Raw genomic sequence first — 46221 nt, 5'->3', positions numbered from 1 at the left:
TCCAGAAAGAGTTCGCGGCGGGTCTTTCGCTTCTTGTTCTGGTACTCGGCTTCTGAGAAGGTGATTTGATCCATGGCCGCACTGAATCCTATGCAGTTGACGATAGCCGTATTATCGCTGATGGCAGTGACTTTTTCAGAGCTTCCCTAGACCTTATTAGATGTTTTTATACATCAAGACTACTTTATTAGTCTCAGAAAAGTTAATTAAAAAAACGGCCTCACCTACTAGACAATCTAGACCGCAACAGGCTGGGAGGCTACGTTAAAAAATAGCAGGCGTGTCAAGGCGCAAGCGTAGCCGCGCCTAAAAAGCGCTGCTGCCAATAGTCGATATCCAGGGGAACACTGACCACAGCGCGGCCACTGCCAGGGGCATGAATCATTTGTCGATTGCCACGATAAATGCCCACATGGGTTGCCTTGCTGCGCTCGCCAAAAAACAGCAGGTCGCCGGGTTTGGGCGTGTCGGCCGTGGGAAGGGCCCGAAACTGTTCATCAGCGGTGCGCGGTACACGCATACCGGCGGCGCGATAGGCCAGTTCCACCAGACCTGAACAATCCAGGCCATCGGGGGTATTGCCGCCAAAACGATACGGCGTGCCGATAGCCTGCTGCGCATGCGCCAGGATCAATACACGCTCCATGGAGAGACCTTCCTGAGACCCTGAAGGCGGGAGCTGAGTGATGTCAGTGCCACGGCTGGCACAGCCTGAAAGCCACATTAACAACATCAAAACGAACGTAAGTTTTCCCAACGTGACGGGCATTGGCGACTCTCCTTGTGGCAACGCCTCTTATCATGGCGCAAACCTTATGGTGCCGCCAAGCGTAACTAGGTTCTATCTGAAAATTTGGCGAGCGAAGGCAAGACAAGGCAAAAATCGGCGAAGAAACGGAGTTTACAGGTTGTAAATGAGTATTCTGAGCCGATTTTTAACGCCGTATTGTCGAGCGTAGGCACTTTTCAGGCAGAACCTAGCGCCCAATCCACTCAATAAAACTGGTTTCGCCCAGCGCATGCTTTTCATGGCGCACACGGCTCATTGCAGCGTAGGGCAAATCCATCGCCAATACGCGCCCCAACGGCTGCTCCAGTACCTGGCGCAGCAGGCCGTTGCAGACAAACAGGTGGGCCACGACCAGCACATGCTTGCCGGGCGGATTGGCCAATAGATTGCGCCATACTTCAGCCAGCCGGTGATCAAAGGCGTCAATGGCTTCACCTTGCGGTGGTGAAACCGTCGCCGGGCTATTCCAGAAGGCGCTCATGGGGGCGGTGCCCTCCTCGCTGAATACCTCTGCGTGGGTTTTACCTTCCCACTTTCCCAGATGCAGCTCAGCAAGGTCATCCTCGATCTGTACCGGCAGCTCAAACTCTTCACCCAGCCACAGCGCAAACTCACGGCAACGCATTAACGGTGACGTCACCACCGCATCATAGGGTGGCCTGCCGTCCACGGTATGGCGCATCACGGCATCAGTGACCTGCTGCCAGCCGGTTTCACTTAGCGGATGGTCGGTGGTGCCGCGCAACATACGCCCGCCCACGGGCTCACCGTGGCGCAATAAATCAATCGTCGTAACGCTTGCATCAGGAAAACGCATCCTGGGCCCCTCATCTGGTACATTTCATTTAAAAGCTTGTCATCAAACCGCTTTAAATAATCGCATGGCGCACGCGCGCGGATATCCACTCAGAAACCAGCACCGTTGCGAAGATCATCACAAAAATGACGCTGACCTGGTTCCAGGCGAGGGTATTGATCGACGCATTGAGCTGTAAGCCGATACCGCCAGCGCCAACCAGCCCCAGCACCGTGGATTCACGAATATTGATATCCCAGCGATAAACGCTGATACCCGCAAACGCTGGCATGACCTGGGGTAGAACGCCATAGTTCATGATCTGCAAACGGCTGGCGCCGGTAGCGCTGATCGCTTCAACGGGCGTAGGGTGAATTTCTTCAATGGCCTCATAAAGCAGCTTGCCCACAAAACCGATCGAACGTAGCGCAATGGCAATAATGCCGGCCAAAACGCCCGGCCCCAGAATGGTGACCAAGAGCATGGCCCAAATCAGCGAATTGATAGAGCGTGACGAGACAATCACCATTAGCGCCAGACTACGCACCAGCGGGTGAGGCGTTGTGTTGCGCGCGGCGAGAAACGCTACGGGAAACGCCATCACAATCCCCAGCGCCGTGCCGAGCGTGGCGATATTCAGAGTGTCCCACATCGGCTTCCAGAGGATGCTGGCGTACTCCCACTTGGGTGGCATCATCCGGCTGAGAAGATCACTCCCCTGGCGACCGGCGTCTTCCACAAACACCCACATCGTATTGTCGGAAATCACCTTCCAGCAGAGCAGGAACAGGCTGATTCCCAAAAGCCATGCGCCAAACTGCAGCCACTGAGCGCGCGTGGTACGCAGTCGCCAGACAGGTATCCCGTGTGGGGAAGTCGAAACAGGCATATCAGTTCTCCAAAATTACCCGGCCTGGGTATTACTGCGTCCAACGGCGGACGTGGCTTGAGCTGTATTCACACAGCAGCACAATGGCGATGATGATCAGCAGGATGGCGGCCGAGGTATCGTACTCATAGCGGCTAAGCGATGTGTTCAGCGTGGCGCCTATACCGCCGGCGCCGACAATGCCGATTACTGACGACTCGCGGAAGTTGATATCCAGGCGGTACATGGAAAGCCCGATCAGGCGCGGCATGACTTGCGGCTGAATCGCGTGATTCATGGTCTGCCACCAGCTGGCGCCGGTCGCCCGAACGGCTTCTACCTGACGCCAGTCAAGGTCTTCAATATCTTCCGCCAGCAGCTTGGCCATAAAGCCGATGGTGGCAAACGCCAGCGTCAACATCCCGGCCAATGGCCCGAAGCCAAACATCACCACAAATAGAATCGCGATGATGATTTCCTGGAAGGTGCGCGATACGGCGATGATGCTACGACACACCACGTAAACCGGCAGCGGCGCAATATTGCGCGCTGCACCCAGGCCCACGGGAATGGCCAGCATGACGCCGATAACGGTGGACGTCAGCGTCATGGTCAGGCTTTCGATCAGCCCGTCGACGATATCGCCGCTGCGGCTCATAAAATCAGGCTGAGCAAACGCGCCAATAAAGCGCAGGCCGCGGCTGGTACCCTCGGCCACACGCGCCCAGTTAACCTCAACAGAGGCAAGCGCCAGAATTAAATACACCACGACGCCCAAAGCGATAGCCCAGCGTAACCATTGGCGATGGATCAGCGGTAGCCTGCGCCACTGTCCTTGGCGGGCCGCCTGTTGGCGGGCGTCTAAATACGCCTCGGCGTGCTCACTCATGGCGCGACTCCGCTCGCCATGGCGCCAGTAATATCCCGGCGCTCATATTGGGCAGGCGCGGGGTCGCTTTCAGGCTCATCCGCTGATTCCGGCGACGTATCCCAATCCTCTTCGCCGTAAATAGTGGTCAGGATATCGCTGGTCAGCTCGTCGGGGCGGCCATCAAATACGATCTGACCGGCCCGGAGGCCCACAATGCGGTCGGCAAACTGCTGGGCAAGCGCCACGTCATGAATATTGATAATCGTCGCCAATTCACGCTCAGCACACAGCTCGCGAATCAGGCGCATAATCTGGCGTGAGGTTTTGGGGTCAAGGCTTGCCGTGGGCTCATCCACCAGTAAAAGCTTGGGACTCTGCAGCAGCGCTCGGGCGATACCCACACGCTGACGCTGGCCGCCGGACAACGCATCGGCGCGCTTATCAATGGCATGAGGCAAGCCTACCCGCTCAAGTAGACGGAAAGCTTCGGCGACGGCGTCCTGGGGATAACGGCGCAGAAAGCTGCGCCAGAAGCCCACATAGCCAAGCCGCCCTGAAAGCACGTTTTCCATGACCGTTAGACGATCAACCAGCGCATACTCCTGGAAAATCATGCCCATTGAGCGGCGCGCCTTGCGCAGCCCGTTGCCTGAAAGACGGGTAAGCTCTACATCGTCCAGACGAATGCTGCCCTGGGTAGGTTCCACCAGGCGGTTCACACAGCGAATCAGCGTACTTTTGCCCGCACCGGATGGCCCAATCAGCGCCATCACCTGCCCTTTGGGCAGCGTAAGTTCGATATCGGTGAGCGCACGATCTCCGGTGGGATAACGCTTGGTAACGCCGCTGAGTGTCAACATCGTTCTACCTCTTATACATAATGTAACGGCCAGAAGGGGTTAACCTCCTGGCCGAATGTCTACAAAAATTATTGGCTGACTCAGTCGCAGTCGTACGTCACGCCGTTGGCATCAGCGATAGTGCGAATAACCGCCCACTGCTCTTCGTAGGTGATAGGGATAAATTGGGCTTCACCGGAATTAGCAAACTCTTCCTGCAGCGCAGAGCCTTCCCAGTCGTAGCTGAAGAACGCATCCTGAATTTTCTCAGCAAGCTCTGGGTTCAGGTTATGCGCCAAACCGTAGCCCGTGGTGGGAAAGGTTTCAGAGGTATAAATAATGTCGTAGTCGCCTTCATTGACCACGCCGCGGGCAATCATGCGCTTGCCTACCGAGTTGGCAATGGCAGCAGCGTCATAGTCTTTATTTACCACACCTAAAATGGAGTTATCGTGAGACCCAGAGAAAGCCGTCTCGAAGTCTTCATCGGCTTCCAGGCTATATTCAGAGCGTAACAGCGCGGAAGGCGCCCGGAATCCTGAGTTGGACGTCTCAGAAGTGAACGCCAGCTGACGGCCTTCCAGATCTTCGACCGATGCAATGCCGCTGTCTGGGTAGGTGATAATTTCCATCTCGTAACCAAAACTGCCGTCATCGGCGGCCATGATGGCAAACGGACGGAAACCGCCGCAGTTTACGGCAACCGGTACACCGCCGGTGTTAAAGCCTGCTACATGCAAACGACCAGCGCGCAGGGCTTCCTGCTGAGCAGCGTTGGACTGCACCGGAAAGAACTGGACTTTTTTACCGGTTGTTTCACTTAGGTGATCAAGAAAATCAGCCCATACATCGGCGTAAACCGCCGGGTCTTCAACCGGGGTATAGGCAAAAATCAATGTATCGGGGTCGACCCACTGCGACTCGTCGCTCGGCGTATCCGCCACCATATCGCCATCGTTATCCACGTAGCGCGTAGAAAGATCTGCCGAGGCATTGGCCGCTACCAGAGCAAAAGCACTGATGACAGCCGCGCTGATCAACGTGCGGGGCAGAGACAAAGAGTGCATAGGTCACCTAATGTGTTGTTCGAAGATAGCGCTATCCTGCCGACACTAGATGACAACCCTAAGACACTCTAATGACTAATTAATGACGCATCAGAAAAAAACCAATAGAGATCAAAGCGCCTTGGATTAGCAGGTACGACGCTCCACAAACATGCTGTTACCTACGATCTTCTTAGCCTGATGCTTTAACTCTGAAAGCTGCGCGGCAATGTCCAGCGCTTTGCAGACGGCGGGGTCGATAACCGGCTTAACGGCGACAGAGACGCTCACAAAGGGAAAAAAGCTTACGCTGCCCTGGCGGTTTTCAATCGAGATGCCGCCTTGTTCACGGTCGCTGTCCTCATAAAAACCCGGAGCCATCACTTCAAACGAGTCCAGGATTTGCTGACATACGTTTTCCCAATGGCTTAACGGCAGCAGCATCATAAAATCATCGCCGCCAATGTGACCGATGAAGCCGCCCGCGTTGTCTACCTGGGCCTGAAGCAAACGGGATAAGGCAATAATGACATGGTCGCCACGCGCATAGCCGTAGGCATCGTTAAACGCCTTGAAGTTATCCAGATCAACATAGGCCGCGGCAAAGCCCTGCTCGGCGGCAAGATAATTGGTCAGTGTTTCATTAATTAATATGTTACCCGGAAGTCCGGTGAGCGGGTTGGCATGGCGTGCCTGACGCACCTGTATAGCAGTAATCTCACGCAGCAAATCAATAATGCTGCCCATCCCCAGATAGTCACCATTGGCATCCACAATCACGAAGTCCTCCTGTTCGATATCGTGACTGTCGGTCAACTGCTGGCTCAATACTTCAAGCGGGGTATCCGCATGGGCTATCAATGGATTGGCATCCGCGATGTCCCAGACGCGGCGCTTGGAATAGAGCGAATGGCTATACGGGTTGGTGAACAGGGTTAAAAAGGCGTTACGGCGTACCACCGCGATAGGTTTGCCAGCATCTACTACCGCGACACAGCGCAAGCCGGTGTTATTTCTAAACCGCTCGGCCAATATAGGTACCGAACAGTCGGGCGAGACGGCCTCAATCATGCGAAAAATAGAGCGTGCCGAGCGCCCGGCAGGACTGGTTAGCTGGTGAGTGGCCGGCAGCAGGGTATGTAGCTGCAACGGCGGCTCAAAGCTTGGGCGGGCAAAGTAGAACCCCTGAAGAAGCGCCAAGCTGCGGTCCAGCTCCCACAGGCAGAGATGTTCAGCCGCGGTTTCCACCCCTTCAGCAATCAGCTGGCAGTCGAGGCTACGCGCCACGTCTAGTATCGAGCGTAAAAACTCCCGCTTGGCGGGCTCCTGATCGATACCTGAAATAAAGTGCCGGTCGAGCTTGACGAAATCAGGGCGCAGCTCCGACCAGTGGCGCAAGCTTGAATGCCCTGCCCCTAGGTCATCAAGTGCCACCTTAAACCCCATATCGCGGTAGTGATCGACCGCTTGGCGCATTAACTCGTAATCGTGAATCGGCACGTGCTCGGTAAGCTCGATGACCACCCGCTCAGGCGGCAGCCCGCTTTCGCGGATAAACCCTAGCGTTAGCCCTTCCTCAAAATCGCGCTCAACAATGGTCAGCGGCATGACGTTTAAAAACAACAGCCCGGGAAGCTCAAGCGCGGCAAAGCGGCGAATGGCCAACCGCCTGCACAGCAGATCCAGCTCAACTAAAAGTCCCGCCTGCATGGCCACATCAAATAGGCGCAGCGGCGAATGAAGCGGCGACGTTTCAGGCCCGCGAATCAGCGCTTCATAGCCATAAATGGCCTGTTGGCTCGCATCCACGATGGGTTGAAACAACACATGCAGATCTTCTGCTTCAATAATGCGATTAAGCCAGTGTGCTTCTTGAGCGGTCATATGTGGGTTGCCTTATCAAACGTCATGAGGGCTATTTGTTTATAAAGACTGTTACTAAAACTGTTGTTAAGGACGGTCGTTAAAGACAGTTCGTATAGCAGCGTCATTAAAACGGCCCACAGGAGCGAGCATAATCAAAATTTAATATCGACCTTAGGGGGTGTTAAGAAAGGCTTTTAACGCGGGCTGTCTTATCAGCCAGCGTGCGACATTTTTATGACGTTTGTATGACTACTAGCAGGCTATCGATAGCCTTACTGCTGTAAATCATCGGGGGGTGGGAAGACGACATCATTGCCATTGACATCTAGCTGGCGAATATCTACCGGGCGGCCTTCATCATCCAGGGTTACCAAGCCAATGCCGCTGGCATTCCAGAGCCGTTCCCCGGCACTGGCTCCACTGGGGTCGCGGGGATGAATACTCAGCTTACGGCGCTTGGTAAACCAGTTAAGCGGCGACCAGGGCGCGTAAAGCCAGCGGTTAAGCCGGTCAAAAGTGTTTAACAGCTGAACCGGGAAGGTATTCTTGATGCCGCTGGAGGTCACCTGCCATAAATGCGGCGCTTGCTTTTGGCGGCGCACAATAATGTCGTAAGCAAACGAGTAGTGCACATCGCCAGACAGAATCACGTAGTTGCCCGGCGTTTTTGAGTGTCGCCAGATTTGCAGCAGCACGTTGGCCGCCCCGCGGTGGGCCATCCAGTTTTCGGCATCCACCACCAACGGTTTACCCACCCAGGTAAACAGCTTTTGAACGCCCTCAATCAGCTTTACCCCAAACATGGGCGCCGGCGAGACAATCACGGCGCTTTTACAACCCAGCAGGGCCTGCTGCATTTCCATGAGCGCCTCCCAATCCATTAAGCCGGAAGGATGCTTGGGGCTACGCTCGCTGCGCCAGCGACGAGTACGGGTATCCAGCACAATCAAGGCGGGCGTGCCGGGCACCTGAAATTCCCAGCCCTGAAAACGCAATAATCTCTCGATCAACGCATCCTGCTGACTAATCGAAAGCGGTCCTGTCTCAGTCAGTAATTCAGTCGCCTGCTCGATCAGCGGATTGAGCTTATCCGGTGCATTGCCCCACCCCTGACACAGCAAATAGGCCACCAACGCGTTGCCAATAATGCGTTTTGAAAACGGATGGCCGTAAGCGCAGCGCTCCCACTCGGCGGTCAGGTTCCAGTCGTCGGTGACATCGTGGTCGTCAAAAATCATCAGGCTGGGCAGATGGGCCAAAAGCCTTGCGCACTGCGGCAAGCCTGCCACAAAGTCATCCACAATGGCCTGCTCCTGCCGGTAGTTCTCGGCATCCTTGGCGTTAAGGGCAGGCTCATCAGGCGTCATGATCTGCCAGGGAACCGGCGACCAGACAAGGCAATACATGGCGAGCATTTCCGCCAGCGTCATCAAATGATTAGACGCATTGGCCGAGGTGAATACCGGTTTCTTCACCCCGCCAAAAAAGCGTTCGCGCAGGGCCACGTTACTGTTGATATCAGGTAGTAAAGCTTCACGCTGGTAGTAACTTTCAGGGGCAGCGTAAAGCGCCTGGCTGTCCTTGACCGTCGCCCCCTCAAGCAGCTCGTCTACCAACCCCAAGCGCTCAATCAAGGTATGCACGGCGCGCAGCATGGGGCCTGCCACATCATCGACATAGACCTGGTCGCCGGTCATCAGCAGCCACGCTGGCCATTCGATAGTCGCTTGCTGCCTTTCGGATAGAAATTGGTCAGCGCGCACTAGTCCGTCGGCGCTGGGATGGTGGGGTTTACGGCACGAACCGTGCATTAGCCGATGATGGCGCGAGGCGATGACGAATGCCGGATAGGCCGCGCCTTCATAACATAGCCAGGGCGCCCAGTCGGGCAGGGATTGCCATTCGCCTTGCGTCGTTTGGATACGCAGGTCGTACTCTATGCGCTCGTCGGTGGGCAACGCCTGAGGTAAGCGAACATCGATCAGATAGATAAAAGCATGTCGGCCAATGGGCAAGCGCTGGTGGTGATCGTTAACATTAAACCGCTGCTCGTCGCGATCCCCGGGGCGCAGCACCAACGACATCGCCAGTGAGCGCGAGGCAACCAGCCACATTACCAGGCGTGTAGGGCTAATACGCCGCAGCAGCGGGCCCACCAGCACATCAGGCAGTGCATTATCCACAGCGGTCATAGCGTTTGCTCTTTATTAACCACGGGTTGTTAACCACGGGCTATTACAGGAAGTTCGATAGATACCTTTAACCCTCCCGCCTCGGCGCGTTGAAGTTGCATGTCACCTTGGTAGAGAGTGACGAGATCTGCCACGATTGCCAGGCCCAGACCGCTTTGTGAGCGCTGCTCATCCAAACGCTTGCCGCGCTGAACCGCTTCCTGGCACTCGGCTTCCGTCATACCGGGGCCGTCATCGCCCACGGTCAGTTGAAGGGTCAAATCCACTGCCTGCACCTCAAGCGTTACCTCGTGACTTGCCCAGCGTAGCGCATTATCCAACAGGTTACCGATAAGCTCCTGAATATCCTGAGTGTCCATATGTACTCGCGGCTGACTTTCCCAGCATTGCTGTAAGGTAATATTGCGCCGCTGCGCAAGCCGACCCAGGCCACTTAATAAGGGAGAAAGCGTGCCATACACATCAATCGGCGCAAAACGCCCACCTTCACCAGCGGCCGAGGCCCGCGCCAAGTGATGCCGCACGGCGCTGTCCACGCGGGTTAATTCGACATCCCAGGCGCTCCGGCGCTCTTCGGGCAGTTGGCGTACCAACAGGCGCATCACGCTTAACGGGGTTTTCAGCGCATGGGCCAAATTGCCGGCCGTATGCCGCCCTCGCTCGATCAGCCGCTGGTCACGCGCCAATACGGCGTTCATGGAAGCCGCGAGCGTGGCAAGCTCATCAGGAAGATCAACGGCTAGCTGCTCGGCCCGCCCCTGCTCGACATCTTTTAAATTAGCCTGCATACGCCGTAGCGGCGCAAGCCCCCAACGCACTTGCAAGCCGAGTACGCCCAGCAGCAGCGCGCCCAGGCCCAGCAGCCCCAGCCACAGCAAACGCTGGAACTCGTGCATATCGCTGACCAGCTCGTCATTCCGAGCGCCGACACTAACATGTAGCGGTGCTTCTAATGGCGCCAGATAGATATCGCGCTCCACCACGCGCAGTGATTGTTCCCGCGGGCCCGTCACTTCACGACCGTTGGTTTTTTCATCATCGGTTACCGGCAGACGCTGATCCCACAGCGAGCGCGAGGTAACAGAATGCCCCTGCTGGTCGGTAATCTGCCAGTACCAGCCTGAAAACACCTGATCAAAGCGTGGGTCACCCAGCGCCCGCTCATAGCGCAGCTGTTGAGTGAAAGGATCAAAGGCAACGCCTGCAATTATCACATTTAGAGTGGCTTCAAGCCGCTCGTCAAAAGACTCCGTCGCGGCCTTTCGATAGTGGTGTGACAACAGCGTGCCCGCCACCGGCAGGGCAATCCCAATCATCAGTAAAACAGCGAGCAGCAACCGCAGGCTAATCGAGCGGCCCGACCAGCGGGTTCGCCATGAGGGCGCAGGCTTACTCATTGATCGTCTGGCGCTTCAGCCAACAGGCGGTAGCCCAACCCTCGAAGCGTGGCAAACCGCCAGGCACCCAACTTACGGCGCAGCCGACTTATCTGTACATCGATAACGTTTGAATCAGGCTCATGATCGCGGTCGTAAACGTGTTCAGAAAGCTCAATGCGACTAACCACACGCGGCGCGGCGTGCATCAAATAGCTCAGCAGACGCGTTTCCTGGGCGGTTAGCCCAACCGGCCTTCCCGCCAGCGTGACATGTTGGGTATGGGTATCCAGGCTTATTTCACCGACTTTAAGCACCGGGTGCGAATGGCCGTGACTGCGGCGCACCAAGGCACGCAGGCGAAACAATACTTCAGCGGATTCAAAAGGCTTGGTGACATAGTCATCTGCCCCAGCAGTAAAACCGGCGGCTTTATCGGCCCAGCGCTCGCGGGCGGTTAATATAAGCACCGGCAGATCGATACCATCTTCACGCCAGGAGGCGAGCCAGCGGGTGCCGTCGCCATCGGGCAGGCCTACGTCAAGAATCAACGTATCGTAGGTTTCCGTGCGCACTAGAAAGTCGGCCTCCTGGCCGTTTTCTGCATGCTCAACCAGCCAGTCACCATCGCGCAGTGCCTGGCTAAGCTCGCGCGCCAACGCCTGGTCATCCTCTACCAGTAAACACTTCATGTTATATGCCTTATGCGGGCTTGATTTGACAGATTCAGGGGCGGCGCATTTCGTTGATACGCACGCCTTCAATCGACATCAACTGACCGCTGTGACCATCAAATTCAAACTCTACCACCTGATTTTGAGGGCCCAGCAATTTTATTTCATACTCGACAGCACCGTGTTCACGCTCAACTTCTACCTCTAATACCTCACCGATATAATGCGCGTCCAGCCAGTCCAATATGCTTTCTAACGACACGACATCGCCACGCCGCACTTCGCCGTGCAGCGCTTCCCAGTGCTGATCGCCCACGGCGCTACCCGAAAGCAGCGCAGCCGAGAGCGCCCCGCCACCGATAAACGACATCAGGTGCTGGCGGGATTGCTTGAGTAATATGTTAAAACGCGCAAGTGCTTTCATAGGACAAGGATGCCAAAGGCAACATGAATGCCAGATGAACGGCTCGTTCAGTCTAGGGAAATAAGCGGGGTGCTATAAATACTCTGTCACATTCACGAAATGCCGCATTCACGAAATGCCATTACTTGCCTCAAGCATTTAACGACTGAAGAAGTAGTTAAAGACTAGAGAAGTGTTTAAAGACTAGAGAAGTGTTTAAAGACTAGAGAAGGATTTTGCCATGAACGCTATGAAGAAAATGCTGTTGATCCCGACCTCCGCCCTACTCTTCGCAGCAGCGGCAGGTAGCGCCCAGGCAGACTCGCTGCCCATGGATCGCATTGACGACGTCTTAACCCACGCCTCAGAGTACGGGTTCAGCCACTATGAAGAAATCAGCATTAAAAGCCGTGGCCGTGCTGAGGTAGAAGGCTGGCTGGACGATGAGTGGTATGCCGACATTGAGTTTTCGCTCGATAACGGTGAAACGCTACAAGAGAAGCGTGAGCGCTTAATTACCGGCGCATGGGGAATGAGTGAAGACGATATCCGTCAGGCGCTGGAGGTTGCGGCTCAGGAAGGCATGGCCGAGTTTGAAGACCTGGATATCGATAAAAGTGGCATCATCGATATCGAAGGACGTGACGAAAGCGGCCGCGAGCTTGAAATCAGCGTACGTCAGGGCTCTTCTGAAGTTACCCAGATCGACCGTGATTAAAGAACAGTGATTAAAGAACAGTAGCTAATCGTTAAGCTGGCTCCCTTTGGGCGCCCGCTTTCGTTTGCCTGCGCTTAACGGCAATCCAGACAGTTACCGCGCGCCATAAGGGCACCGGCAATACGCTCAATGCCCTGGCGGTAAGCGGCCTGCCGATAGGTAATGTTTTCCTGCTCGGCGCGGGTCAAGACGCTATTCGCTTCACTGATTAGCCGCGCATCCAGACGCTGGTTCACATCCTCTTCGCTCCAGGTTTCCCCCGCCCGGTTTTGCAGCCACTCAAAGTAGCTAACGATTACTCCCCCCGTATTAGCCAGCACATCGGGCAATACCGGAATATCGCGCTTGGCTAATGCAGCGTCAGCGTCACTGGTGAGCGGCCCGTTGGCGATTTCCAGAACTGCCCCCGCTTGTACTGCCTCGACGTTATCGCAATGAATCTGGTTTTCCAGCGCGGCGAGCACCAGTACATCTACGTCCAACGCCAGTAGCTCTTCCCCGCTGATTTGTGTACCGGCCTGACTTTTGGCCAGCTGGCCGTGCTGGTCTTTATCTTGTTTAGCCGCAGCAACGTCCAGACCGTCAGCGCTGTAGATCGCGCCGCTCGAGTCGGAAAGCCCAACGATCTTATAGCCCCGCTCGCTGGCTAAACGGGCAAAATGGTACGCAGCGTTGCCAAACCCCTGCACGGCCACGATCGTTTCCTGAGGTTCACGTTCATTCTGCTCGGCCCATAAATCCAACACTTTTAGTGCCCCTCGGCCGGTCGCCGAAACGCGTCCAGGCGAGCCGCCCAGCGACAGCGGTTTTCCCGTTATCGCTGCGGGTGCATGGGCACGCACGATATGTTCGTACTCATCGATCATCCAGCCCATGACAATGGCATCGGTGTTAACGTCCGGCGCGGGGATATCGCGGTCAGGCCCCATGATGTCGGCAATCGCTCGAATATAACCTCGCGCTAAACGCTCGCGCTCAAGCGCCGAAAGTACCTTGGCATCGACCTGGACGCCTCCTTTGCCGCCACCATAAGGCAGACCCACCACCGCGCATTTAATCGCCATCCAAAAACTTAACGTAGTGACTTCGTGCTGGTTAACATCGGGGTGAAAGCGTACACCGCCCTTGGCAGGCCCGAGGCTTGTATCGTACTGCACCCGCCACGCGGGAAACGCTTTCAAGCTGCCGTCATCCATGCGTACAGGAACGCTTACCTGAAGCGACAGGCTCGGTTGCATTAAGCGCGCTTGGGCGTCAGGGTGAATGTCCAGCTCCCTGAAAACATCTTCAAGACGCGAGCGCGCATCTTCAAACAGCGATGCGCCGGTTTGCGGCGTTAATGCTTGCGGGGCGGTCTTCTGTGCTTGGCTCTTCGAGGCGTTTTTATCTTTCGCTTTGGCCTTTTTCGATTTGGTCTTGCCCATTTAGCACACTCCTTTCCTTGGCGGGTGGCGGTTATCACGCTAATGTCGCTGTATAGGAAAGCGTAGCAGCTCAGCGCCAGTTAAGAACGACCACCTAAAGGAGAACTTCTTGCTGAATGCCCCGCCTGCTGAAGGCGTTTGCCGCGAACGCTACCCTTCGCCAGAATTGCCGTCGTCGGGGTCGACTGTACTCTGTGATCTGGCATGGCTTGCGCTCACACCTGACCTTATTGAACTGCCGCCCCCCATTCCCGATGGCGGACGCCCGACGCTTCACGAACTAGGTTTGGGGCACCATTTAACCGCCTGGCTTTCGGCGCTTACTCCCGCATCGCTTGCGGCGGCCAGCCATCAGAAGGCGACGCGCATGGGCCATTATCATGAACGGCTGTGGCATCTTCTGTTAGACACCGCCCCCAATACGCGCCTGCTCGCCAAGAACGTGCGGATTTATCATAAGCGCATCACGCTGGGTGAGCTGGATATGGTCTACCGCACGCGCGATAATCCGGCGCCGGTGCATTTGGAAGTCGCCATCAAGTTTTATCTCGGCTTGCCTGAAGGCCATGGCCCGGCGAACAGCCTAGACCGCTGGATTGGCCCGGGAGGGCTGGATAGCCTGGCGTTGAAATGCGCCCACTTGCGCCGCCACCAGCTGCCGCTTTCCACAACGCCGCTGGCGCTTGCCACGCTTGCACACTGGTTAACCCCACGCGACACGATGCCTTATTCACTCGATGTGGGTGAGCTTCTTACCCACCGCATCGCTATGCCCGGCGTGCTGTTTTATCCCTGGCATACGCCATTGCCCGCCCCTCAAGGGGCAACGCTTAACCATCGGCGTGGCTTATGGTGCTTTTTACGTGACTGGCCCGCGCTAGTGGATAGCTTGGTGGATGGCTCGATGCAAAGCTCAATGGAGAACTCAATGGAGAGCCTAGACACACCGATACGCATGGCTTGGCTACGCAAGCCTCACTGGTTAGCGCCGCCCAAAGTGGAGGATTTTGAGCCAATCGCCGCAGTAATGCCGGGCGTAGAGCGCTTGATTGAGCAGTACGGGCCGCAGCAGGTGATGCTGTATATACCTCATCAGCAGCGCGTTGAACGGGTGTTTATCGTGCCCAATAGCTGGCCCCGCCAAGTACCGCTACCTTCACGCATGCAATCACGGTCCATATAAAAACGCCGCTTACTGATCACAGTAAACGGCGTTTTGTATTGCCTATTTTCAGCTAAAGCGCGCTTGCGCTAGATCACCACTAGGTTATCGCGGTGAATAAGCTCATGGGCTTCTACGTAGCCTAGAATCGCTTCGATCTGATGACTAGGCTGTCCGACCAGCCGTCGCGCCTCCTCGACACCGTAATTGACCAGGCCCTTGGCAACGGGCATGCCCTGCTCATCAACGCAGACCACCATATCGCCACGCTTGAAGACCCCTTTGACGTCGCGCACACCCACCGGCAGCAGGCTGGAGCCTTTTTCGCGCAGGACTTTTATCGCCCCGGCATCCAACACCAGCGTACCGCGCACCTGCAGCTGACCCGCCAGCCAACGCTTACGCGCCGCCATAGGCGCCTGCTCAGGGTGAAGTAACGTGCCTAGCGCCTCGCCGCTCATAATTCGCGTAATAACGTCAGGCTGACGACCGCTGGCAATCACCGTCACCGCCCCCGAACGCGCGGCAAGCTTGGCCGCACGCACCTTGGTGCTCATGCCGCCACGTCCCAGCGCCCCACCACTACCAGCCACGGCGGCAAGGCGCGGGTCATCGGCACGCCCTTCGGCAATCATCTGGGCATTAGGGTTATGACGCGGGTCGGCGTCGAACAAGCCTTCCTGGTCGGTAAGCAGCAATAACGCATCGGCTTCCAACAGGTTGGCCACCAAGGCACCCAGCGTATCATTATCGCCAAAGCGGATTTCATCGGTGACCACCGTGTCGTTTTCGTTGATCACGGGAACCACGCGCATTTCCACCAGCGTACGCAGGGCCGATAGCGCATTCAGGTAGCGCTTGCGGTTGGAGAGATCGTCATGCGTCAGCAGAATCTGCGCCGTGAGCATATCGTGGCGGGCAAAATGCTGTTCATAGCACTGGGTAAGGCCATTTTGACCCACGGCCGCGGCAGCCTGCAGTTCATGCACCGCACTCGGGCGTGCCTGCCAGCCTAAGCGCACCATGCCGGCCGCAACGGCACCGGAGGACACCAGCACCACTTCGATACCCTGCTGATGCAGCTCGGCCACCTGGTCAACCCAGCCGCCAATGGCCGCTTCATCCAGGCCACGCCCGTCATTGGTCAGTAGCGCACTGCCAATTTTAACCACCACTCGGCGAGCGCGGCTTAGCGCACGGCGGCCGCCCCCCAGCTCATGACTCTCCATCCGTTTCTACCTTATCAGGCACGTTATTAAGTACGTTGACCGCTAAGCGCTAGCACATTGAGCAAGCACGCCCGCATATTTCATCAGGGCGCGTATTCGACCTCAACGTCGTAATCATCGTCATCGAAATCTTCGTCATCTTCGTCATCAGGCCGCTTACGACGACCCAGACGCTCTTCGATGCGGGCTACCGACTCTTCTTCCATACGGCGACGCATTTCCTGCTCGCGGGCAAGCGCGTCTTCATCTTCGTTCTCAAGGCGACGCTGCTCGGTCAGCCAGCGGTACGCGGCCTGAACCAGCTTGTCCGTGCCTTCACTGCTAATCGCCGAGATGCGGAACACCGGGCCTTCCCAGCCAAGCGCGTCAATGATCGCTTGAGCGCGTTCTTCACGCTCATCTTCAGGCAGCAGATCAAACTTGTTCAACACCAGCCAGCGCGGGCGCTCGGAAAGCGCCGGAGAGAACTGGCCAAGCTCATGCACAATCGCCTGAGCGGCTTCTACCGGGTCAGACTCATCAAAGGGGGCTACATCTACGACATGAAACAGCAGGCGCGTACGGGTCAGGTGCTTTAGAAAGCGCAGCCCCAGACCAGCACCTTCAGAAGCACCTTCGATCAGCCCCGGTACGTCCGCCATCACAAAGTGTTCGTGCATCCCCAGCTTCACCACCCCCAGGTTCGGCACCAGGGTGGTAAATGGGTAATTAGCCACTTTAGGCTTGGCCGCTGAGACCGAGCGAATCAGGGTGGATTTACCTGCATTGGGCATGCCCAACAGGCCAACATCCGCCATGACTTTCATTTCAAGACGAAGATTACGTCGGTCGCCTTCGGTACCTGGCGTGGTGCGTCGCGGCGCACGGTTGGTAGACGACTTGAAGTGGATGTTACCCAACCCACGACGACCGCCTTCAGCCACCAGTACTACCTGGCCAATTTCGGTGACATCCGCGATGACTTCCAGCGTATCAACGTCCACAACGGTGGTGCCTACCGGGACCTTAACGTGTAAATCTTCACCGGCTTTACCGCTCATCTGACGGCCCATGCCGCCCTGGCCGTTTTCAGCCTTGTAGAAACGCTGAAACTTGAAGTCGACCAGCGTATTGAGCGAGTCGTCACCAATCAGGTAAACGCTGCCTCCATGACCACCGTCACCACCATCGGGGCCACCTTTCGGTACATATTTTTCGCGGCGAAAGCTCAGACAGCCATTGCCGCCTTTTCCCGCCTCAACAATAATCGAGGCTTCATCGACGAACTGCATAGATTCTCCCGGCCGCTTTCGCCGCCCTATATGCAACCCCCTTGTTTCCGTGAGTAGAACAAGAGGACTTAAACAGACAAAAAAGCCCCGCCATAGCGGGGCTTTTTTTCATTAACTACGCTCTACGCAACCTGAGTTGCTTATTCAGAAACGATGCTAACGAATTTGCGGTTTTTCGGGCCTTTGGTCTCAAACTTCACAAAGCCTTCGTTCAGTGCGAACAAAGTGTGATCACGACCTAAGCCAACGCCAGTACCCGCGTGGAAACGCGTGCCGCGCTGACGAACGATGATGCTACCGGCGTTCGCTGCTTGGCCACCGAAAAGCTTAACACCGAGGCGTTTGGATTCGGAATCGCGACCGTTACGCGTGGAGCCGGCTGCCTTTTTATGTGCCATTGCAAAATTCTCCTTTCAGGGAATGAACCGCTTACGCGGAAATTCCAGTAATTTTGACTTCAGTGAACCACTGACGGTGGCCCTGACGCTTCATGCTGTGCTTACGGCGACGGAATTTGATGATGGTTACCTTGTCGCCACGACCGTGAGAAACGATCTCAGCGGAAACCTTGGCACCACTGATCAGCGGCGCGCCGATGTTGAAATCATCGCCATCTGCAACCAGCAGCACTTCATCAAACTCAATCGTTTCGCCGGTAGCGACTTCGATTTTCTCAAGCTTGAGGGTCTGGCCTTCTTGAACGCGGTACTGTTTGCCACCGCTCTTGATAATTGCGTACATGTCGCTCTCCGGACTTGTCGTTAATGCGGCTATGCCCTGCATAACCAGCGCTCATCACTTACGCTCTTTCGAGTCGTGCTCTTATCAACCTGCTGCGAGTGGCGCCCCTTTTGGCAGCCATCTGACAGGGAGCATGATGAGTGGGTCGCGGATTATAACGACAATCGCTCTCTACCACAAGACTACTGGCCGTTGTCAATTGATGTTTATTATCTGCTGTACGCACCATGCCTTGAACGCGCCTTGACGCTTTCCCGGCAGCCCCATAGCATGACTTCAATTTAGTCCTTTCCACCTGCCGCGATGAACGGAACCCATGACCGCCAACGTCTCCCCACCCCCGACTGCCAGCCCAACGCCCTCACCGCTGCACGCCGTGGTGGCAGATGACTTTGAAGCCGTCAACCGGACGATCGTTGAGCAGCTCACCTCGAAAGTCCCGCTCGTCGAAACCATTAGCCAGTACATTATTGAAAGCGGCGGCAAACGCTTGCGGCCAATGCTGGTTCTGCTGGCAGCCCGCTCGCTGGGCTACCAGGGTGACAAGCACATCACTCTGGCCACGCTGATCGAGTTTATGCACACTTCGACGTTGCTCCACGACGACGTAGTGGATGAGTCGCATCTGCGGCGCGGCAAAAAAACCGCCAACGATGCCTGGGGTAACGCGCCGTCTGTCTTGGTCGGTGACTTTCTCTATTCACGCTCGTTTCAGCTGATGGTCGATGTTGGGTCGATGCAGATCATGGCGATTCTCTCCAGCGCCACCTGCACCATTGCCGAAGGCGAAGTGCTGCAACTGACCAATATTGGCAACCCGAGTATTTCTGAAGCGGATTACTTTGAAACCATTCAAGGTAAAACCGCCATGCTGTTCGAAGCCGCCACCCACAGCGGCGCCGTGCTTGCCGACGCCACACCTGAACAAGAGCAGGCGCTCAAGCTTTACGGCCGTTACCTCGGCCTTGCCTTCCAGTTGATTGATGACCTGCTGGACTATCAGGGCGATGCAGACGCCATGGGTAAAAACGTCGGCGATGACCTGGCCGAAGGCAAGCCCACCCTGCCGCTGATTCACGCCATGGAGCAGGGCACGCCAGAACAGGCCAAGCTGATTCGCCAGGTGATCCGTAAAGGCGGCCTGGAGCAGCTGGATGAAGTGCTGGCCATTATTCACGCCACAGGCGCGCTTGAGTACACGCGTAAGCGCGCCGACGAGATGGCCGATAAAGCGCTGGCGCAATTAGAGTTCCTTCCGCCCAGCCCTTACCGTGACAGCATGGCTCAGCTCGCCCGCCTGGCCGTTGACCGGCAAGCATAAAATTCGCATTACAGCGGTGTCGGGGCTTGATAAAAAGCCCCTAACTGTGTAAGATTCGCCCCGTTGTTGAGCACTGCCCAGCAACGTTCGGAATATAGCTCAGCTTGGTAGAGCGCTGCCTTCGGGAGGCAGAGGTCGTAGGTTCGAATCCTGCTATTCCGACCAAGAACACTATTAAAAACGGCCACTTAGCTAAATCAGCAAGTGGCCGTTTTTGTATTTGACTGGTTCTAGGTAGCAAATAGGTAGCAAAACAAAATATTGCAGGGGCAGTGGTTAATGAACAGATCACCCCAAAAGCTCAAACGCTTCACTTATTACCTACGCCAATCCCCCCGCCTTGATTACTACATCCAGTTTGATATCCGCACACAAAGCCAGGGCGCAAAGATCGGGTTAACCCCAGCCGATACCGAAGAGCTATGGCTGACTTACGCGGAAATGCCCACCGTGGTTGCGGATCTGGTCGATGAACGAACCTGGGAAGCTCACCGTAAACCGATACTTGAAATGCTCGCCGCGCACTACCTCACGGCGTCTGATTAACCAATGCAAAAACTGCATAATTGCGCATGAAAACGCATAAAAATATCACCCCTTATAACCGCCCTTCCGCCCAGCAGTGGCGCGGCCTGAGTACCTGCCGCAATAGTGCATAAAAACCACTATATTTAGCGCGCGGGCGGGGCGGGGTGACGATAGCGCGGCGCGGGTCGCCGCCGTTGGTGGGTAATTAGGCCGTACAGCTCGCACAGGAAGTTTTCTTAGTCTTTGAGTGGTCAGGGCTGCGTATTTTTAGAAGCGCTTACAGCGAATAATAGAGCTAATAAAAAGGCTAATGCGTTTCATTTATATATGCTTCATTCGTACGCGCACAAAAAAGCCGCCCAGGCGGGCGGCTGCGATTGAGGGTGCCGGTTACTCGGCGTCGGGATCGTCCAGCCGGTAAGGGTTGAACTTCACTATCTCCTCGCCAACGTGTTCGTTTATTTCCCGCATCGTTGCTTGTAACGGTTCCAGCTCATTAGCTACGAATACTCGTGCGGCTTTCTCAATGTCACCGAAGCCTGCTGTATTTTGCGGAATAATGCCCATTAATTGCGGCGGTATACGATGCCCCGCTAACTGGTCATCGCGGGTAATATTCTTGATGTTATAGAACTCATCTTTAGCCGCTACCTCGCTTACCGGGATAATCTGAACACCGTCCTTTTTCCCCCGGGGCGAGTATAAAAACAAGTTACGGAAATTCCCCGGTCCCTTTGAATCCTTCAACGCTTTGCGCATGTCATCAATATCCTTTTGATCATGCGCCGGGTCGTTCACATACATGATAAAACCAGCGTGCGAGCCGTTCAGGTAGTACCGGCGCCGAAACAGCGTAGCGCTCTCGTTTAACCAGGCGCTTTGAAGGCTGCCGATATAGTCAGGCACCCCGTAAACGCTTTGATCGATGTCGGGCTCCAGTAAATGGATGGTCCGCCCCGCCGGTAGCTCTGTGCGCTCCATGTAGTTGGGTATCCACCAATACCGATCGTCATTACCCCGCCGCATGTACTTGCTTAATCGATGTTGCAATTTTAGCCGCCGCCCCAGGCGTCCGCGGATCTCTTCCAGGTATCCATTGCCAAACGTGAGGTAATCAAGAGCCACGCCGCTAAAATCACGGCGGGATAGCATGGGGTGGGGGATAAACGTTTTTAATAGAATGTTGCGCTTAACCTGCAAAGCGCTTCCATGGTGTGGGGTGGCCCGGTAAGTTTGAGCCAGTACGCTCAACGGAATCGGTGGCTCGTACCATTCATCAGGCGTTAGCCACACACCCTCATACCAAACGTCCCGCATCGATGTAACCGGCTCAGGGTCGCCAAAGCTAAACGCCTCCATCCTGCCACTACCACCGCCGGTGGCCTCCACCGGCGCGGCCTTCTCAGTCTCATACGCATAGACCCGGTGGCGGGGCTTTGCCGCAGCGGTGTTGGTCGTCATTCGTAAACCTCCATAATTGATTTACCCACGCCCTCGGTGGTCGGGCCGTCGATAGGTTCGAAATGTAGAGCGTGCATCGTTGCCCACGCTAAATCGGCGTGGCCGGTCGCCTTGTTGCGACCTGACACGTAAGTGAATTGGCGACCGCTGGCGGTCAGTTCTTTTTTGATCGACATAAACGACGCGGCAAGATCAGACCAACCCGCGTCGAATTCCAACCTATCCTTGCGGATGATCTGCTGAGCCTGCAGCACCATTGATGTCTTCAATGCCACGTCATAGCGATAGCGCACCACCGTTGGGAACCATTTCTCGACGTGCTCAGCAACAGCGCCGCCAATGCCTGTCGTATCGATCCCGATATGGGCAATGTTGTATTTATCGCGGAAGGATTCGATAAACGCGGCCTGGTCTTCGTAGTCCTGGCCTTTGAGGCGGTGGCGCTCCAACACGCGGTGCTTTTCCTCTCTTGAGCGTGCAGGCAGCACAATAACTAGCCCGGCTCCGTCACCATCTTCACCGGTACCGGTCGGGTCGTAACCTATCCAAACCTCACGATCGCCAACGGGGCTAGGCGCGTAGGGCCGGTAGTCGTCCCACACTTCCCAGCTATCGACCATGCAACCCTTCATCGTCGCCAGCGGGAAAGCGCTCTGGCTATCATCGACAAACCCACACATCAGCAGGTTGTCGAATTCCTCCGGCGAATATTCAAGACGCAGCTGTTCAAGGTCGAACAGGTCACAGCCGCCCGCGATAGCATCCATGACGGTGACGATCTGCCGCCAATGACCATCGGGGCATAGCTTTCCGTTTTTCAGTGCCTCGTGGGATACATCAAACTCGGCGCGCTCGCTCTTCTTACGGCGCTTGTTGAACAGATCACCATTCCAGAACGGATAACCCTCGTGGCCAACACTCGAAGGCGTAGAGAAATACGTCTGCCGCCACTTCTTGTGCATGGCCATGCCAGACGTAACCTTGCGGAACTCGGCAAAGCGATGAATCCAAAAATACTCATCCAGATACACGTCGCCGTGATAGCCCTGGGCGGTTTTGCTGTTGGTACCCAGAAAGTGCAGCTCGGCGCCGTTATCCAATACGATGGGGTCGCCCTTCAACTCAACGTCGCAGGTCTCTTTAACGAACTGAATAATGTAATTGCGGAAGATATGCGCCTGGGCGCGGCTGGCAGAAAGGAAGATCTTATTACGCCCATGCTTAAACGCATCGACGATAGCCTCGCGTGCGAAATACCAAGTAGCACCAATCTGGCGGCTTTTGAGAATGTTGCGGATCCGGTGCTTCTGCCCCGCCTCATTCCAAACTGCTTGATACTCAAACAGCGAATCTAAGAACGCTGCTTCCAACGCCTCAATCTGCTCATCATCAAGCGCGTTACGGCGTGGCTTGCGTTTCGGCCCCGCGTTGCGCGCTTCGATGTTCGGGTTTAAATCCGCTTCGCTGCCGGTTTCATGGTATTTGCGAACCCTGGCCAAGCGCTCGATCTGCCTGCCTAGTAGGTCAATTTCCTTGAAATGCTTGCCTTCCTTTTCCGGTAGCCCAATGAGCTGAACCATCCGCGCTTCAAGCGAGTGCTCTACACGCTCGGTCGGCGTCGCATCTTCCCACCTATCACGGGCTTTCCAGCTATGTACGGTCGCGGGTTTCTCACCAATATGCTCGGCAATACGCGCAACTCGCCACCCTTGCCAGTAGAGGTGCCGGGCGGTCATGCGCGGGGATTCTGTCGCGCTAGGGATCAAGTCGGGGGCTGTCGTCGTCATGTCGCCAGCGTACCCGTCGCGCGCGATGCCCACGCCTGCCTTGCTTTGTCTTGCCCAGCTCGCACAACGTGTAACCGTTGAGCCCAAACGCATACACGCGGAACCTGAGCGCATATCGAACAGCCACCGCCCAGGAACCCCAACATGCCCAAGTTTTTCCGCGTCGCCACCGAAGGCGCAACCACCGACGGCCGCGAGATTCAGCGCGAATGGATCGAGCAAATGGCCGCAAATTACGACCCCAAGAAATACGGCGCGCGCGTCTGGATGGAGCACATTCGCGGCATGACAGCGGACAGCGTATTTAACGCCCTGGGCGATGTCCTCTCAGTAGAAGCACGCGAAGTGGAAGACGGGAAGCTCGCCCTGTTCGCCGAGATCGATCCCACCGACGAACTCAAGGCGATGAACAAGCGACGCCAGAAGGTCTACAGCTCTATTGAGGTAAACCCTAAGTTCAGCGACACCGGCGAAGCGTATCTGGAAGGCTTGGCGGTAACCGACTCCCCCGCGTCGCTGGGTACGGACATGCTGCAATTCAGCCGAGATAAAGGCGCTGCATCACCGCTGGCCACTCGCAAGCAGCACGCTGACAACCTCTTCACCGAGGCCGTGGAAATTGATCTCGACTTCACCGAAGAGAAGCCACCGACCGCCGACGGCTTGAAAGCCAAGATCGCCGCCTTATTCGGCCGCCAGGACACCAAAACGGCAAGGGGCTTTGAAGCTTTCCGCACTGAGCTGGAAGGCACCCTCGAAGTGGTCGCCGACCACTACAACGCCCTGGCCGATGAGCTGGAAAACCGCCCCACCGCCGAACAGTTCGGCCAGCTCCAAACCGAACACAACGATCTGAAAAAGCGCTTCGAAGAGCTTTATAACCAGATCGATAACGAACCGGATACCACGTACCGCGCCCCCGCTACCGGTGGCGGCGTCGTTGAAGAAACCGACTGCTAAGCGCTGGCCAGACGAAAAACCAGCCGCCGCCACTTGATCAAGGGAACATCTAAATGCGCAACGATACACGCAAGGCCTTTAACAAATTCAAAACCCGACTAGCCCAGTTGAACGGCGTCGATAACACCGGCGACCATTTCAGCGTTGAGCCCAGTGTCCAGCAGACGCTGGAAAGCAAAATGCAGGAATCCAGCCAGTTCCTTCGCAGCATCAACGTAATTGGCGTAGATGAAATTAAAGGCGAAAAAATCGGCATGGGTGTTTCCGGCCCGATTGCCGGTCGTACCAATGTAGAAGAGAAGGATCGCAAAACCCGAAGCGTTACCGACCTATCAAGCCAACAGTACGAGTGCGTAAGCACCGAGTTTGATACTCACATTCCTTGGGCGCGGCTGGATGCCTGGGCACGGTTCCCTGACTTCCAGGCACGTATTCGCAACTTGATCATTCAACGCCAAGCGCTTGATCGCATCATGATCGGTTTTAACGGAACCAATGCAGCGGTGGAAACCGACCCTGTTGCAAACCCGCTTTTACAGGACGTTAACAAAGGCTGGCTTCAGCAGTATCGCGACAACTCGCCCGAGCGCGTACTAAAAGAAGGTAAAACCGCAGGAAAAGTCGTTATCGATAAGACCCCCGTTAAGAATGATGCTGGTGAGGTCACTGGTATCAAAGGCGACTATGCGAACCTCGATGCGCTGGTATCCGACGTTAAAAGCCAACTGATTGAGCCTTGGTACCGTGAAGACCCGTCATTGGTGGTCATTATGGGTAGCCAAATGCTGGAAGATAAATACTTCCCCATGATCCAGCAGCACGGCCAAACGCCCACCGAAACTATCGCGTTAGATCTGCTTCTCAGCCAAAAGCGTATGGGGGGCTTGCAAGCGGTGCGCGCCCCGTTCGTGCCGGAAGGCACCCTTATGATTACGTCGCTGGCCAACCTCTCGATCTATTGGCAGATCGGCAGCCGCCGCCGCTACATCAAAGATAAGCCCGAGCGTAAACGCGTAGAGAACTACGAATCCAGCAACGACGCCTACGTCGTTGAGGATTACGGGTTCGGCTGCGTCGTCGAAAACATCGAAATCGTCGAAGCGTAAAAAGGGACGTTATGAAAAGCCCAGCCCGTAAGCACTTTGAACAAGTGACCGCCGCGAAAGCGGCGGGCGCTGCCACCCCCGGCGAGCAACAACAGGGCGAGCAATACGAGCTACACGCTCGCGCACTCTATGAAGCCCGTCGCACGCTCAAGGCCATTAAATCCATTCAAGGCAAGGTCGAGAAGAAGTGCGAGCTATTGCCCGACTTCCTGCCCTATATCAACGGCGTGCTGAGCGAAGGCAAAGGCGCAAAAGATGACGTACTCATGACCCTAATGGTCTGGTGCATCGACGTCGGCGATTACGAAAAAGCCCTCGAAATTGGAGCCTACGCGGTGAAACACAACATCGAAACGCCCGACCAATACGACCGCGACACCGTCAGCATCCTGGCCGAAGAGATCGCCGACGGCGTCAAGTCAGCGCTGGAAAAAGAAAGCGTCGACGCCGACGCGCTCGCCAACGTTATGGCTCGCTGCGTCGCAATCGTCGGTGATGCCGATATGCACGATCAAATCAAAGCCAAAGTGCATAAAAGCTACGGCTACGCACTCCGCGCCGCCGAAAATGCCGAAGGCGCACTTGCCCAGCTCAAGCGCGCGTTAGAGCTGAATGAAAAAATTGGCGTAAAGCAGGATATCCAGCGGCTAGAAAGTCAGCTCAAAAAACAGGGCGAACAGGCCACCGCCTGACGCCAACAGAGTCGCACCCGACGGCAAGGGGGCACCGCTAAGCAAGGGCTTATAGCCTCGCGCGAAGTGGTCCACCCCCTTCTTAAATAGGTTGCCATTATGCTTGGCCACAGCTCAAACCCACCCAGCAAAACGCTGGCCATCATCATTAATAACGGCTTTTGGCCAGATGTAGACCCGAACGCATTCCGCGATGAAGAGCGAGTTACGAGCATAACCGATGTGCGTATTCGCCAAAGCCTGCGCGCCGCCATGGCGGATATCAATCGCCAGCTGGCTAGTTACCAACATAACCAGCAGCAAGCTGGGCGCATGGCATGCGACGCAATACCGCCCGAACCTTGGCAATCACCCGGTGATATCGAGCTGCTCTATACCCGAGCCATCTACGCCCAAGCCCAAGCGGATTTACAGGAGCGTTACCGCGACTATTCCGCCACTGGTGAAGGCAAAAAACGTGGCGAAACGATGGACACCGCCGCAGACGACTACCGCGCCGATGCCCGCGAAGCCATCGCCGAGCTGACCGGCCGCAATCACACCACGGTCGAGCTGATATGAACCGTGTGGCCTACGCTAATCAGGGCGAAACGCTCGACGGCCTGCTCTACCGCGTCTACGGCAAAACCGCTGCGATTACCGAACAAGCACTGCGGCTCAACCCGCACCTGGTTAACCAAGGGCCAGTGCTGAAAGAAGGAACCCCGGTCACGCTGCCCCCACCGCCGGAAGCACGCGAGCCCAAACCCCAAATACAGCTTTGGAACTAAGCGACCATGAGCCACCCATTTGAAATCACCACCGAAAGCGCAAAATTGGCGCCGCCGGCCATCGTCTCGTTGCTCCATGTGGGCGGCATGACCCCGGCCGACTGGGTCACCGTGCTAACGCTGCTTTATCTGGCGTTACAGATCGGCCTGCTGGTACCGCGTTACCTGAAACAGCTACGCAACTACTGGGGACCACGCGATGAGTCTTAAAAGCCGCATTGCCATTGGGGCCACCGCCGGAGCGCTCAGCATCGCCACCGCCGTCGTCTCCTACTACGAAGGCTATAAGCCCACCACCTACCGCGACCCCGTCGGTATCCCCACCATTTGCTATGGCCACACCGCCACGGCACGCATGGGGCAAACGCTGTCACAAGAAGAATGCACCGCGTTGCTGGAAGCCGACCTGGGCGACGCCTTCACTGCAGTGGATCGCCGCGCCCAGGTCGAACTACCGCCCCCGACCCAGGCGGCGTTAGCTTCGTTTGTTTACAACGTCGGCGAAGGCGCCTTCGCCCGTTCCACCCTGCTGCGCAAACTCAATGCTGGGGATCTACGCGGCGCATGTAATGAACTTTCTCGCTGGGTTTACGCCGGTGGCCGAAAGCTCAACGGCTTAGTCAAACGTCGCGCCACTGAACGTGAATTGTGTCTTGCAGGCGTTGAGCAAAGCACAAGGCCAGCACCATGAGCCGCCTACTTGCCGCACTGGCCATCTTGCTGCTGGTCGTTCTTATTACCTGGGCACTTTGGCAGCGCACCAACGCCGCCGAGGCTCGCGCCGATCTCGCCGAACAACAGCTCGCCGAATCTCATCAGCGGGAACAGGAAAGCATCGTGGTCATTAATGCTCTCTGGGAAAACGCCCGGCGCCTGGAAAATCAACGCCGGGCGCTGGCAGATCAACAAGCGGTACTCACCCGCACCGCCGCTAACCGCCTGGCCACCATTGAGGATCTACACCGTGAAAACGCCACGCTACGCGATTGGGCTGGCACTCGCCTGCCTGCTGCTGTTATCCGGCTGCGCAACCGCCCCGCCGTCATCGGTGCCCGTGATTATTATCAATCAGTGCGCGACGCCCAGCCCCTGCACCCTGCCAGCGAGTAACCCGCAATCAAACGGCGAAATGCACCTGCAGCTTGAACGCACCGAAGGCGCCTGGGCGCAGTGCGCCGCCGAGGTCGACGCCATTATTCTTTGCCATAGCGAAGCCCTACAATGATCAAATTACAGCACTTAAGAGCCCATATACTCGCTAGTGTCCCGCAATTAGCACGTAGCCCCGAACAGCTCCACACCTTCATCAACGATGGCAAAATAAAATTCGCGCGAGGCACGAACTTAAGCCACCAGTACACCGTAGACGCGCAGATCGTCATCACCGATTACAGCGGCTCACTCGATACGGTAATGGTGCCGCTACTCCAATGGCTCAACAGCTACCAACCAGATCTTGACCCCGATGAAGCCGTCCAGCTCGAAGCCGAGATCTTGAACAACCACAGCTGGGATCTCGCGCTAACTGTCCGCCTCACTGAACGCGTCGTCTCCAAGGTCGACTGTGAAAGCGGCCGCATCGAATCCGAACACCGGATGCCGGAATACCCGGTTGATGCATGCCCCGCGAAAAGTTGGCAGCTCTACGTTAAAGGGCCAACCGACGCTGAACACGTACTCAAAAGCGAATGGCATAGCGAATGAGCGACGAACTGCAGCAGCTTGATACTTGGCTAACGCCCCTTATCAACAAGCTCACGCCAAAAGAGCGTCGGGTACTCGCGCGAAACGTCGCGCGGGATCTGCGCATTGCTAACCGTGAACGCATCAAGACACAAACCAGCCCCGACGGCACACCCTTTGAACCCCGCACTCAGCTGCGCGGTCGTCGTGGGGCTATACGCCGCAAAACCATGTTCACCAAGTTACGCACGGCCAAATACCTCAAGATCAAAACCAACGCCGATGAAGCCACCGTTGGGTTCATGGGCCGCGTCGCAAAAATCGCACGCGTGCATCACTACGGCCTACGCGACCGCGTCGAAAAAGGCGGCCCACAGCACCAATACGCCCGCCGAGAACTTATCGGCATCACCTCCGCCGACCGTAACCGCATCGCCAACAGCGTGTTGAACCACCTCACCACGCCCGGCAAATAATCGCCTGCTTGTCCTAGGCATGTGGCACAACGCCCGCCGCTACCCACCCGCGCGAAAGCCAAGCAGCATGGCGGCATGAACAACGTCGCCGAACTTAAACGCCTTATCGCCAACTTGATTCGCATCGGCACCATTGCCGAAGTCGATCACGGCAACCCCGATGCCGCGCCGCCGAAACCGCCGCGCGTGCGGGTCGATATCGGCGAGCTTACAACCGGCTGGCTGCACTGGATCGAAAGCCGGGCGGGCACTACCCGCACTTGGTGCCCGCCCACAGTGGATGAACAGGTACTTGTATTCGCCCCCGGCGGGGATCTAAACGCCGCCGTAGTGATGACCGGGCTATTCCGAAATGTTCACCCCGCACCCAGCGATAACGGCGACCACTTTCACGCCGTGATGCCTGACGGCGCAGTGATTGATTACAACCACGTAGAGCATCACCTGACGGTCGACATTCCCGGCGATATCACGATTAAGGCCACGGGTGATATCCGCATCACTGCCAGCGGCGATATGCACCTTAAAGGCCGCAACATTTATGAAAACTAAGGGGCGATTACATGGGCGTTAAAACCGGCGATAGCCACGTTATCGACTACACCGACGACTTCGCGAAAATGATCGCCGTTGGCCAGCAAATACATGAAGAGCTAACGCTGATCCGTGAAGCGCTCTATGCCGATAAAAAAGCAGGCGGTGCAGCGCTGGCCACCAGCCAGCATGCCATGGCCCAGAGCATTGAACAGATCCTCCAACGGGCCAGCCATGAGCGCCTGGGCCTTTATACCCGCCCGGTCCCCTACGGCGATGGTGGCCTAAGTCGCGCCTCAATGATCAACGCACTTAAGCAAAGCAACCAACTCGACAACGTGCGCCAGGAAATGGCGGCCCCCACGCCGCTATAGGAGACCGCCATGCCCGCAGCTACCCGCCTCGGCGATATGTGTACCGGCCACGGCTCATGCTCGCCGCGCCCATCCGTCACCGGTTCGCCCGATGTATTTGTGAACGGCATTCCCAGCCATCGTGTAAGCGATGCCTGGGCGCGGCACTGCACACATGAATCGGTACTAGCAGCGGGCTCCAAAACGGTATTCGTGAACGGCCGTCCCAAGGGGCGTGTCGGTGACCCGGTCGCGTGTGGCTCATTAGTGGCCACCGGCTCCAATAACGTTTTTGTAGGGGGCTAACCGTGGGCATGCACACATCGAACGGCCAGCGAGTACTCGGCATTGCTCATATTCAGCAAAGCATTCGCGACATTCTTACCACGCCCATCGGCACCCGTGTTATGCGCCGGGAATACGGTTCGCTGCTACCCGAGTTGATCGACCAGCCGCTAAACGACACCACGCTGCTACAAGCCTACGCCGCCACCGTGATGGCCATCACCCGCTGGGAACCCCGCGTGCGCGTGCTGCGCGTTAATCGGCAAGTGGATGCCAGCCAGCACGGCCGCGCCCTGCTCGGGATCGACGCCCAAACCCACGATGGCCAGCGCCTACACATCGAGGTGCCGTTCACATGAGCACGCCGATTGATCTTTCCCAGATCACGCCGCCAGATGTTATCGAGCCACTGGACTATGAAGCGCTGCTCAGCGAGCGAAAAGCGCGGCTAATCGAACTCACGCCCATTGATGATCGGGCGGATCTCGCCGCCACACTCGCACTGGAAAGCGAGCCACTTACCAAGCTCCTGCAGGAAAACGCTTACCGCGAATTGCTACTACGCGAACGCATCAACGACGCCGCCCGCGCCGTCATGCTCGCCTACGCCGCCGGTGGTGACCTCGACCAGCTCGGCGCCAATTTCCAAGTCACCCGCTTGATGCTCGACCCCGGCGACTCGAAAGCCGTGCCGCCGGTACCGCCCACGTATGAACACGACCGCGACTTTCGCGCCCGTATTCAGCTCGCCTTTGAAGGACTATCGGTGGCCGGGCCAGTAGGCGCCTATCAATTCCACGCCGCCGCCGCGCATCCCGATGTGCGCGATATTGCGGTGGAAAGCCCCGCACCGGTTGATGTGGTGCTTACTGTCCTATCACGCCAGAACGAAGGCATCGCCACACCCGCGCTACTTAATATCGTGCGTGACTACTTGGAGCCATACCGTCCTCTAACAGACAGGCTCACCCTGCAGCCCGCCGAGCGCACGGACTACCAGGTCAATGCCACGCTGACACTGCGCTCAGGCCCGGATGCCGAACTGGTCACCAAGGAAGCCCGCGGCGAACTGAGCACCTATGTTGACGCCCGGTATCGCCTGGGCGGCTGGGTTACGCGCTCCGGCATTAGCGCCGCGCTCACCGTTCAAGGCGTCGAAAACGTCACGCTCCACGGCTGGCAGGATCTGCGCAGCGCGCCCAGCCAGGCGCCCCGATGCACTGGCATTACGCTGTCCACGGAGCGGCTGCCATGACCATGCACCTGTTACCGCCCAACCGCAGCCAATTAGAAGCCCGCGTCGCCGCGTCGCACCCGCTCGCCCTGCCGGTACCGCTGCGCACGCTCTGGAATCCGGAAACCTGCCCGGCGGATTTGCTGCCGTTCCTCGCCTGGGCGTTTTCCGTGGATGTCTGGGAAGCCGATTGGCCAGAGGCCACCAAGCGCGCCGTGATCGCCGAAAGCTTTGCCGTGCACCGCATCAAAGGCACACGCTTAGCCGTGGAAAAAGCCCTAGCCGCCATGGGCATCAAGGTCACGCTTACCGAGTGGTTCGAGCAGCAGCCCACCACCCAGCCGGGTACCTTCCGCGCTCGGCTGCACCTCAACGACAACCGGGCCGTAGCCGACCAGCTCAGCGGCGCGTTTTATCAGCAGATTCACCACGCCATTCAAAGTACGAAGAACCTACGCAGCCATTACGACTTTGACCTCTCCGCTGACTTCGGCCCAAGCCGGGTTGGCGTGGCCAGCGCCCAAAGCGCCGCCGGTTTAGCCCGCAACGATGCCCGCCCAACCCAGCCGCCACTTGAAATGGCTACTAATTTGGCAACGGCGAGCATCGTGCAACCCGGCGCCCTCTCGCGGAATGCGGCGCACCCGATTCAACAGCAGGTCGAAATCGGCGCCGAAATGAGCGTAACGGCAGTGCATAAAGCCAGCGCTCTGGCGCGCCGAGCGGCACAAATAACAACTGACGCCACGCTGGCCCCGGCGCGGATCGCCATTACCGGTGCCTATCGTGGGCTAGCCGTTACACGGCGGCTCATGGCAAACGCACCCGATACCCACCTGCCCGACTCAGTGGCCCAAGCGAACCTGCCAGCAGCATCGCTGTTAGTCGCCGGGGCATGTCGCGGATTTGCCGTCACTCATCACACAATGGAGAGCACCACATGACAGCCCTGGTACCCGTTATCACCACGGCGGGCCTCGCCGCCGTGTTCAATGCCGCAAGCGATGGCCTAGCCGCCCGTATTACTCATATCGCGCTGGGCGGCAACGCCCGTAAACCCAGTAAAAACGAATTCAAGCTGGTCAACGAACGCCGCCGCGTGAGCATTGCCGATGGCCAGCGCGTCAGCGACCACCAAATTCATCTCACCGGCGTGGTGGATGGCGAGGGCCCAGAATTCTGGGTGCACGAAGTGGGGTTCTTTCTTGAAGACGGTACGCTGCTCGCTGTCTGGTCCGACGCCAATCCGCTGGCTTATATCTCCAACGCGGTACCGCTGCTGCTCGCGTTCGATCTACGCCTGGACGCCCTACCCGCTGAATCCGTCACGGTGGAAGGCACCGGTGCCAATCTCTCGCTAGCCGCTTGGGGCGAACAATACACCGCCAACGCGGCGGCCATCGTCGACAACATGGCCCGCCAGGTGGATCTGCTGTTTCGCGTGCATGAGTTAGAGAAACGCGCATGAGTACCCAGGCCCCCACGCTCTCCATGGTTGCAGGTACCACATATCGCTTTAGTGCGAATTGGGCCAGCGAAGACGCCGCCGCCACCCCGGTGGATATCACCGGCTGCGAAGCCGTATTCGTGGTGGCCACCACTCAAGGCGGGCCGCTGCTCAGCTGTGAAATCGGCGACGGTATCGAGTTGGTACCAGAACAAGGCGGCATCAACGTGCATATCCGCCCCGAGCAAACGGCCGGTGCCGTCTCACCGAGTTGGTCCGGCGCACGGTACGAGCTGCGCGTTACGTTCCCAAGCGGCGATGTATTCAGCCTGCTGCGCGGTCACTTCCAATTGCAGCCGGGGGTAGTCCATGGCTAACGCTACTCGCCTCACCGTCAACATGCCCGCGCGCTCGGTAACGGTTCACCTACCCGCACCGCCACGTTTTCAGGTCATTAGCCACGGCTTGCAGGGACCGCCCGGCACGCTATCGCCTGAGATCCTCGCCCAGGTCGCAGAAGCACGCATGGCCACCCAGCAATTGGGCAACGTTTTGAACGCCTTAACAGATGCCATCAGTTACCACGGCGGCATGATCGCCGCACAGGAGGACGCCACAAAATGAGCTTTGATGAAAATCTCATCGCCCTACGCCAGGCAGTGACCCACACGCTCGGCGTGATCGACGGCAAGCTTCGCAACAAGGCGAACAAAACCGACGTACTCACCACCGAGCAGATCGACGCACGTATCCAAGTGCTGATCGGCAGCGCCCCAGAAACCCTCGACACCCTCGCCGAGATCGCAGAGGCGTTGGGAAACAACCCGAGTTTCGCCACCACCATCGCCGAAGAGCTGGCCAAGAAAGCCACCAAAACCCGCGTCACAGAGTTGGAAAACCAGCTCGGTGAATCACTCACCGCCTTAACCGACGCCTTTACCCAGGGCGCCGCCACTATTCAAAACAGCACTCAGGAGGCCTCATGAGCTTAGAAAGCCAAGTCAGCGCGCTGGTTAGCGCAGCGAGCAAGTTGACCAGCGAAATCGCTGGGAAGATGAAGGGCATCGATAACACGCTGTCAGCTGCACAGCGCAAGTTTGATGAGTTCACCGGCAAAGATTTCCCCAAGCGAGTCAGCGAAGCGCGCAGCATCAAAGTCTTTCTCGATACAGCTAAAGGAAATGATGAAAACACAGGGCTTTCTGCATCCAACCCTGTAAAAACCTATCGGCAAGTTAGCCGAGTAATCGGCGGCGGCGATACGATTTACGACATTGTCGAACTTACTGTGGCTGGCGGTTCTGCTGTTATCTTGGATGGTGCGCTCTATGCCAAATCTGAGATACGTATTGTCTGCCAAGATGGGCCTGTGGGAGGAGTAACTAAACTCATCCAAGGCTTCTACGGAGGCTCTGCTGCTGGTCGGCCTATGCAGCCTTTCCGCGCGCCCTACGTAGAAATCGACGATAAAACCAACGGAAACGTTGAGCTGCATACAGCAGAATTTAAAGACGGTCATACCTGGGAAGAAGCGACAGGAAAAAACACCGCATGGATGTGCTACGTCGGCTCAATGCTGGAAAATACACCACGCTTCAAACTGCGAAATGTGGATGTAAAACTCCACGATATACCGCTGAGCATGGTTTACATGGGCGGAAGCATGGGCTCTTTTTCCACGTATCAAATCATCATCGGCGCATCGTGTGATTTTTCGGTGGAGCCTGCAGGAGGCTCAAGCGCGAGCTTCACTAACTCGCCACGCCTGCTCTACTGCTACGACAACCCCAAAATCCCGCTCGACATTATTGCCTCAACGCTAACTATCTCAGGGAACATCACCTCGGTTTCCCAGCTGTTTGGCAATCTGAATACTCAGAACGTCCGCTCATCCTTCACTATTTAAGGTCGCCCATCATGCATTTAGAAAAAGTGGTTTATAACGGGAAGATCACTATTGGCGTATCGACCCACAACACCAGCATTCCGCTGGAAGCGCTATTGCCAGCCGCTCAAAAGCAGCTAGGTGAAAATATCGACACCGCCGCCGGTAAAGCCCGCGCCGCCTTCGTCAGCCCCGGCAGCTATATCGATCAGGAGTACCTGCTGGCCAAGCAGGAAGCCAGCGAGTGGTTAGCGGGCGGCAAGGATGAAGCGGCGATTCCTTCCAGCGTGCAGGATCACATCGAGATGTTTGGGGTCAGCGCCGAAGCCGCCGCCCAAGAGATCGTCGCCACCGCCGACCAATGGGAAACCGCCCTGCGCGATATCCGCAACCTGCGCCTGGGTGGTAAAGCCGCCGTGCAACGCGCCGATACCATCGAAGCCGCAGAAGAGGCGGCCCAGCAAGCCATCGAACAGCTCAACAAGTACCGTCCGCAAATGGGTGCCCTATGAACCGTTCCTATATTGAACACGCACTGATTGCGGTTTTAATCCAGTTCACATTATTGCCGTTCATGGATATGTGGGTAGCCGGTAGCGTTGCCGTGGCGCTGTTTCTGGGGCGTGAAATTGCCCAGAACGAATACCGCGTGGCACACCGCCGAGGCTGGACGTGGGGGCAGGTGCCGCCGGTTAACTGGTACGAAGGCGCTTGGCGAGGGTGGACACGCAAGTCTGTTTTCGACGTTCTCGCGCCGTTGTTTGCATGCGTGGTAATCGCCTCGCTTTCCCGCCATACCCCGATGCTCAATTAGCAACGCCGTTGACGTCAGCCCGAGAAATGATGAAAGCCTGCCATTTTGGCAGGCTTTCAGCTTATTAGGTTTAATCACTGACCTTAATTTCCAAATCAGTAGATATCGCTCCGAATTCTTTACTAACTTTATCTAAAATGGAATCGCAGTAACATAAACCCTCTTCACAAAACCTTTTTGCCTCATTCTTATGTTTATTTACATCTAACCCAGTAGGCTCCATCAATTCAAAATAATAGTTACCTGCGTATACGGTTGCATAAAGTTTTCTTGAAATAGCATTAAAATAAAAAGTTGTTATCTCGTCTTCTATATTCAAGAGCACATGAAATTTCTCAGAATCTATGGCTAGAATTTTTTCTGAATCCTCTGGAACATACTCCTTGACCAAGTGAGACAGTTTAGATAAATCCTTATTATCAACTGCCTTTATGCCATTTATAAAAAACATCCTCATAGTCCATACTTCATGGCTTAAAGCTTTTAATGACAGCCTTCTCAACTGGTATACCCTCTGTTCTTCTGCTTGCCTTTTATCTTTATCAATTTTCCATGGTACGTAGATCGCCACAGCAACGGCACATATTGACCCTATAGCTTGAATCCATCCCGCATCCCATTTTTTTATATGAAGAACATCACCGACCCAGATAGATATCAGGACGCCTATAAAAAAACCCGCCACGACCGATCCATACAAAAACCGCATTCTCATATCTTTCTCCTGCTCAAAAGTAAACTTATACCTTGTCCCCCGCTCTTGGCACAACGCCCGCCGCTACCCTCCCGCGCGAAGCCCGCCCACCATGGTCGCCACACCAAAACAGATACCGCTTGAACCTGCGCAGGAGCCAAGCACATATGGCCGATTACCATCACGGCGTCCGCGTCGTCGAAATCAACGAAGGCACCCGCCCGATCCGTACCGTGGCCACCGCCGTTATCGGGCTGGTGGCCACCGGCCCCGAAGCCGACGCCGAGCGCTTCCCGCTCGATACCCCGGTGTTAATAACCGATATTTACAGCGCGATTGGCGCCGCCGGTAAAACCGGCACGCTGGCACGCTCACTACGTGCCATTGTCGAAGAAGCCCGCGCGCTATGCGTGGTCGTTCGCGTTGCCGAAGGCGAAGACGAAGACACAACCACCGCCAACCTCATTGGCAGCGTTACCCCTACCGGCCAGAAAACCGGTATCCAGGCACTTCTTGCAGCTGAGCAACGTTTCGGCGTGAAACCTCGGATCCTCGGCGTGCCGGAATTGGATAATGAAAACGTGGCCACCGCCCTGGTCAGCGTGGCTAAAAAGTTGCGCGCGTTCGCTTATGTTTCCGGCTATGACTGCGAGACAAAAGAAGAAGCGGTGATGTACCGCGAGAACTTCGACGCCCGCGAAGCGATGGTGATCTGGCCGAACTGGCAAGCGTTCGACGTGAACGCCAAGGAAAGCCGCCCACTGTCAGCCGTCGCCAAGGCTCTTGGCCACCGCGCCCGCCTTGATAACGAAATCGGCTGGCACAAAACCATCTCAAACATGGCCGTGAACAGCGTCACCGGTATTAGCCACGATGTGTTTTGGGATCTGCAAGATCCCGCCACCGATGCCGGTTACCTCAACGCCGCCGACGTCACCACGCTAATCAATAAATCAGGCTTCCGCTTCTGGGGCTCGCGCACTTGCTCGGAAGATCCGCTCTTCGCGTTCGAGAGCTACACCCGCACCGCGCAGGTACTCGCGGACACCATCGCCGAAGCCCATCTCTGGGCCGTTGATAAGCCGATGCACCCCTCACTGGTGCGCGACATTATCGAAGGCATCAATGCCAAGTTCCGGGAATTGACGCGTAAGGGTTACATCTTGGGCGGCGAAGCCTGGTTCGACCCCGAGTTGAACAGTAAAGAGGTATTGAAAAGCGGCAAGCTCTACATCGACTACGACTACACGCCGGTGCCGCCGCTCGAAAACCTCATGCTGCAGCAGCGCATCACCGACCAATACCTGGTCGATTTTGCCGACCGCATCGCCGCCTAAGCCGCCGATCAACAAGTAACAGGAGCAAGCCAAAATGGCATTACCCCATATCCTCAAAGATTTTAACTTGTTCGGCGATGGCAATAACTGGCAAGGCCAGATCCCCGAACTCACACTGCCCGAGCTTTCGCGTCGAATGGTCGAGTATGAAGGCGGCGGTATGGAAGGCCCCATCGAAGTCGACCAAGGCAATGAGCTGCAGGAATTCGAATGGGTCGCGGGCGGCATGATCGTTGATATCTACGACAGCTACGGAAGCCCCATTCACGATGCCGCCATGTTGCGCATGACCGGCTCTTACGAATCCGACGAAGACGGCGAAATTATCCCGGTCGAGATCGTCATGCGCGGCCGCCACAAGACGATTTCTATGGGCGACGCGAGTAAGGGCGACAACAACCAGATCAGCGTCACCACCACACTCTCGTATTTCAAGTTGATCGTGGATGGCGAAGAAGTCATCGAGCGCGATGTCCCCGGCTACATCTTCAAAGTACGCGGTGTAGACCGGCTGGCAGAACGTCGCGCCGCTCTCGGCGTTTAAATCCTTTTCCTCTCAAACCAGCGGCCACCCAACGGTGGCCACACTCAACTAATAGGAATGCACCATGACGACTAAAACTGAATCCCAAGCCGTTGAGGCAACCGAAGCACAAGCCGCTGAAACCCAAACCGCCCCCGGCGTACCAACCGAAGTAGTCGAGCTGGAAACCCCGTTAAAGCGCGGCAAAAACGAGGTGACTGAAATCACCGTCCGCAAGCCTATGAGCGGCGGTATGCGTGGCGTCTCCCTGGTTGACATCATGAACCTGGACGTCGCCGCGCTCACAAAAGTGATGCCACGCATCACCACCCCCGGCCTCACCGAAGCCGAGCTGAAAACCATGGACATCGTCGACCTGGTGCAGCTGGGTACGGCGCTGAACGGTTTTTTGACCCCAAAGAAATACAAGGACATCGAAGCCTAAGCCTGCCCGAGTTCGTCGAAGACGCCATGGCGGATCTAGCCATGGTCTTCCACTGGGAACCCCAGGCCATGGACGGCATGGAGCTGGAAGAGTTGATGGAATGGCGCGAACGCGCCCGCAAACGCCACGAAGGCAGCAAGCCCAAGCAAGGCAATAAGTAAGGAAAACCGATGGCACGTAATCTACGACTGCAAGTGATGCTCAACGCCGTGGACCGTGTCACCGGCCCGCTCAAAAAAATGCGTCAAGGTGCTGGCCAAACCGGCCAGGCACTGCGCGAAACCCAGAACCAAATCCGCGACCTACAGAGGCAGCAAGGCGACGTCACAAGTTACCGCAAAGCGAACGCCGCGTTACGCACTACTACCCGTGCAATGCGCGACGCCCGCGAGCGCAACCGGCAATATACCCAGGCATTGGACCAGCAGCGCGAAGCCCACGCCAGTATCAAATCAGGGCTGACGGTAAATAGACGCGAATACGACCGCCTCGCTAAACAGCTGCTTAACACCAAACAACCCACCGACCAGCTTAACGCCTCGCTTGAGCGTGCGCGCATCCGCTTGCACAGTTCGCAGACCGAGTTCGACAGATCCGCCCGCACCCTGCGCGAATACCGCAACCGAACCCGTCACGCAGGCGAGGAAGTAAAGCGGCTCACCCAGAACCACGCGACCCAAACCGAGCGTATCCGTGGGCTAAAAACGCGGCTGGATGAAGCGGGTATCAGCACCGATAACTTGGGCCGCAGCGCACGTGAGCTGCGAACCAAAGAGGAGCGGCTAAACACCGCCCTGCAGGAACAAAAGCGACACTTAACCGAGGTTGCCCAGCGTCAACGACGGTTAACAGAAGCCCGCGACCGTTATCAAAATGGCATGGCCAACGTCGCCCGCGCCCAGGGCGTCGGCATGGGCATGTTCGGCACCGGCATCGCCCAGGGCTACGCCGCTAGTCGCCTACTAACGCCTGGCGTCGCTTGGGCGGAACAGATGAGCACGCTACAAGCCGTTGGCCGCTTTGATGCTGACGATGAACGCTTCAAAGCCCTACGCCAACAATCCCGCGACCTGGGCGGCACCACCGCGTTTAGTGCCACCGAAGTCGGCGGCGGCCAAGAGTTTCTATTGCGCGCGGGCATGAGCAGCGAGGCAATTCAAGCCTCCATGCGTGATGTGCTCGACCTCGCCCTGGCCAACAACACCGAGCTAGCCCGCGCGGCAGATATCGCTTCCAACATTGCCGGCGCCTTCAAAGTCGATATGGAAGTCGATGGGGCAATGGGCCGGGTCGCGGACATTCTCTCCGGTACCGCCAGCCGGGCAAACGTCGATCTTGAAATGCTCGGCGAAACCATGAAATACCTGGGCGGTGCCGAAGACCTCAAGCTAACCATGGAGCAAGCCGCCGCTATGTCGGGGATCCTCGGCAACATCGGCATCCAGGGCAGCCAGGCCGGTACCACTATGCGCGCGATGATGAACCGGCTCACCAACCCAGCAGCAAAGGGCGCAGCTGCTATTGAAAATATCGGGCTACAAATTTCCGATGCCAACGGCAACATGCGCGCCATGCCTGAAATACTTCGCGATATCAGCCAAGCCACTGCCGACCTCGGCAACGTCGAACGCAAAGCCATCATGCAGGATATCTTCGGCGTAGAGGCTGGCTCCGGCATGGCGGAACTGGTCGACGCCATGGGCGGTGGCCAGCTCGATGAGATCATCAATGCCCTGGGCGAGAACATGGGTGAAAACGCCCGTATGGCTGAAACCATGGCCGATAACATCGGTGGCGATTTAAAGAACCTGCGCAGCGCCTGGGAAGAAGTCGGAATCTCAATCACCGACACCAACGACGGCCCCTTGCGCGGGCTAGTGCAAAACATTACCGCTATCACGCGCGGCGTAGGCGATTGGATCAAGGCTAACCCCGAACTAGCGGGCACTATCGCCAAGGTGGCGGCGGGCATGATCGCCCTGGCTACGGTTGGCGGTGCGGTCACGATGACCTTTGCCAGCATCCTCTCCCCCCTGCTCTTCGCCCGCTTTGCCATGGCCACATTAGGCATCAAAGCCGGAGTACTCGCGCCGATACTCAAAACGGCCGGCACCGCCCTGTTTGCCGTCGGCCGCGCCCTCACCGTCGGCCTGCTCGGCGCGTTAAAAGCAACGGCAGTATTTTTGGCCACCAACCCCATCGGCTGGGCCATTCTCGCCATCGCCGCCACTGCCCTCGTCATCTACAAATATTGGGAGCCCATCAAAGCGTTTTTCAGTGGCGTCTGGCAGCAAATCAAAGACGCGTTCGGCGAAGGGATCGGCGGCGTTACCCGCCTGCTGGTCAACTGGTCGCCGCTCGGTTTGCTCTATAGCGGCATTTCATCCGCGCTCGGCCGCCTGGGCATTGAACTGCCCGGATCGCTAACCGAGCTGGGCAGCAAGATGATTGGCGGCTTGGCCAACGGCATGACTAGCGCCTTGGGATGGGTACGTGAATCAGCGGGCAATGTATGGTCGACGGTCAACGACGCGTTTGGCGATGGGATCGGCGGCGTTACCAAGCTACTGATCGATTGGTCGCCCATCGGGTTACTGCATACCGCGTTCATATCAGCGCTGGATATGCTGGGCATCGAGGTACCCGAGGGCTTCCGCAGCCTAGGCACGTTCATCATCGATGGCCTGATCGGTGGAGTAACCGAAAAGCTGGCCGCTCTGCGCGAGCGTATTACCAGCATCGCCACGGGCATCAAGGACTGGTTCAAAGGCGTGCTGGGTATCAACTCCCCCAGCCGTGTGTTTGCCGGGTTTGGCGTCAATATCGTCGAAGGCATGATCAATGGCATCGGCAGCATGGTCGGCGCGCTGAGAGATCAAGTAATGGGCATGGCAGGCAGCATCGCGGGCTGGGTACAAGACGCCATGGGCAGCGCGCTGGACTCTTTAAGCAATGGTGCCAACCGTGCTATTCAGCTCGGGAAGGATACCGCTGCAGGTTTAGGGCAAGGCATCCGCGACGGCGCCAATCGCGCCACGGAAAGCGCCGCCAATCTAGCCAACGGCGTGACCGATACGGTACGCGGCTGGCTGGATATTCACTCCCCCAGCCGCGTGTTTGCCACTATTGGTGGCTTTGTCTCGCAAGGCATGGCTAAAGGCATCGAGGCCGATGCCGACGGCCCGGTGAAGCAAGTGCGCAGCTTAACGGATCGTTTGCGTGATGCGGCAGCCGGATTAATGCTCGGTGCCGGGATTGCCTCGCCCGCTTTCGCGCTGGAAGTATCGCCACCAACAGTACCGGAGCTACCGCGCCTGTATAGCGAGGTGGCCACGCCAGAAACACCCACGCTGGATGCACTGCGCATCAAGCGACCCACACTACCCCAGCTTGGCGCGCTTGAGATCCAAGCGCCCGATTTGCCGCACCTGCATAGCGAGGTAGCCACACCAGAAACACCCACGTTGGATGCACTGCGCATCGAGCGGCCCACGCTGCCCGAGTTGGGCGCGCTTGATATCCAAGTGCCCGATTTGCCGCGCCTGTATAGCGAGGTGGCCACACCAGAAACACCCACGTTGGATGCACTGCGCATCGAACGGCCAACGCTGCCCGAGTTGGGCGCGCTTGAGATCCAAGCGCCCGATTTGCCGCGCCTGCATAGCGAAGTGGCCACACCAGAAACACCCACGCTGGATGCACTGCCCATCGAGCGGCCCACGCTACCCCAGCTTGGGGCGCTTGAGATCCAGGCGCCCAACCTTCCGCGCCTATACAGCGAGGTGGCTAAGCCAGAAACTCCCGCGCTGGATGCACTGCGCATCGAGCGACCAACGCTACCCGAGCTTGCGGCGCTTGAGATCCAGGCGCCCAGCCTTCCGCGCCTATACAGCGAGGTGGCTACGCCAGAAATACCCACGTTGGATGCACTGCGCATCGAGCGGCCAACGCTGCCTGCGTTACCCAGCCCAGGCGCGTTAGAAATCCACGCGCCCGACCTGCCGCGCCTGTATAGCGAGGTGGCCACACCAAAAACACCCACGCTAGATGCACTGCGCATCGAGCGGCCAACGCTGCCCGAGCTGGGCTCGCTTGAAATCCAGAGGCCCGAGCTGCCCAGCTTGGAAACCCTGGCATTCGAGTGGCCAGAACTTCCCCAATTCGACCCGCTGCGTATCGACACCAGCGGCGTACAGATCGATGCGCGCCCGCCGCTGCAAAATCACGCCGAGCCTAACAGCGGCGGGCTAACGATCAACGGCGGCATCAATATCGAGATCCACGCCGCGCCGGGCATGAGCGAACAGGATCTGGCGCGTCTGGTGAACGCCGAAGTGCAGCGCGCCCTACGCGATGCCGAACGCCGCGCCCAAGCCTCGCGCCGCTCGGCATTCCACGACATTGATTGAGGTACTAAAGATGATGATGATCTACGGCATGTTCGTGTTTTCACTCGATACCGCTGCTTATCAAGAGCTGCAACGCCAAACCCGGTGGCGGCAAGAAGCCCAAGGCCGTGTGGGCCTGCTACCCGCGCGGCAGTTCCTCGGCCAGGGTGAAGACACCATCACGCTGACCGGGACACTGCACCCGCAGTTCACCGGTGGCCAGCCGCACCTTGACCAGCTGCGCGATATGGCCAACGAAGGCAACGCCTGGCCACTCATTGAAGGCACCGGTAAAAACTACGGGTACTACGTGCTGGAAAGCCTGAAAGAACGCAAGGTAGCTTTGACGCGCGACGGCGCAGCGCAACAGATCGGCTTCGACATGGTGCTGAACCGTGTCGAGGACGATAACGGCAACCTGCTAGCCATGCTCGGCCCGCTCGCCGGTATGGCGATGCGCGCCGTGCCGAGGTTGGTGTAATGATCCCCGCCCGACGCCCCGCATATAGCATCGGCGGCATGGCCGCGACCGGCCGCCTGCAAAGCCTCACCATCACCGACCGACGCGGCACTACCACCGATGAACTCACCCTCACGCTTGAAGACCACGACGGCCGCCTGGCGATACCGCCGCGCGGCAAGATCCTGACCGTGGCGCTGGGCTGGGAAGGTGAGGCCCTGGTGGATCGTGGTAGCTTCACGGTGGATGAAGTCGAACACTCAGGCGCACCGGACGTGCTCACGATCCGCGCCCGCAGCGCCGACCTGCGCAAGGACAACCCCGCCAAGCGCTGCGAAAGCTATCACGAAAAAACCCTGCAAGAGATCGTGGCCACTGCTGCCGGCCGCTTGGGCTTGGCCCCCAATATTGCCGCGCCACTGGCAGGCATCTTTATCGACCACATCGACCAGACCGACGAATCAGACCTGCATTTTCTCTACCGCTTGGCCGAGCGGTTTGATGCCCTGTGCATGGCCAAAAACGGCAACCTGCTGTTTATGCCAATGAACGGCGGCGTAACCGCTGGCGGCACGCCGATACCCATGCTCACGCTAAAGCGCGGCGTCGGCGATACGCACCGCTACCTGATTGCAGACCGCGAAGAGTTTACAGGCGTGATTGCCTACTGGAGCGACCTGGACGAAGCGGAGCGAAAGGAGGTGTTGGTGGGCAATAGCGAGAATGCCAAACGCCTACGGCATACCTACGCCACAGAAGCCCACGCCATCGAAGAAGCCACCGCCGAGCTTACGCGCCTGCAACGCAAGCATTCCGAGCTAACACTGGATCTAGCCGAAGGCCGCGCGGATATTTACCCCGAAACGCCGGTGACCACACAAGGCTACAAGCCAGAGATCGACGCTACGTCATGGATCATTGACGAAGTGATCCACGAATTTTCCGAACGCGGTTATACCTGCAGTATTCGGATGGAGACACAAACAATTCACACAAGCTAAGGCGCAATTGAGCAAAACAGCGTCTAATATTGTCATATAAGGTGTTATAAGGTAGGCTGCTGAACCCCCAACGCGCAGCGTAGGTACAAAATTATAATTACACAGCAAGGGGCGCTGAAAGTAAGCAGGAGGGCGTGATGAGTTACGAACTAAACACTGTTGCAAACGCATTCATTCGCAAGGCCCGTGACTCGGGACGGAATGATCTTACCCCCATGAAGCTGCTGAAACTCGTTTATATCGCGCATGGTTGGAGCCTAGGTATCAATAATCGGCCTCTTTTTCTCGAAGAGGTTCAGGCTTGGAAGTTTGGCCCGGTCATCCCTGAGCTGTACGATCAGGTGAAGCAATACCGTAGCAGCCCAATCGAGCATGAGTTGCCAGAAAGTTCTTGTGGGAACCATTTTGACGAAAATGATCAGGCATTGATTAATCAGGTTTGGGCTAAATATGGGCAGCATGATGGCATCAGGCTATCTGCAATTACCCATCAGCCCGGAACGCCTTGGGATACAACGTGGGACAGGCGTGGTTTTCACGGATTGATTATCCCGACGCCGCTAATTCGAGATCATTATCATCAACTAGCGCGAGCATGAGGCTCGCGTTTTTTATGTAATGAGGTATGCGTGACGGAAGATAATAAAAAACGCCGAAGCCCATTAGATGCGATTGGTGCTGATTTATTCGGAATACAGTTAGACGATTCCATCGCACAAGAAGAAAGCAGGGGATTTAATCAAGAAAGTGTCGAAACGGATACGAATAAATCCTTAATTGAAGCGAATGAACAACGTAATGAAACAACGCGGTCGACATTCCACTCTCTATTCATAATGGGCCTGCGTGTTGTAGGCATTAGTTTGATCTTAATTTTTGTCGTTCGCGTATTGCATATTATTTTGCCTGAAAGCTGGCACTGGATGTCCAGCACGACCATTCAAGAAGTGGATAAGATGATGTTTAGTGGGGCAGTCGGCGCGGCTATCATTAAATACTTAGGGCCAATATTAAATGAGCCGCCTAATCCATCTAAAAACAAATAAGCCCCGCAACCGCGGGGCTTTTTAATGCCCAAAAATCAGCCTCACCAATCCTGTCACGAATGAAGCAATCACCAACCCAAGCAGCACAAACCCCACCACCGGATGCCGCTCCACCCATCTAATCAAGCGGTGAGGAATCACAGCGCTTCATCCAGCTGGCAACGCGCTTGATGCACAACAACCCCGCGCACCATACGCGCAGTGGCCATTAGCGGTGATTTTCAACCCAGTTGTCCAAATGGCTGCCTCTAGGCAGCCTGTTTATTACGCTCGATTTCGTGCAGCTTGCCAGGGTTGAGCGATACCGAGCCAGGTATCTCCCAGTTTCGGGTGTTGCCTGACCAGCGCTGTGGATGTCGGCGCTTAGCGCTTTCATACACCGCTTTGCGGTGCTCAAGACGTTCACGGTCAACGCCTTGGTGCCGATCAGCGGGCGTCACATACCGAATGCCACTGTGCAGGTGCTGTTCGTTGTAAGCCTGTTCAAACGCCAGCATCCAGTCACGTACCGCGTTGAGCGATGCAAAGCCCTTTGTAGGCCACGCTGGGCAGTATTTGACCGTGCGGAACAACGCTTCCGAGTAAGGGTTGTCATTGCTCACTCTCGGCCGGCTGTAAGACATCAGCATTCCCAGCTCTGTTAGCCTTGCTTTAAGCGTATAAGACGTCATCGGCGCGCCATTATCCGAGTGCAACACCGGGGGCTGATGCCAGCATCCTTCTCG

At 56.8% G+C, this 46221-nt stretch carries 57 protein-coding genes and 1 tRNA gene; 38 read left to right on the top strand and 20 right to left on the bottom strand.

Annotation, left to right across the window (positions count from 1 at the left end):
• Window positions 1-283 precede the first annotated feature (283 nt).
• The 11 genes from INT33_RS16215 to INT33_RS16165 all read right to left on the bottom strand — a co-directional run bounded on the left by INT33_RS16215 (window position 284) and on the right by INT33_RS16165 (window position 11742).
• Window positions 284-769 (bottom strand): C40 family peptidase, encoded by a 486-nt coding sequence (locus INT33_RS16215; protein WP_192539359.1) that lies wholly within the window; start codon window positions 767-769, stop codon window positions 284-286.
• A gap of 208 nt (window positions 770-977) precedes the next feature.
• On the bottom strand, window positions 978-1607 hold the full coding sequence (locus INT33_RS16210) for a histidine phosphatase family protein (RefSeq protein ID WP_193092428.1): 630 nt from the start codon (window positions 1605-1607) through the stop codon (window positions 978-980).
• 52 nt (window positions 1608-1659) lie between these two features.
• Complete coding sequence (gene phnE, locus INT33_RS16205; RefSeq protein WP_018917603.1) at window positions 1660-2475, bottom strand: phosphonate ABC transporter, permease protein PhnE; 816 nt, start codon at window positions 2473-2475, stop codon at window positions 1660-1662.
• Between the two features lie 31 nt (window positions 2476-2506).
• Entirely contained in the window at window positions 2507-3343 is an 837-nt protein-coding gene (phnE, locus tag INT33_RS16200) for a phosphonate ABC transporter, permease protein PhnE (protein WP_018917604.1), read from the bottom strand.
• On the bottom strand, window positions 3340-4185 hold the full coding sequence (phnC, locus tag INT33_RS16195) for a phosphonate ABC transporter ATP-binding protein (protein ID WP_193092427.1): 846 nt from the start codon (window positions 4183-4185) through the stop codon (window positions 3340-3342). Before phnC ends, phnE (INT33_RS16200) begins: the two co-directional genes overlap by 4 nt.
• An 80-nt stretch (window positions 4186-4265) precedes the next feature.
• The gene (gene phnD / locus INT33_RS16190) at window positions 4266-5231 is read right to left on the bottom strand and encodes a phosphate/phosphite/phosphonate ABC transporter substrate-binding protein (protein WP_193092426.1); all 966 of its coding nucleotides are present in this window, start codon (window positions 5229-5231) and stop codon (window positions 4266-4268) included.
• A gap of 126 nt (window positions 5232-5357) precedes the next feature.
• Window positions 5358-7094 (bottom strand): bifunctional diguanylate cyclase/phosphodiesterase, encoded by a 1737-nt coding sequence (locus tag INT33_RS16185; RefSeq protein WP_193092425.1) that lies wholly within the window; start codon window positions 7092-7094, stop codon window positions 5358-5360.
• A 254-nt stretch (window positions 7095-7348) separates the two neighbouring features.
• Window positions 7349-9268, bottom strand: coding sequence for an alkaline phosphatase D family protein (locus tag INT33_RS16180; RefSeq protein WP_193092424.1), 1920 nt, complete (start codon window positions 9266-9268; stop codon window positions 7349-7351).
• 29 nt (window positions 9269-9297) lie between these two features.
• Entirely contained in the window at window positions 9298-10665 is a 1368-nt protein-coding gene (locus INT33_RS16175; protein ID WP_193092423.1) for a sensor histidine kinase, read from the bottom strand.
• The gene (locus tag INT33_RS16170; protein WP_192539368.1) at window positions 10662-11336 is read right to left on the bottom strand and encodes a response regulator; all 675 of its coding nucleotides are present in this window, start codon (window positions 11334-11336) and stop codon (window positions 10662-10664) included. Before INT33_RS16170 ends, INT33_RS16175 begins: the two co-directional genes overlap by 4 nt.
• A 34-nt stretch (window positions 11337-11370) precedes the next feature.
• On the bottom strand, window positions 11371-11742 hold the full coding sequence (locus INT33_RS16165) for a PepSY domain-containing protein (protein WP_193092422.1): 372 nt from the start codon (window positions 11740-11742) through the stop codon (window positions 11371-11373).
• A gap of 220 nt (window positions 11743-11962) precedes the next feature.
• On the opposite strand from INT33_RS16165, the gene INT33_RS16160 reads away from it, so the two are divergent.
• A complete protein-coding gene (locus INT33_RS16160) occupies window positions 11963-12439 on the top strand; it encodes a PepSY domain-containing protein (protein ID WP_193092421.1) in 477 nt (158 codons plus the stop codon).
• 74 nt (window positions 12440-12513) lie between these two features.
• Here INT33_RS16160 and INT33_RS16155 read toward each other — a convergent pair whose 3' ends face one another.
• The gene (locus INT33_RS16155) at window positions 12514-13863 is read right to left on the bottom strand and encodes a Glu/Leu/Phe/Val family dehydrogenase (RefSeq protein WP_226940234.1); all 1350 of its coding nucleotides are present in this window, start codon (window positions 13861-13863) and stop codon (window positions 12514-12516) included.
• A gap of 109 nt (window positions 13864-13972) precedes the next feature.
• On the opposite strand from INT33_RS16155, the gene INT33_RS16150 reads away from it, so the two are divergent.
• Window positions 13973-15046, top strand: a complete 1074-nt coding sequence (locus INT33_RS16150; protein ID WP_193092420.1) for a DUF1853 family protein — start codon at window positions 13973-13975, stop codon at window positions 15044-15046.
• 68 nt (window positions 15047-15114) lie between these two features.
• Here INT33_RS16150 and proB read toward each other — a convergent pair whose 3' ends face one another.
• The 4 genes from proB to rplU form a co-directional block, all read right to left on the bottom strand.
• Window positions 15115-16254, bottom strand: a complete 1140-nt coding sequence (gene proB, locus INT33_RS16145) for a glutamate 5-kinase (protein ID WP_193092419.1) — start codon at window positions 16252-16254, stop codon at window positions 15115-15117.
• Between the two features lie 83 nt (window positions 16255-16337).
• Window positions 16338-17525, bottom strand: coding sequence for an Obg family GTPase CgtA (cgtA, locus tag INT33_RS16140; protein WP_193092418.1), 1188 nt, complete (start codon window positions 17523-17525; stop codon window positions 16338-16340).
• A gap of 140 nt (window positions 17526-17665) precedes the next feature.
• Complete coding sequence (rpmA, locus tag INT33_RS16135; RefSeq protein WP_018917617.1) at window positions 17666-17923, bottom strand: 50S ribosomal protein L27; 258 nt, start codon at window positions 17921-17923, stop codon at window positions 17666-17668.
• Window positions 17924-17954: 31 nt separating this feature from the next.
• Window positions 17955-18266 (bottom strand): 50S ribosomal protein L21, encoded by a 312-nt coding sequence (rplU, locus tag INT33_RS16130; RefSeq protein ID WP_018917618.1) that lies wholly within the window; start codon window positions 18264-18266, stop codon window positions 17955-17957.
• Between the two features lie 316 nt (window positions 18267-18582).
• On the opposite strand from rplU, the gene ispB reads away from it, so the two are divergent.
• The 3 genes from ispB (at window position 18583) to INT33_RS16115 (ending at window position 20133) form a co-directional block, all read left to right on the top strand.
• Window positions 18583-19587, top strand: coding sequence for an octaprenyl diphosphate synthase (ispB, locus tag INT33_RS16125; protein ID WP_192539374.1), 1005 nt, complete (start codon window positions 18583-18585; stop codon window positions 19585-19587).
• Window positions 19588-19675: 88 nt separating this feature from the next.
• Window positions 19676-19752: transfer RNA gene (locus INT33_RS16120), tRNA-Pro, on the top strand.
• A gap of 114 nt (window positions 19753-19866) precedes the next feature.
• A complete protein-coding gene (locus INT33_RS16115) occupies window positions 19867-20133 on the top strand; it encodes a hypothetical protein (protein WP_193092417.1) in 267 nt (88 codons plus the stop codon).
• Window positions 20134-20505: 372 nt separating this feature from the next.
• On the opposite strand, the gene INT33_RS16110 is transcribed toward INT33_RS16115, so the two are convergent.
• Together INT33_RS16110 and INT33_RS16105 are read right to left on the bottom strand one after the other, a co-directional pair.
• On the bottom strand, window positions 20506-21576 hold the full coding sequence (locus tag INT33_RS16110) for a phage portal protein (protein ID WP_193092416.1): 1071 nt from the start codon (window positions 21574-21576) through the stop codon (window positions 20506-20508).
• The gene (locus tag INT33_RS16105) at window positions 21573-23363 is read right to left on the bottom strand and encodes a terminase large subunit domain-containing protein (protein WP_193092415.1); all 1791 of its coding nucleotides are present in this window, start codon (window positions 23361-23363) and stop codon (window positions 21573-21575) included. The genes INT33_RS16110 and INT33_RS16105 overlap by 4 nt, the downstream gene beginning before the upstream one ends.
• 144 nt (window positions 23364-23507) lie before the next feature.
• On the opposite strand from INT33_RS16105, the gene INT33_RS16100 reads away from it, so the two are divergent.
• From INT33_RS16100 to INT33_RS15990, 24 genes are all read left to right on the top strand, one after another.
• On the top strand, window positions 23508-24323 hold the full coding sequence (locus tag INT33_RS16100; protein ID WP_193092414.1) for a GPO family capsid scaffolding protein: 816 nt from the start codon (window positions 23508-23510) through the stop codon (window positions 24321-24323).
• Window positions 24324-24376: 53 nt separating this feature from the next.
• On the top strand, window positions 24377-25429 hold the full coding sequence (locus tag INT33_RS16095; RefSeq protein ID WP_193092413.1) for a phage major capsid protein, P2 family: 1053 nt from the start codon (window positions 24377-24379) through the stop codon (window positions 25427-25429).
• Window positions 25430-25440: 11 nt separating this feature from the next.
• Complete coding sequence (gene gpM, locus INT33_RS16090) at window positions 25441-26121, top strand: phage terminase small subunit (RefSeq protein WP_193092412.1); 681 nt, start codon at window positions 25441-25443, stop codon at window positions 26119-26121.
• A gap of 99 nt (window positions 26122-26220) precedes the next feature.
• The gene (locus INT33_RS16085; protein ID WP_193092411.1) at window positions 26221-26682 is read left to right on the top strand and encodes a head completion/stabilization protein; all 462 of its coding nucleotides are present in this window, start codon (window positions 26221-26223) and stop codon (window positions 26680-26682) included.
• Window positions 26679-26891 carry a tail protein X gene (locus INT33_RS16080; RefSeq protein ID WP_193092410.1) on the top strand — a complete coding sequence of 71 codons (213 nt, stop codon included), beginning with the start codon at window positions 26679-26681 and terminating at the stop codon, window positions 26889-26891. Before INT33_RS16085 ends, INT33_RS16080 begins: the two co-directional genes overlap by 4 nt.
• A 6-nt stretch (window positions 26892-26897) precedes the next feature.
• On the top strand, window positions 26898-27101 hold the full coding sequence (locus INT33_RS16075; RefSeq protein WP_193092409.1) for a hypothetical protein: 204 nt from the start codon (window positions 26898-26900) through the stop codon (window positions 27099-27101).
• The gene (locus tag INT33_RS16070) at window positions 27091-27582 is read left to right on the top strand and encodes a lysozyme (protein WP_193092408.1); all 492 of its coding nucleotides are present in this window, start codon (window positions 27091-27093) and stop codon (window positions 27580-27582) included. The genes INT33_RS16075 and INT33_RS16070 overlap by 11 nt, the downstream gene beginning before the upstream one ends.
• Window positions 27579-28001, top strand: a complete 423-nt coding sequence (gene lysB / locus INT33_RS16065; protein ID WP_193092407.1) for an Rz-like lysis system protein LysB — start codon at window positions 27579-27581, stop codon at window positions 27999-28001. Before INT33_RS16070 ends, lysB begins: the two co-directional genes overlap by 4 nt.
• The gene (lysC, locus tag INT33_RS21585) at window positions 27898-28116 is read left to right on the top strand and encodes an Rz1-like lysis system protein LysC (protein ID WP_226940236.1); all 219 of its coding nucleotides are present in this window, start codon (window positions 27898-27900) and stop codon (window positions 28114-28116) included. Before lysB ends, lysC begins: the two co-directional genes overlap by 104 nt.
• A complete protein-coding gene (locus INT33_RS16060) occupies window positions 28113-28595 on the top strand; it encodes a phage tail protein (RefSeq protein WP_193092406.1) in 483 nt (160 codons plus the stop codon). The genes lysC and INT33_RS16060 overlap by 4 nt, the downstream gene beginning before the upstream one ends.
• Window positions 28592-29050, top strand: coding sequence for a phage virion morphogenesis protein (locus INT33_RS16055; protein ID WP_193092405.1), 459 nt, complete (start codon window positions 28592-28594; stop codon window positions 29048-29050). Before INT33_RS16060 ends, INT33_RS16055 begins: the two co-directional genes overlap by 4 nt.
• Window positions 29051-29071: 21 nt before the next feature.
• A complete protein-coding gene (locus tag INT33_RS16050) occupies window positions 29072-29602 on the top strand; it encodes a phage baseplate assembly protein V (protein ID WP_193092404.1) in 531 nt (176 codons plus the stop codon).
• Between the two features lie 11 nt (window positions 29603-29613).
• Window positions 29614-29958, top strand: coding sequence for a hypothetical protein (locus INT33_RS16045; protein ID WP_193092403.1), 345 nt, complete (start codon window positions 29614-29616; stop codon window positions 29956-29958).
• Between the two features lie 9 nt (window positions 29959-29967).
• A complete protein-coding gene (locus INT33_RS16040; RefSeq protein WP_193092402.1) occupies window positions 29968-30243 on the top strand; it encodes a PAAR domain-containing protein in 276 nt (91 codons plus the stop codon).
• A gap of 8 nt (window positions 30244-30251) precedes the next feature.
• Window positions 30252-30581 (top strand): GPW/gp25 family protein, encoded by a 330-nt coding sequence (locus INT33_RS16035; protein ID WP_193092401.1) that lies wholly within the window; start codon window positions 30252-30254, stop codon window positions 30579-30581.
• The gene (locus INT33_RS16030; protein ID WP_193092400.1) at window positions 30578-31477 is read left to right on the top strand and encodes a baseplate assembly protein; all 900 of its coding nucleotides are present in this window, start codon (window positions 30578-30580) and stop codon (window positions 31475-31477) included. Before INT33_RS16035 ends, INT33_RS16030 begins: the two co-directional genes overlap by 4 nt.
• The gene (locus INT33_RS16025; RefSeq protein ID WP_193092399.1) at window positions 31474-32400 is read left to right on the top strand and encodes a phage tail protein I; all 927 of its coding nucleotides are present in this window, start codon (window positions 31474-31476) and stop codon (window positions 32398-32400) included. Before INT33_RS16030 ends, INT33_RS16025 begins: the two co-directional genes overlap by 4 nt.
• The gene (locus INT33_RS16020) at window positions 32397-32924 is read left to right on the top strand and encodes a phage tail-collar fiber domain-containing protein (RefSeq protein WP_193092398.1); all 528 of its coding nucleotides are present in this window, start codon (window positions 32397-32399) and stop codon (window positions 32922-32924) included. Before INT33_RS16025 ends, INT33_RS16020 begins: the two co-directional genes overlap by 4 nt.
• Window positions 32921-33280, top strand: coding sequence for a hypothetical protein (locus INT33_RS16015; protein WP_193092397.1), 360 nt, complete (start codon window positions 32921-32923; stop codon window positions 33278-33280). Before INT33_RS16020 ends, INT33_RS16015 begins: the two co-directional genes overlap by 4 nt.
• The gene (locus tag INT33_RS16010; RefSeq protein ID WP_193092396.1) at window positions 33273-33527 is read left to right on the top strand and encodes a hypothetical protein; all 255 of its coding nucleotides are present in this window, start codon (window positions 33273-33275) and stop codon (window positions 33525-33527) included. Before INT33_RS16015 ends, INT33_RS16010 begins: the two co-directional genes overlap by 8 nt.
• On the top strand, window positions 33524-33889 hold the full coding sequence (locus INT33_RS16005; protein ID WP_193092395.1) for a hypothetical protein: 366 nt from the start codon (window positions 33524-33526) through the stop codon (window positions 33887-33889). The genes INT33_RS16010 and INT33_RS16005 overlap by 4 nt, the downstream gene beginning before the upstream one ends.
• On the top strand, window positions 33886-34809 hold the full coding sequence (locus INT33_RS16000; RefSeq protein WP_193092394.1) for a hypothetical protein: 924 nt from the start codon (window positions 33886-33888) through the stop codon (window positions 34807-34809). Before INT33_RS16005 ends, INT33_RS16000 begins: the two co-directional genes overlap by 4 nt.
• 11 nt (window positions 34810-34820) lie before the next feature.
• The gene (locus INT33_RS15995; RefSeq protein ID WP_193092393.1) at window positions 34821-35300 is read left to right on the top strand and encodes a hypothetical protein; all 480 of its coding nucleotides are present in this window, start codon (window positions 34821-34823) and stop codon (window positions 35298-35300) included.
• The gene (locus INT33_RS15990; protein WP_193092392.1) at window positions 35297-35602 is read left to right on the top strand and encodes a hypothetical protein; all 306 of its coding nucleotides are present in this window, start codon (window positions 35297-35299) and stop codon (window positions 35600-35602) included. The genes INT33_RS15995 and INT33_RS15990 overlap by 4 nt, the downstream gene beginning before the upstream one ends.
• Before the next feature lie 70 nt (window positions 35603-35672).
• On the opposite strand, the gene INT33_RS15985 is transcribed toward INT33_RS15990, so the two are convergent.
• Window positions 35673-36287, bottom strand: a complete 615-nt coding sequence (locus INT33_RS15985; RefSeq protein ID WP_193092391.1) for a hypothetical protein — start codon at window positions 36285-36287, stop codon at window positions 35673-35675.
• Window positions 36288-36463: 176 nt separating this feature from the next.
• Here INT33_RS15985 and INT33_RS15980 point away from each other — a divergent pair, with 176 nt between their 5' ends.
• The 9 genes from INT33_RS15980 to INT33_RS15940 all read left to right on the top strand — a co-directional run bounded on the left by INT33_RS15980 (window position 36464) and on the right by INT33_RS15940 (window position 45496).
• Complete coding sequence (locus tag INT33_RS15980) at window positions 36464-37633, top strand: phage tail sheath protein (RefSeq protein WP_193092390.1); 1170 nt, start codon at window positions 36464-36466, stop codon at window positions 37631-37633.
• Between the two features lie 34 nt (window positions 37634-37667).
• The gene (locus INT33_RS15975; RefSeq protein WP_193092389.1) at window positions 37668-38177 is read left to right on the top strand and encodes a phage major tail tube protein; all 510 of its coding nucleotides are present in this window, start codon (window positions 37668-37670) and stop codon (window positions 38175-38177) included.
• 64 nt (window positions 38178-38241) lie between these two features.
• Window positions 38242-38601 carry a phage tail assembly protein gene (locus tag INT33_RS15970; protein ID WP_193092388.1) on the top strand — a complete coding sequence of 120 codons (360 nt, stop codon included), beginning with the start codon at window positions 38242-38244 and terminating at the stop codon, window positions 38599-38601.
• A gap of 26 nt (window positions 38602-38627) precedes the next feature.
• Window positions 38628-38762 carry a GpE family phage tail protein gene (locus INT33_RS15965; protein WP_193092387.1) on the top strand — a complete coding sequence of 45 codons (135 nt, stop codon included), beginning with the start codon at window positions 38628-38630 and terminating at the stop codon, window positions 38760-38762.
• Window positions 38763-38771: 9 nt separating this feature from the next.
• The gene (locus INT33_RS15960) at window positions 38772-43010 is read left to right on the top strand and encodes a phage tail tape measure protein (protein WP_193092386.1); all 4239 of its coding nucleotides are present in this window, start codon (window positions 38772-38774) and stop codon (window positions 43008-43010) included.
• Complete coding sequence (locus tag INT33_RS15955; RefSeq protein WP_226940233.1) at window positions 43003-43470, top strand: phage tail protein; 468 nt, start codon at window positions 43003-43005, stop codon at window positions 43468-43470. The genes INT33_RS15960 and INT33_RS15955 overlap by 8 nt, the downstream gene beginning before the upstream one ends.
• A complete protein-coding gene (locus tag INT33_RS15950) occupies window positions 43470-44450 on the top strand; it encodes a contractile injection system protein, VgrG/Pvc8 family (RefSeq protein WP_193092385.1) in 981 nt (326 codons plus the stop codon). The genes INT33_RS15955 and INT33_RS15950 overlap by 1 nt, the downstream gene beginning before the upstream one ends.
• A 137-nt stretch (window positions 44451-44587) precedes the next feature.
• Window positions 44588-45049, top strand: coding sequence for a Panacea domain-containing protein (locus tag INT33_RS15945; RefSeq protein ID WP_193092384.1), 462 nt, complete (start codon window positions 44588-44590; stop codon window positions 45047-45049).
• A 30-nt stretch (window positions 45050-45079) separates the two neighbouring features.
• Window positions 45080-45496, top strand: a complete 417-nt coding sequence (locus INT33_RS15940; RefSeq protein WP_193092383.1) for a hypothetical protein — start codon at window positions 45080-45082, stop codon at window positions 45494-45496.
• A gap of 248 nt (window positions 45497-45744) precedes the next feature.
• On the opposite strand, the gene INT33_RS15935 is transcribed toward INT33_RS15940, so the two are convergent.
• Window positions 45745-46221: integrase core domain-containing protein (locus INT33_RS15935; protein WP_226940232.1), on the bottom strand; the 477-nt coding region annotated here is incomplete at its 5' end.

Origin of the sequence: Halomonas colorata (assembly GCF_014897985.1) — a bacterium.
Taxonomy (GTDB): domain Bacteria; phylum Pseudomonadota; class Gammaproteobacteria; order Pseudomonadales; family Halomonadaceae; genus Vreelandella; species Vreelandella colorata.
This window is presented reverse-complemented; position numbering and strand designations above follow the sequence as displayed.

Coding starts and splice junctions, on each gene's coding strand:
- INT33_RS16215 (WP_192539359.1), bottom strand. CDS start 769: ATGCCCGTCACGTTGGGAAAACTTACGTTCGTTTTGATGTTGTTAATG.
- INT33_RS16210 (WP_193092428.1), bottom strand. CDS start 1,607: ATGCGTTTTCCTGATGCAAGCGTTACGACGATTGATTTATTGCGCCAC.
- phnE (WP_018917603.1), bottom strand. CDS start 2,475: ATGCCTGTTTCGACTTCCCCACACGGGATACCTGTCTGGCGACTGCGT.
- phnE (WP_018917604.1), bottom strand. CDS start 3,343: ATGAGTGAGCACGCCGAGGCGTATTTAGACGCCCGCCAACAGGCGGCC.
- phnC (WP_193092427.1), bottom strand. CDS start 4,185: ATGTTGACACTCAGCGGCGTTACCAAGCGTTATCCCACCGGAGATCGT.
- phnD (WP_193092426.1), bottom strand. CDS start 5,231: ATGCACTCTTTGTCTCTGCCCCGCACGTTGATCAGCGCGGCTGTCATC.
- INT33_RS16185 (WP_193092425.1), bottom strand. CDS start 7,094: ATGACCGCTCAAGAAGCACACTGGCTTAATCGCATTATTGAAGCAGAA.
- INT33_RS16180 (WP_193092424.1), bottom strand. CDS start 9,268: ATGACCGCTGTGGATAATGCACTGCCTGATGTGCTGGTGGGCCCGCTG.
- INT33_RS16175 (WP_193092423.1), bottom strand. CDS start 10,665: ATGAGTAAGCCTGCGCCCTCATGGCGAACCCGCTGGTCGGGCCGCTCG.
- INT33_RS16170 (WP_192539368.1), bottom strand. CDS start 11,336: ATGAAGTGTTTACTGGTAGAGGATGACCAGGCGTTGGCGCGCGAGCTT.
- INT33_RS16165 (WP_193092422.1), bottom strand. CDS start 11,742: ATGAAAGCACTTGCGCGTTTTAACATATTACTCAAGCAATCCCGCCAG.
- INT33_RS16160 (WP_193092421.1), top strand. CDS start 11,963: ATGAACGCTATGAAGAAAATGCTGTTGATCCCGACCTCCGCCCTACTC.
- INT33_RS16155 (WP_226940234.1), bottom strand. CDS start 13,863: ATGGGCAAGACCAAATCGAAAAAGGCCAAAGCGAAAGATAAAAACGCC.
- proB (WP_193092419.1), bottom strand. CDS start 16,254: ATGGAGAGTCATGAGCTGGGGGGCGGCCGCCGTGCGCTAAGCCGCGCT.
- cgtA (WP_193092418.1), bottom strand. CDS start 17,525: ATGCAGTTCGTCGATGAAGCCTCGATTATTGTTGAGGCGGGAAAAGGC.
- rpmA (WP_018917617.1), bottom strand. CDS start 17,923: ATGGCACATAAAAAGGCAGCCGGCTCCACGCGTAACGGTCGCGATTCC.
- rplU (WP_018917618.1), bottom strand. CDS start 18,266: ATGTACGCAATTATCAAGAGCGGTGGCAAACAGTACCGCGTTCAAGAA.
- ispB (WP_192539374.1), top strand. CDS start 18,583: ATGACCGCCAACGTCTCCCCACCCCCGACTGCCAGCCCAACGCCCTCA.
- INT33_RS16115 (WP_193092417.1), top strand. CDS start 19,867: ATGAACAGATCACCCCAAAAGCTCAAACGCTTCACTTATTACCTACGC.
- INT33_RS16110 (WP_193092416.1), bottom strand. CDS start 21,576: ATGACGACCAACACCGCTGCGGCAAAGCCCCGCCACCGGGTCTATGCG.
- INT33_RS16105 (WP_193092415.1), bottom strand. CDS start 23,363: ATGACGACGACAGCCCCCGACTTGATCCCTAGCGCGACAGAATCCCCG.
- INT33_RS16100 (WP_193092414.1), top strand. CDS start 23,508: ATGCCCAAGTTTTTCCGCGTCGCCACCGAAGGCGCAACCACCGACGGC.
- INT33_RS16095 (WP_193092413.1), top strand. CDS start 24,377: ATGCGCAACGATACACGCAAGGCCTTTAACAAATTCAAAACCCGACTA.
- gpM (WP_193092412.1), top strand. CDS start 25,441: ATGAAAAGCCCAGCCCGTAAGCACTTTGAACAAGTGACCGCCGCGAAA.
- INT33_RS16085 (WP_193092411.1), top strand. CDS start 26,221: ATGCTTGGCCACAGCTCAAACCCACCCAGCAAAACGCTGGCCATCATC.
- INT33_RS16080 (WP_193092410.1), top strand. CDS start 26,679: ATGAACCGTGTGGCCTACGCTAATCAGGGCGAAACGCTCGACGGCCTG.
- INT33_RS16075 (WP_193092409.1), top strand. CDS start 26,898: ATGAGCCACCCATTTGAAATCACCACCGAAAGCGCAAAATTGGCGCCG.
- INT33_RS16070 (WP_193092408.1), top strand. CDS start 27,091: ATGAGTCTTAAAAGCCGCATTGCCATTGGGGCCACCGCCGGAGCGCTC.
- lysB (WP_193092407.1), top strand. CDS start 27,579: ATGAGCCGCCTACTTGCCGCACTGGCCATCTTGCTGCTGGTCGTTCTT.
- INT33_RS16060 (WP_193092406.1), top strand. CDS start 28,113: ATGATCAAATTACAGCACTTAAGAGCCCATATACTCGCTAGTGTCCCG.
- INT33_RS16055 (WP_193092405.1), top strand. CDS start 28,592: ATGAGCGACGAACTGCAGCAGCTTGATACTTGGCTAACGCCCCTTATC.
- INT33_RS16045 (WP_193092403.1), top strand. CDS start 29,614: ATGGGCGTTAAAACCGGCGATAGCCACGTTATCGACTACACCGACGAC.
- INT33_RS16040 (WP_193092402.1), top strand. CDS start 29,968: ATGCCCGCAGCTACCCGCCTCGGCGATATGTGTACCGGCCACGGCTCA.
- INT33_RS16035 (WP_193092401.1), top strand. CDS start 30,252: ATGCACACATCGAACGGCCAGCGAGTACTCGGCATTGCTCATATTCAG.
- INT33_RS16030 (WP_193092400.1), top strand. CDS start 30,578: ATGAGCACGCCGATTGATCTTTCCCAGATCACGCCGCCAGATGTTATC.
- INT33_RS16025 (WP_193092399.1), top strand. CDS start 31,474: ATGACCATGCACCTGTTACCGCCCAACCGCAGCCAATTAGAAGCCCGC.
- INT33_RS16020 (WP_193092398.1), top strand. CDS start 32,397: ATGACAGCCCTGGTACCCGTTATCACCACGGCGGGCCTCGCCGCCGTG.
- INT33_RS16015 (WP_193092397.1), top strand. CDS start 32,921: ATGAGTACCCAGGCCCCCACGCTCTCCATGGTTGCAGGTACCACATAT.
- INT33_RS16010 (WP_193092396.1), top strand. CDS start 33,273: ATGGCTAACGCTACTCGCCTCACCGTCAACATGCCCGCGCGCTCGGTA.
- INT33_RS16005 (WP_193092395.1), top strand. CDS start 33,524: ATGAGCTTTGATGAAAATCTCATCGCCCTACGCCAGGCAGTGACCCAC.
- INT33_RS16000 (WP_193092394.1), top strand. CDS start 33,886: ATGAGCTTAGAAAGCCAAGTCAGCGCGCTGGTTAGCGCAGCGAGCAAG.
- INT33_RS15995 (WP_193092393.1), top strand. CDS start 34,821: ATGCATTTAGAAAAAGTGGTTTATAACGGGAAGATCACTATTGGCGTA.
- INT33_RS15990 (WP_193092392.1), top strand. CDS start 35,297: ATGAACCGTTCCTATATTGAACACGCACTGATTGCGGTTTTAATCCAG.
- INT33_RS15980 (WP_193092390.1), top strand. CDS start 36,464: ATGGCCGATTACCATCACGGCGTCCGCGTCGTCGAAATCAACGAAGGC.
- INT33_RS15975 (WP_193092389.1), top strand. CDS start 37,668: ATGGCATTACCCCATATCCTCAAAGATTTTAACTTGTTCGGCGATGGC.
- INT33_RS15970 (WP_193092388.1), top strand. CDS start 38,242: ATGACGACTAAAACTGAATCCCAAGCCGTTGAGGCAACCGAAGCACAA.
- INT33_RS15965 (WP_193092387.1), top strand. CDS start 38,628: ATGGCGGATCTAGCCATGGTCTTCCACTGGGAACCCCAGGCCATGGAC.
- INT33_RS15960 (WP_193092386.1), top strand. CDS start 38,772: ATGGCACGTAATCTACGACTGCAAGTGATGCTCAACGCCGTGGACCGT.
- INT33_RS15950 (WP_193092385.1), top strand. CDS start 43,470: ATGATCCCCGCCCGACGCCCCGCATATAGCATCGGCGGCATGGCCGCG.
- INT33_RS15945 (WP_193092384.1), top strand. CDS start 44,588: ATGAGTTACGAACTAAACACTGTTGCAAACGCATTCATTCGCAAGGCC.